Origin of the sequence: Melghirimyces profundicolus (genome assembly GCF_003054245.1) — a bacterium.
Classification (GTDB): domain Bacteria; phylum Bacillota; class Bacilli; order Thermoactinomycetales; family DSM-45169; genus Melghirimyces; species Melghirimyces profundicolus.
Genome location: NZ_QBKR01000024.1, coordinates 1 through 55380, shown reverse-complemented (window position 1 = coordinate 55380; position 55380 = coordinate 1). Strand labels below are relative to the sequence as shown.

Annotated in this window: 54 protein-coding genes and 2 pseudogenes; 13 read left to right on the top strand and 43 right to left on the bottom strand. The window is 50.1% G+C overall.

Annotated elements, in window-relative coordinates; translation table 11 throughout:
- Nucleotides 1–418 precede the first annotated feature (418 nt).
- The 25 genes from C8P63_RS15160 to iolB all read right to left on the bottom strand — a co-directional run bounded on the left by C8P63_RS15160 (nucleotide 419) and on the right by iolB (nucleotide 24405).
- Nucleotides 419–1612, bottom strand: a complete 1194-nt coding sequence (locus C8P63_RS15160; RefSeq protein ID WP_108025494.1) for a hypothetical protein — start codon at nucleotides 1610–1612, stop codon at nucleotides 419–421.
- Nucleotides 1613–1630: 18 nt separating this feature from the next.
- On the bottom strand, nucleotides 1631–2017 hold the full coding sequence (gene agaF, locus C8P63_RS15155; RefSeq protein WP_108025493.1) for a PTS galactosamine/N-acetylgalactosamine transporter subunit IIA: 387 nt from the start codon (nucleotides 2015–2017) through the stop codon (nucleotides 1631–1633).
- A 15-nt stretch (nucleotides 2018–2032) separates the two neighbouring features.
- Complete coding sequence (locus C8P63_RS15150) at nucleotides 2033–2866, bottom strand: PTS system mannose/fructose/sorbose family transporter subunit IID (protein WP_108025492.1); 834 nt, start codon at nucleotides 2864–2866, stop codon at nucleotides 2033–2035.
- Nucleotides 2856–3611 carry a PTS N-acetylgalactosamine transporter subunit IIC gene (gene agaW, locus C8P63_RS15145; RefSeq protein WP_108025491.1) on the bottom strand — a complete coding sequence of 252 codons (756 nt, stop codon included), beginning with the start codon at nucleotides 3609–3611 and terminating at the stop codon, nucleotides 2856–2858. The genes C8P63_RS15150 and agaW overlap by 11 nt, the downstream gene beginning before the upstream one ends.
- Nucleotides 3612–3709: 98 nt before the next feature.
- Complete coding sequence (locus C8P63_RS15140) at nucleotides 3710–5077, bottom strand: PTS ascorbate transporter subunit IIC (RefSeq protein ID WP_108025490.1); 1368 nt, start codon at nucleotides 5075–5077, stop codon at nucleotides 3710–3712.
- Nucleotides 5078–5080: 3 nt separating this feature from the next.
- Nucleotides 5081–5362: a PTS sugar transporter subunit IIB gene (locus C8P63_RS15135; protein WP_108025489.1), complete on the bottom strand. Its 282-nt coding sequence runs from the start codon at nucleotides 5360–5362 to the stop codon at nucleotides 5081–5083.
- Between the two features lie 30 nt (nucleotides 5363–5392).
- A complete protein-coding gene (locus tag C8P63_RS15130) occupies nucleotides 5393–6124 on the bottom strand; it encodes a sugar isomerase domain-containing protein (protein ID WP_108025488.1) in 732 nt (243 codons plus the stop codon).
- A gap of 13 nt (nucleotides 6125–6137) precedes the next feature.
- Nucleotides 6138–6608, bottom strand: a complete 471-nt coding sequence (locus C8P63_RS15125) for a PTS sugar transporter subunit IIA (RefSeq protein WP_108025487.1) — start codon at nucleotides 6606–6608, stop codon at nucleotides 6138–6140.
- A 73-nt stretch (nucleotides 6609–6681) separates the two neighbouring features.
- Entirely contained in the window at nucleotides 6682–7152 is a 471-nt protein-coding gene (agaV, locus tag C8P63_RS15120) for a PTS N-acetylgalactosamine transporter subunit IIB (RefSeq protein WP_108025486.1), read from the bottom strand.
- Nucleotides 7153–7272: 120 nt separating this feature from the next.
- Nucleotides 7273–8145, bottom strand: a complete 873-nt coding sequence (locus C8P63_RS15115) for a class II fructose-bisphosphate aldolase (RefSeq protein WP_108025485.1) — start codon at nucleotides 8143–8145, stop codon at nucleotides 7273–7275.
- 2 nt (nucleotides 8146–8147) lie between these two features.
- Entirely contained in the window at nucleotides 8148–9206 is a 1059-nt protein-coding gene (locus C8P63_RS15110) for an SIS domain-containing protein (protein WP_108025484.1), read from the bottom strand.
- A gap of 85 nt (nucleotides 9207–9291) precedes the next feature.
- A complete protein-coding gene (locus C8P63_RS15105; RefSeq protein WP_108025483.1) occupies nucleotides 9292–10023 on the bottom strand; it encodes a GntR family transcriptional regulator in 732 nt (243 codons plus the stop codon).
- A gap of 270 nt (nucleotides 10024–10293) precedes the next feature.
- Nucleotides 10294–11484, bottom strand: a complete 1191-nt coding sequence (locus C8P63_RS15100; RefSeq protein ID WP_108025470.1) for an IS701 family transposase — start codon at nucleotides 11482–11484, stop codon at nucleotides 10294–10296.
- 203 nt (nucleotides 11485–11687) lie between these two features.
- On the bottom strand, nucleotides 11688–12437 hold the full coding sequence (locus C8P63_RS15095; protein ID WP_245920949.1) for a Cof-type HAD-IIB family hydrolase: 750 nt from the start codon (nucleotides 12435–12437) through the stop codon (nucleotides 11688–11690).
- 281 nt (nucleotides 12438–12718) lie between these two features.
- Nucleotides 12719–13735, bottom strand: coding sequence for a sugar kinase (locus C8P63_RS15090; RefSeq protein WP_108025482.1), 1017 nt, complete (start codon nucleotides 13733–13735; stop codon nucleotides 12719–12721).
- Nucleotides 13728–14378 carry a bifunctional 2-keto-4-hydroxyglutarate aldolase/2-keto-3-deoxy-6-phosphogluconate aldolase gene (locus C8P63_RS15085; RefSeq protein WP_108025481.1) on the bottom strand — a complete coding sequence of 217 codons (651 nt, stop codon included), beginning with the start codon at nucleotides 14376–14378 and terminating at the stop codon, nucleotides 13728–13730. The genes C8P63_RS15090 and C8P63_RS15085 overlap by 8 nt, the downstream gene beginning before the upstream one ends.
- Nucleotides 14379–14395: 17 nt before the next feature.
- On the bottom strand, nucleotides 14396–15244 hold the full coding sequence (locus C8P63_RS15080) for an SDR family oxidoreductase (protein WP_108025480.1): 849 nt from the start codon (nucleotides 15242–15244) through the stop codon (nucleotides 14396–14398).
- Between the two features lie 15 nt (nucleotides 15245–15259).
- Nucleotides 15260–16294, bottom strand: coding sequence for a mannonate dehydratase (gene uxuA, locus C8P63_RS15075; protein WP_108025479.1), 1035 nt, complete (start codon nucleotides 16292–16294; stop codon nucleotides 15260–15262).
- The gene (gene uxaC / locus C8P63_RS15070) at nucleotides 16291–17709 is read right to left on the bottom strand and encodes a glucuronate isomerase (protein WP_108025478.1); all 1419 of its coding nucleotides are present in this window, start codon (nucleotides 17707–17709) and stop codon (nucleotides 16291–16293) included. The genes uxuA and uxaC overlap by 4 nt, the downstream gene beginning before the upstream one ends.
- A gap of 19 nt (nucleotides 17710–17728) precedes the next feature.
- The gene (locus tag C8P63_RS15065; RefSeq protein ID WP_108025477.1) at nucleotides 17729–19261 is read right to left on the bottom strand and encodes a tagaturonate reductase; all 1533 of its coding nucleotides are present in this window, start codon (nucleotides 19259–19261) and stop codon (nucleotides 17729–17731) included.
- Nucleotides 19258–20745, bottom strand: coding sequence for a UxaA family hydrolase (locus C8P63_RS15060; protein ID WP_108025476.1), 1488 nt, complete (start codon nucleotides 20743–20745; stop codon nucleotides 19258–19260). Before C8P63_RS15060 ends, C8P63_RS15065 begins: the two co-directional genes overlap by 4 nt.
- Nucleotides 20746–20776: 31 nt before the next feature.
- Nucleotides 20777–22057: a TRAP transporter large permease gene (locus tag C8P63_RS15055; RefSeq protein ID WP_108025475.1), complete on the bottom strand. Its 1281-nt coding sequence runs from the start codon at nucleotides 22055–22057 to the stop codon at nucleotides 20777–20779.
- Nucleotides 22057–22551 (bottom strand): TRAP transporter small permease, encoded by a 495-nt coding sequence (locus tag C8P63_RS15050; protein WP_108025474.1) that lies wholly within the window; start codon nucleotides 22549–22551, stop codon nucleotides 22057–22059. The genes C8P63_RS15055 and C8P63_RS15050 overlap by 1 nt, the downstream gene beginning before the upstream one ends.
- Nucleotides 22552–22597: 46 nt before the next feature.
- On the bottom strand, nucleotides 22598–23581 hold the full coding sequence (locus C8P63_RS15045) for a TRAP transporter substrate-binding protein (RefSeq protein ID WP_108025473.1): 984 nt from the start codon (nucleotides 23579–23581) through the stop codon (nucleotides 22598–22600).
- Nucleotides 23578–24405: a 5-deoxy-glucuronate isomerase gene (iolB, locus tag C8P63_RS15040; protein WP_245920947.1), complete on the bottom strand. Its 828-nt coding sequence runs from the start codon at nucleotides 24403–24405 to the stop codon at nucleotides 23578–23580. Before iolB ends, C8P63_RS15045 begins: the two co-directional genes overlap by 4 nt.
- 257 nt (nucleotides 24406–24662) lie before the next feature.
- Between iolB and C8P63_RS15035 the strand changes: the two genes are divergently transcribed.
- On the top strand, nucleotides 24663–25649 hold the full coding sequence (locus C8P63_RS15035; RefSeq protein WP_108025471.1) for a LacI family DNA-binding transcriptional regulator: 987 nt from the start codon (nucleotides 24663–24665) through the stop codon (nucleotides 25647–25649).
- A 687-nt stretch (nucleotides 25650–26336) separates the two neighbouring features.
- Here C8P63_RS15035 and C8P63_RS15030 read toward each other — a convergent pair.
- Both C8P63_RS15030 and C8P63_RS15025 read right to left on the bottom strand, forming a co-directional pair.
- A complete protein-coding gene (locus tag C8P63_RS15030; protein ID WP_108025470.1) occupies nucleotides 26337–27527 on the bottom strand; it encodes an IS701 family transposase in 1191 nt (396 codons plus the stop codon).
- A 220-nt stretch (nucleotides 27528–27747) separates the two neighbouring features.
- Nucleotides 27748–28263: pseudogene (locus tag C8P63_RS15025) on the bottom strand (transposase); the annotation flags it as partial.
- Nucleotides 28264–28521: 258 nt separating this feature from the next.
- On the opposite strand from C8P63_RS15025, the gene C8P63_RS15020 reads away from it, so the two are divergent.
- Nucleotides 28522–29085 carry a DUF6932 family protein gene (locus tag C8P63_RS15020; protein WP_108025468.1) on the top strand — a complete coding sequence of 188 codons (564 nt, stop codon included), beginning with the start codon at nucleotides 28522–28524 and terminating at the stop codon, nucleotides 29083–29085.
- A 13-nt stretch (nucleotides 29086–29098) separates the two neighbouring features.
- The gene (locus C8P63_RS15015; RefSeq protein WP_108025467.1) at nucleotides 29099–29539 is read left to right on the top strand and encodes a helix-turn-helix domain-containing protein; all 441 of its coding nucleotides are present in this window, start codon (nucleotides 29099–29101) and stop codon (nucleotides 29537–29539) included.
- A 161-nt stretch (nucleotides 29540–29700) separates the two neighbouring features.
- Here C8P63_RS15015 and C8P63_RS15010 read toward each other — a convergent pair whose 3' ends face one another.
- Nucleotides 29701–31284: a restriction endonuclease gene (locus C8P63_RS15010; RefSeq protein ID WP_108025466.1), complete on the bottom strand. Its 1584-nt coding sequence runs from the start codon at nucleotides 31282–31284 to the stop codon at nucleotides 29701–29703.
- Nucleotides 31285–31993: 709 nt separating this feature from the next.
- Between C8P63_RS15010 and C8P63_RS15005 the strand changes: the two genes are divergently transcribed.
- On the top strand, nucleotides 31994–32734 hold the full coding sequence (locus C8P63_RS15005) for a type II toxin-antitoxin system PemK/MazF family toxin (RefSeq protein ID WP_108025465.1): 741 nt from the start codon (nucleotides 31994–31996) through the stop codon (nucleotides 32732–32734).
- A 372-nt stretch (nucleotides 32735–33106) separates the two neighbouring features.
- Here the strand turns inward: C8P63_RS15005 and C8P63_RS14995 are convergent, their stop codons facing one another.
- The 6 genes from C8P63_RS14995 to C8P63_RS14970 all read right to left on the bottom strand — a co-directional run bounded on the left by C8P63_RS14995 (nucleotide 33107) and on the right by C8P63_RS14970 (nucleotide 37461).
- Nucleotides 33107–33376, bottom strand: coding sequence for a helix-turn-helix domain-containing protein (locus tag C8P63_RS14995; protein ID WP_108025463.1), 270 nt, complete (start codon nucleotides 33374–33376; stop codon nucleotides 33107–33109).
- A 58-nt stretch (nucleotides 33377–33434) separates the two neighbouring features.
- The gene (locus C8P63_RS14990) at nucleotides 33435–34160 is read right to left on the bottom strand and encodes an ATP-binding protein (protein WP_108025462.1); all 726 of its coding nucleotides are present in this window, start codon (nucleotides 34158–34160) and stop codon (nucleotides 33435–33437) included.
- A 22-nt stretch (nucleotides 34161–34182) separates the two neighbouring features.
- Nucleotides 34183–35070, bottom strand: a complete 888-nt coding sequence (locus tag C8P63_RS14985) for a hypothetical protein (protein WP_108025461.1) — start codon at nucleotides 35068–35070, stop codon at nucleotides 34183–34185.
- Between the two features lie 1189 nt (nucleotides 35071–36259).
- On the bottom strand, nucleotides 36260–36424 hold the full coding sequence (locus C8P63_RS19215) for a hypothetical protein (protein ID WP_170109696.1): 165 nt from the start codon (nucleotides 36422–36424) through the stop codon (nucleotides 36260–36262).
- 205 nt (nucleotides 36425–36629) lie between these two features.
- Complete coding sequence (locus C8P63_RS14980; RefSeq protein WP_108025460.1) at nucleotides 36630–36884, bottom strand: hypothetical protein; 255 nt, start codon at nucleotides 36882–36884, stop codon at nucleotides 36630–36632.
- 307 nt (nucleotides 36885–37191) lie between these two features.
- Entirely contained in the window at nucleotides 37192–37461 is a 270-nt protein-coding gene (locus tag C8P63_RS14970; RefSeq protein WP_108025458.1) for a helix-turn-helix transcriptional regulator, read from the bottom strand.
- A gap of 177 nt (nucleotides 37462–37638) precedes the next feature.
- Between C8P63_RS14970 and C8P63_RS20105 the strand changes: the two genes are divergently transcribed.
- On the top strand, nucleotides 37639–38094 hold the full coding sequence (locus C8P63_RS20105; RefSeq protein WP_108025457.1) for a helix-turn-helix domain-containing protein: 456 nt from the start codon (nucleotides 37639–37641) through the stop codon (nucleotides 38092–38094).
- Between the two features lie 286 nt (nucleotides 38095–38380).
- Here C8P63_RS20105 and C8P63_RS14960 read toward each other — a convergent pair whose 3' ends face one another.
- The gene (locus C8P63_RS14960; RefSeq protein WP_108025456.1) at nucleotides 38381–38533 is read right to left on the bottom strand and encodes a cell division protein FtsZ; all 153 of its coding nucleotides are present in this window, start codon (nucleotides 38531–38533) and stop codon (nucleotides 38381–38383) included.
- A 68-nt stretch (nucleotides 38534–38601) separates the two neighbouring features.
- Here C8P63_RS14960 and C8P63_RS14955 point away from each other — a divergent pair, with 68 nt between their 5' ends.
- Nucleotides 38602–40146, top strand: coding sequence for a recombinase family protein (locus C8P63_RS14955; RefSeq protein ID WP_108025455.1), 1545 nt, complete (start codon nucleotides 38602–38604; stop codon nucleotides 40144–40146).
- A 26-nt stretch (nucleotides 40147–40172) separates the two neighbouring features.
- Here the strand turns inward: C8P63_RS14955 and C8P63_RS14950 are convergent.
- Nucleotides 40173–40607, bottom strand: a pseudogene (locus C8P63_RS14950) (sigma-70 family RNA polymerase sigma factor); the annotation flags it as partial.
- A gap of 99 nt (nucleotides 40608–40706) precedes the next feature.
- On the opposite strand from C8P63_RS14950, the gene C8P63_RS18830 reads away from it, so the two are divergent.
- Complete coding sequence (locus tag C8P63_RS18830) at nucleotides 40707–41039, top strand: hypothetical protein (RefSeq protein WP_146172186.1); 333 nt, start codon at nucleotides 40707–40709, stop codon at nucleotides 41037–41039.
- A 67-nt stretch (nucleotides 41040–41106) separates the two neighbouring features.
- Here C8P63_RS18830 and lpdA read toward each other — a convergent pair whose 3' ends face one another.
- The 4 genes from lpdA to C8P63_RS14930 all read right to left on the bottom strand — a co-directional run bounded on the left by lpdA (nucleotide 41107) and on the right by C8P63_RS14930 (nucleotide 45860).
- Nucleotides 41107–42522 carry a dihydrolipoyl dehydrogenase gene (gene lpdA, locus C8P63_RS14945; RefSeq protein ID WP_245920943.1) on the bottom strand — a complete coding sequence of 472 codons (1416 nt, stop codon included), beginning with the start codon at nucleotides 42520–42522 and terminating at the stop codon, nucleotides 41107–41109.
- Between the two features lie 5 nt (nucleotides 42523–42527).
- Nucleotides 42528–43733, bottom strand: coding sequence for a dihydrolipoamide acetyltransferase family protein (locus C8P63_RS14940; RefSeq protein WP_108025452.1), 1206 nt, complete (start codon nucleotides 43731–43733; stop codon nucleotides 42528–42530).
- Between the two features lie 82 nt (nucleotides 43734–43815).
- Entirely contained in the window at nucleotides 43816–44847 is a 1032-nt protein-coding gene (locus C8P63_RS14935; protein WP_108025451.1) for an alpha-ketoacid dehydrogenase subunit beta, read from the bottom strand.
- Nucleotides 44847–45860 carry a thiamine pyrophosphate-dependent dehydrogenase E1 component subunit alpha gene (locus C8P63_RS14930; protein WP_108025450.1) on the bottom strand — a complete coding sequence of 338 codons (1014 nt, stop codon included), beginning with the start codon at nucleotides 45858–45860 and terminating at the stop codon, nucleotides 44847–44849. The genes C8P63_RS14935 and C8P63_RS14930 overlap by 1 nt, the downstream gene beginning before the upstream one ends.
- A 169-nt stretch (nucleotides 45861–46029) precedes the next feature.
- Here C8P63_RS14930 and C8P63_RS14925 point away from each other — a divergent pair, with 169 nt between their 5' ends.
- From C8P63_RS14925 to C8P63_RS14905, 5 genes are all read left to right on the top strand, one after another.
- Complete coding sequence (locus C8P63_RS14925) at nucleotides 46030–47583, top strand: sigma-54-dependent Fis family transcriptional regulator (RefSeq protein WP_170109695.1); 1554 nt, start codon at nucleotides 46030–46032, stop codon at nucleotides 47581–47583.
- Nucleotides 47584–48144: 561 nt separating this feature from the next.
- Nucleotides 48145–48825 (top strand): GntR family transcriptional regulator, encoded by a 681-nt coding sequence (locus C8P63_RS14920; RefSeq protein ID WP_108025448.1) that lies wholly within the window; start codon nucleotides 48145–48147, stop codon nucleotides 48823–48825.
- Nucleotides 48826–49611, top strand: a complete 786-nt coding sequence (locus C8P63_RS14915) for a carbon-nitrogen family hydrolase (protein WP_108025447.1) — start codon at nucleotides 48826–48828, stop codon at nucleotides 49609–49611.
- Between the two features lie 110 nt (nucleotides 49612–49721).
- Nucleotides 49722–50411 carry a DUF2848 domain-containing protein gene (locus C8P63_RS14910; protein WP_245920941.1) on the top strand — a complete coding sequence of 230 codons (690 nt, stop codon included), beginning with the start codon at nucleotides 49722–49724 and terminating at the stop codon, nucleotides 50409–50411.
- Nucleotides 50412–50431: 20 nt separating this feature from the next.
- Entirely contained in the window at nucleotides 50432–51658 is a 1227-nt protein-coding gene (locus C8P63_RS14905; protein WP_170109694.1) for an NRAMP family divalent metal transporter, read from the top strand.
- Nucleotides 51659–52345: 687 nt separating this feature from the next.
- Here the strand turns inward: C8P63_RS14905 and C8P63_RS14900 are convergent.
- A complete protein-coding gene (locus C8P63_RS14900; protein WP_108025444.1) occupies nucleotides 52346–53098 on the bottom strand; it encodes a sodium:solute symporter family transporter in 753 nt (250 codons plus the stop codon).
- A 159-nt stretch (nucleotides 53099–53257) separates the two neighbouring features.
- The gene (locus tag C8P63_RS14895) at nucleotides 53258–54220 is read right to left on the bottom strand and encodes an MlrC C-terminal domain-containing protein (protein WP_281258732.1); all 963 of its coding nucleotides are present in this window, start codon (nucleotides 54218–54220) and stop codon (nucleotides 53258–53260) included.
- Here C8P63_RS14895 and C8P63_RS14890 point away from each other — a divergent pair.
- Nucleotides 54102–54626, top strand: a complete 525-nt coding sequence (locus tag C8P63_RS14890) for a M81 family metallopeptidase (RefSeq protein WP_108025495.1) — start codon at nucleotides 54102–54104, stop codon at nucleotides 54624–54626. The genes C8P63_RS14895 and C8P63_RS14890 overlap by 119 nt on opposite strands.
- 253 nt (nucleotides 54627–54879) lie before the next feature.
- On the opposite strand, the gene C8P63_RS14885 is transcribed toward C8P63_RS14890, so the two are convergent.
- A partial coding sequence (locus C8P63_RS14885) for an enoyl-CoA hydratase-related protein (protein ID WP_245920938.1) occupies nucleotides 54880–55380 on the bottom strand: 501 nt, incomplete at its 5' end.

Genomic DNA, 55380 nt, shown 5'->3' with positions numbered 1-55380 from the left:
TTACGCGGAAGATCACTCAGAAGACCGGTGACATAACGTTCAAGGGTTTGCCGGGGTTCCTCCCGGCTAAAAACTTCACGATAGGGCTTCAGGAAATCCATCAGTTCCGGGACGGGTTGACGAATCGCTTTTGGAATACGTTTGGAATCCATGATCTACCACCTCGGAGACATCTTTCGACAAATCCGAGGATTCATCCTTCAAGACTCAAAGCAGTACTAGGAGACGTCGCACTTCTGGAACCGTCAGGCCTGTTTCCAAGCGATGTCCCGCTTCCTCCAATCGATACTGTTGTAGTTCGACCGCCTATTCAACTTTTTTAATCACATCACTTGCATACGGATGGACCGTCATCACCATTTCATATAAACTCCCCCGCAAGCCTCTCGGGGGATGGTGTTCGTTTGTCAGACCGTCGTTAGCTTGTCTCTTTTAAATCGGCGATCAGCCTTCGAATATCCCTCGGATCGTATAAAGTCATGACTGACTCGTAAGAGGCGTCGTCCGCTGGCAGCAAATAACCCGGATAATCATTTGCGTACCCGATGATCCAGCGGCTCGTGGGCAAGCGGGTCCGCTCCCTTTGATCCTTCAGGAATGAGCACAGCGGGAGTTCGCCGGGGACCCAATGGATCGTCCACGGGCCGATTTTCCATGTCGACACTTCCAAAGAGAAGGGAGAAAGGGTCACCTTGGAACGGGCCCGAATCCCTTCCATAATATCATGCGGCAACGATAGATCAGAAGCTGGTTCTTGCGGTGGGAGTTTCGGGCGGAGAGAATAGGAGCTTACGCTCACGTCTATAGTTGAGGGGTGGAATTCCACTTCCCCACGGCCATGGTTCAAAACATCCATAGTTTGTTCGGCCAATCGATTAGCAAACCGTTCCAGTTCCCAGACGCTCGATTCCTGACGGGTATACCGGGTACTGATGTCTGCGGCTGGTCCGTTCCAGATCCCGCCGATGAGATATCCCCGTTCCATCAACTGTTGTGCCGCCGTGCCGTGAAGATCAGGGCTGATCCATGTGTGGGAACGGCTGAGCACCGTGGGATGACAAGGGAAATTCACCCAAAAAATCGGTGGTTTTTCAACACAGATGAATGTCGCCACTTGAAGGGGAAGCCAACGAAAAGCGCCCGGCTTCCGACGACTGGCCCCAATGTTTGGAACTGCGTGACTGCAGAGCCGAATCACCGCCAGATCATCCAAAGACTCCAGAGCGTCCCGAAGCGCATCCGCGATCACACGGTAACTCTCCTCGTCTGGCTCCATTGCTGCGATCACATCCGAGAACACACGGGCCATCACATCTTCTTCACAAAACGCGGCGATGGTCGAAGAATGGGAATGCGTCGAGGTGATGGCAATGTGGTCGCGATGAATCAAACCGTTGTCTTGAATCTTCCCTTTCATCCGCTCGGCCCATTGTTTCCCAACGGCGAGACCGTCGAGCAAAATGGCCGCATAAAGCTGACCCGTTCCGTTTTCCAATACGGTGACCCGAACATAGAGCGGCCTGTGTTCAGCGGTGGCATACCGAAGGGGGCGGTAACCGGATAACGCCCCTCGCTGGGACTTCCACCTTCGGGCAGCCATTCCGACTCTCATCCGATTCACCTGCCCATCTCAGGGAAAGGTTTTGATCCCATCCTTGCCCGCTTGGATCGCCTTCTCCACCGCCTGCTCAGTCGACAGATGCTCCCGTCCGAGAAGAACCTCCAGGAGCATCGGCAGATTGGTGCCGGCTATGACGCTGGCTCTCTCCATTTCCCGGGAGAGCAGCGCGCTGACTTTAAAAGGAGTTCCTCCCGCCAGATCGGTGAAAAACAGAATGCCTGTCGCCGGTTGGAGTCCGGCGACGGCACCCTTCAGTTTTTTCTCCAGATCTTCGGTGGAATCTTGGGGATCAAAAGAAACATCGGCGGTTTTCCGCTGTTTCCCTACAACCAGTTCCACCGCGCTTCTTAATGCGGATGCAAATCCTCCATGTCCGACAATCACGACTCCGATCAAAAGGGATCCCTCCTGTTACAAAACTCCGAAGTACTTTCCGGCGACGCCGATCAGGACTGTGATTCCAATCAATTTCAGCGGGGAATACCCCTTCTTCAACAGGAAAAAGATCAGCAACGTATAGGTTAAGGGAAGCAGGTTGGGCATCACCTTGTCCAACAGTTCTTTTTGGATCTCAAATGACTCCTTGCCGATCGGAATCTTCGCCGGAGTGCTCAGTTTCACATACGAAGCGATCATTCCGCCCACGACCGTGAGTCCGACGATGGAGGCGGCTCTGGAAATGGCTTGGGTCCCGGATTTCAGCTTCTGAAGCGCTTTGACACCCGTGTTGTATCCGTAAAAAATCCCTCCGAACCTCAACATCAGGTGAATCGCGTTAAAGGTCAACAGGAAGACGATCGGTCCGGCAAGGCTGCCCTCCATCGCAATCGAGGCACCGATCCCCGCCGTGATCGGCAACAGCGTCAGCCACGCGACCGCATCCCCGACACCTCCGAGCGGCCCCATCATCCCGACCTTGATTCCGCGAATCGCGTCCGGTTTTTCCCTGGACTCCTCCATGGCGGCGACAATGCCGAGAATCGGTGTCACCAGGAAGGGGTGCGTATTGAAAAAGTCGAGGTGACGTTTCATCGCGTCGGACAACTCTTCCCGCTTCCGATAGATCTTCTTCAGCGCCGGCATAAGGCTGTACAGCCAACCGCCAGCCTGCATGCGCTCATAATTGAAGGAAGACTGCAAAAAGAAGGAGCGGACGGCCATGCGCATCAAATCTGTTCGCGAAAGACGCTTTTCCGGTTGGTCGGCGTTGGCGGTCCGAGTATTCGTTTGCTCTTCAAATGCCACTTGTCTTCTCCTCCTTTGCAAACGGGGTCTCCCGTTGATAGAAATCGTACAAGGCGAAGGCTAGTGCCAAGATGGCCAACCCCAACAGACTGATGTCGGAATAGGTGACGATGGCAAAACCGGCGATCAAGAAGGCTGTATATTGCTTTTTCAGCATCACGGTAAGCAACATGGCAAACCCGATTGCCGGCATCATCCCGCCGGCCACCGACAATCCTTCCATCAACCAGGAAGGCAGGCTCTCCACTAAAGAACTGGCGGCTTCCACACCGTAATAAATCGGCAGGAAAGCAATAATGGTATTGAAAATAAACAGAACACCCATGCCGGATAAATTCAGCCAATCGATCGCCCGATCATTGGATCGTTCCGCATAGCGATCCATCTTATGCATGACGGGGGAGTAGACCGTAAAGAGCAAAGTGATCGCACCCTGAACGGCCACCGCGAACGGAACGGCGATGCTGACGGCCACTTTTGGATCCTGATCGAGCAAGATGGCGAAAGCGGTACCCATGATGCCGCCAATCACCACATTGGGAGGTTGAGCGCCCGCCAACGGCACCATCCCCATCCACACCAACTCCAACGTGGCCCCGGCGATCAAACCGGTTTGAAAGTCACCCAGAATCAACCCGACCACCATCCCCGTCACGATCGGCCGGTGAAGATGCGTCAATCCGTTGAATTGATCGATTCCTGCGATCCCCGCCCATAAAGCGATTAACAGCGCTTCTGTGAACATTGAGATGTCCCCTCCTTCTAAGGAAATAACATCGGACACTATTCCGTCTCCTGAGAAGCTTGATAAATGGCGTAAAAAGCCTAACTTAAAAATGAAAACTAGCCACTTTTAGTATTTGTCAGTATCTCGTTCTTTTTCCTCGAATGCCAAAATCCGTACACGAGCAGGGCAACAAACGGAACAAAGAAAAGTATTTCGATTCCCGCCTTTACGAACATAGCGACCAGCGACAAAACGATAATCCCGTCAGGGACAAGAAAGGCGATTCCGTTGACACCGTACTCCTCCAATCCTAAAACCGGATAAAAGAGGGCAACTGGAATCGTCAGAACGAGTCCGTATATGAACCCGGAAAAAGCAGCCCCTCTTCTTCCGCCGAGTACGTTTCCGAATATACCAGCCACGCCGCCAGTAAAAAATCCTCCAATGATCGAGGGCAGTGGAATGACCGTGTTCAAAACATTGGAGACAAACATCCCTGCGACCATCCCGACAATACAGCAGAGAAAACCAATCATTAAAGCTGTCGGCGCGTAAGGAAAAACGATCGGGCAATCAAGGGCAGGTTTGGCACCTGGCACTAACTTCAGCGCAATTCCCCGGAAAGCCGGGACGATCTCTCCCAAAAACATGCGCACGCCTTGCAGCAGGATGAGAACGCCAGCCGCAAAGCCAAAAGCTTGTATGATCGTAAACGTAAACCATCCCTGCTCGTCGCTCAACGTTTGCACGAAATCCGGTCCCGCCGCAACCGCTGTGACAAAATAGATAACTAACATGACGAGCGAAATCGAGATCGCCGTATCCCGGAAGAAATCCAACCCTTTCGGTAATTTTACATCCTCGCTCGATTTCTGCGCATCCCCGACAGCTCTTCCGATCCAGGCGGACAAGACCACACCCGTTGTCGTTAGATGCCCGTACGCCATTTCGTCGGAACCTGTCAGCTTTTTCATAATCGGCTGGGCGAGAGCAGGAATCATTGTTAACGTCATCCCTTGCAGGATCGATCCGTACATGATCGTTTCCCACTCGGAAACTCCCATATCGTAAAACGCCCAAGACAAGCCTCCCGCCATGATCCACATCATGTGACCTGTTAAGAAAATATACTTAAACGGAGTAAAACGCGCGAGTAACACGTTGATCAAAAAGCCGATGGCCAAAATAAAAGAGGTCGTACGAGCGATAACAGCGACTTTTTCCGTAAGTGCCCCGATAACCGCTTCATCAAAAGGTACGACGCCGGTCAAACCGAACCCTTTTGTAAACATCTCGCTGAACGGTGTCAAATAATTAGAAATCAAACCGGCACCGCCTGTGAGAATTAACAACCCTAAAATCGTTTTAATAGTACCCTTCACAGTGTCAGACAACGACTTCTTTTGTGCCAACAGCCCGGCGAGAGCGACGAGACCGAGCGTAATCGCCGGAGTGGTCAGCAGTTCGATCACAAGGTTCAACACTGCTCACCTCTTCGCTTTATGGTTTAAATAAGTCAATAGCTTCTCCCTGATTTCTTGTTTGTCTGTCATGTTTTTCAGGAAAATGACATCGCTTTCAATACCGGAAAACTGATTTTGCATCTCAGTGGAAGTAACAAACAAGTCAGCCACTCTCCCCGTGATCGAGCCGATGTCTGACGCTTCCACCTCTGCATTGAACCCGACTTCGTTTAAAATGTCGTCAATCGTCATTTTCACCATGAGACTCGTCCCGAACCCCATGCCGCAAACCGTTACGATCTTCATTTGATGACCTCCTGGAACAATATATCTTTTTTACAAACACGTAATGCGCTTCTTGTACGCTTTAATGTACTCACGGTTAATGGCGTCACCTTCGTCTAAATTGGAACTCACCCAAACAGGCGGTGTTAAACCAGCTTGTACCAGCTTGTTGACGGTTTCGACAATGAGCGCTTGTAGGAGTGTAAACCCGATTATCGAAGATACCGGGCCGAATTTTGCCTGCAGCCCTTCCAATTCCATCACGGCATCGCCTTTCGGCGCTTTACTGTCGAGAACGACATCCGCAATGTTCAACAGTTTCTTTCCGCTGGCATGACGCGATTTTACCCCTAGTGAAAACAAGCTGGAAGTGAGCGCAATGACGGACAATCCACGTTTTTTTGCTTCCAGTGCCATTTCAACCGGTACAGCGTTGCGACCGGACGTCGAGGCGATCAATACGACTTCTCCTGGATGTGTTTCTTGATGTTCCCATATAAGTGAAGCGTAGCCTTCCAAACGCTCGAACCAGGTACTCTTCGGGGCAGTCGGACGCAAGGATAGACTCGACTCTAAAATTGGGTTAACGGGAACCAGTCCGCCAGCGCGGTAAAAAATTTCTTCGGCATACATTTGCGAGTGCCCGCACCCGAATACGTGCAACACACCGTCCTGTTTGATCGCATCGGCAATTAATCCCGCTCCTTCGTCAATCGAGTGCACTTGCTGTTTACATTGTTCGATTAACTGTTCCACTTGTTTAATGTACTGAATGGCTAACATGTGATTTCCTCCTCTAATTAACGCATTCCCTTAAAACCGCCAGCACTTCGGCTACAGACGAAGAAGACCGCAATTTGTGAATGCACGCTTCGTCGTTCAATAACGTCATCAATTGTGACAACGCCTTTAAATGCTGGTTATCATCGACAGCTCCAAAAGCAAAAATTAAGTGTACCGGATCTTTTTCCGTATTTCCGAACGAAACGCCTTCCCGGCAAACGAGCAAACTCATACACACTTCCTGTACCCCGTCTTCTGGACGTGCGTGCACTAAGGCGATCCCCGGTGTAATCACCACGTAAGGACCGTGTTCTTTGATCACCTGGGTCATGGCGGTTATATACTGTTCCTCCACGGCTCCTTCTCTAAGTAGCATTTCTCCTGCAATTTTTACAACTTCTTCCCAATTGGAGCAGCGATGTACAACTTTGATAGATTGTTCATGTAGCAAATCTTGCAGCACAGGTCCCTCATCCTCTCCCATACGATGCTCTTCCTTATTCGATGTGGGGAATGGCAGTAGGTGGAATCGTTCATCAAGTCCCTCCTTCTCGCTTCTAAATCAGACTGATGATATTCTGCCCTTTTTCACTCGGCACGCGCCGAATCTCCAACTGGACACCCAACTCATGCAATTCCCGAAAGGTCTTCTTGTCGTCCTCGTCCACCGACACGGTACTCGTCAATTGCTCCTTTCCCTCTGAATAGTGCATATTACCTATGTTGACCCTTCGGATTGGAACTCCCCCTTTCACCAGTTTCAAAACGTCCTGCGGTGTCTTGACGATCAAGGCAATCTTTTGCTCTTCGGATGCCAAACCGATTTTGTCAATGGTCTCTTGAATCGTGAAATAGCGCGTTTCCATTCCCGACACAGCCATGTCCATCAGGCTTTGCTGTATCGAATCCCCCGCCACTTCATCATTGGCGACCACGATCAGGTTTGCTCCCACATGATTGGACCAAGTGACGGCAACTTGCCCGTGAATGAGCCGGTTATCGATTCGGGTCAGTAAAATGTTCGGCATTCCGTACCCCCCCCTTTTTTGAAAACGCATTCATTTTTGGCGTTGCCAACAACATCAGCTGAAAAACGCCTTCCATCTCCTCTTTTTTCACGCGATCCAATTCCCCCGGGGCTGGGGTTGTCAGGACCGGTCTCCACCTTTCTGTGCGGATCTCTGGTGATTTTCCGCCCGTATCCAGAAAATTTTTTCAAGGGCCACCTTTTTAACCGCCTCTCGTGCGCTTCGGAAGATTTTTCGCGGGTCCGACTCCCCGGGATGTTCGGTCAGAAAGCGGCGAAGCTCGTCAGCGAAGGCACGTTTCAATTCGGTGGAGAAGTTGACTTTACAGATGCCGCGGCGAATCGAGCGATGAAGGTCCTCCCGGGGAACGCCGGAGGCACCGTGCATGACCAAGGGAATTCCGGTGCGCTGGGAGATGGATGCCAGGCGTTCCAGGTCCAGACGAACTTCTTCCTGGTACGTACCGTGGGCCGTCCCGAAGGAAGGAGCCAGAAAGTCAACCCCGGTGGTCCGGACGAAAGTTTCCGCGGCGGCGGGGTCGGTGTACCTCCCGGTGCTCCTTGTCTCTTCCGCCTCGCCGATCGTTCCCAGTTCCGCCTCCACCGGGACATCGACAGCATGGGCCAATTCCACTGCTCTTTTCACCAAGGCCACGTTCTCTTCAAAAGGGAGGTTTGATCCATCGATCATCACTGAAGTATATCCCGCCCGCAGGCAGCGGGCGACAGTGTTGAAGGAATCGCCGTGATCCAAATGGAGGGCGACCGGTACCGCCGCCTGTTCCGCTGCGATGCGGACCATGGACGCGAGGTGGGCTAACCCCATATGATGAACCGTGGCGGGGGTGGTTTGCATGATCACGGGAGACCCCGTTTCTTCTGCCGCCTCCACCACCCCTTTGACGATCTCCAGATGGTGGGCGGGGAAGGCGGGCACGGCGTATCCGTCACGGTACGCCTGAAGTAGCATCTCTTTCGTTGTGGTCAGAGGCACGGTTATTCCCCCTTGTCGTCATCCAACACGACCACCGGGTTCAGGTTCCGGGGACGGTCCGGATCGAGTCCCATCTTCAGGGTGCGGTGATAAGCCGTTAGCTGTAGAAAGGGCATGTAGAGGAGCGCCCGGCTTCCGTCGCTCAACCCGGGGGCGAGATCTAGTTTGTGATCGGCGGAAAAGCCGTCCAGCCCTTCCCCGAGCACTACCACATCGGCTCCGTGACGGCGCAGGTCCTCCGCCAAATCCCGATCGTAGGGCCGGGTGGATCGCCGACTCAGGAGGAACACCCGGCACCCTCCCCGAATCACCGAGATGGGGCCATGCCGAAATTCTAGGGGATTGAAGGCCTCGGAAAAGACTTGGGTCATTTCTTTCATCTTCAGCATTCCTTCGCTGGCGAGGCCGAAATAAGCCCCCAGTCCAAGGTAGATCATGTGGTTGAAGCGGAGATCTCCTCCTAGGGTCCGGGCCAACTCATCCGCTTCCAAGATTCCCGCCTCGCCCAACCGGGGAAGTTGACGAAGTTCGCCCAGGAGTGTCTCGTCCCTGGAGACCCAAGCGGCGAACAGCTGTAAAGCAAACAGCATATTGGTGAAGCTTCCGGTCATCACCACGCTTTGTTCGCGGATGTGGGGAAGGATGATGAACTGCTCGGCCGCCTGGACCGACCGCCCGGAGGGGTTGCTGGTCACCGCGAGGCACCGGGCTAAACCCCGCTTGCGGACTTCGCGGAGGGCCCTCACCAATTCCGTGGTGTTTCCAGAACGGGAGAGACCGATCACCAGGGCGGGCGATTCGGTGATCACCGATCGGGGATGGAGCATCACATCGGAGGCGGGGATCGCCCTCGACAGAATTCCGGTTTGCTCTTGAAAAAAGGAGGCGGCAGCGATGGAGAGATAATAGGAGGTCCCGCACCCCGTGAAAATGACTTCCCTGGGGGCAGTGTCCCGGAAAAAGCTCAGGAGGCGTTCCCGCTCCCCACCTAAGGAGTTGATCGTGGTTTCCCAAGCCGCCGGTTGCCGCCGGATTTCGTCATAAGTGACAGGTTGATTCATGAAACTCCTCCCTCTTTTTTGAATATACCTCACAATCTATCCTATATTAGATGGGTTGATGGGTCAAGTTGAAGGAAGCTAGAAGTTACAGGAGTTCCGTGTAAAACCGGCAACGGTCCCCCCGGACGACGGAACGGCAGAATTCAACGGGGTAACGTTTTCCGTCATAGGCGATCCGGTCCAGCAATAAAGCCGGGTACCCCTCGGGAACGTCAAGGTATCTGCTTTCGTAATCCCGGATCAGAACAGGCTCAAATATTTCTTTGGCTCGTGTGATGAGGATGCCGTGCTGCCGGTCCAGATAATCATACAGGGAACTGTGTTCCAATGTTTTTCGGTCCATGTCCGGGACCCGCGCCCTGGGAAGATAGGACGTCTCCAGGATGATCGGCTCCTCTCCTGCACAGCGAAGGCGCCGCAGCATCCAGATCTCGGCAGGTTCCTCCAGCTGCAAGTATTGGGCCACGCTCGGTTTGGCACGGGTTTTCTCCAGAGCCAGGACAACGTCTTTCGGCTCAAGGCCATGGGCTTTTAGAACCTTGCTGAAACTGTAGAAACCGGTGAGGGAGTGCTCGATTTTCGGTAAGGAGACAAAAGTGCCCCGCCCTTGCTCACGATGGAGCAACCCTTCCCGAACCAGATCGTCCAATGCCTTGATCACGGTGTTCCGGCTCACCAGATACCGTTTCCGCAGCTCGTTTTCTGAAGGGATCCGGTCTCCGGGTTTCCACTCCCCAGACTCGATCTGCTCTTTGAGAAATTCCTTCAGCTGATGGTAGAGAGGAATGACGCTTTCCGAGTTCAGCTGTTTCACCATGATCTTTTCTCCCCCATTCGTAAAACGTTGTCATATCATAAGCTTTACATCGAAGACTCTCCGAAATACCATTCTACGAGGGCATTGCTAGTGATGTCCTCTAAGGACGGGGAAGGGGACACTTTGCGCTACCGCTCAGGGCACTATCGTGACAATGGCATCTGAAAAAGCCAGAGGCTGATCGCTAGGCGAATTCGCCACCCTTGTAGGATTTACTTTAAACTCTAGATGAGCAAATCAGCTAACAAAAATAACCAGAATCAGACTCACTTAAGCAATGTTCAGCTGCTCTTTGACCTGTTTCAGAGGAACCGCTTGTTGGAATTGATGGTAAATCCAATCCAACAACCCGTGCTCCCGTCGGTGACGGATGCGTTTGAGACCGAGCGATTCGTCCCCGCTTCCGGTTTCGGCGCAATAGAAAAACGTCAACAAAAGCAGGATCCAGAAGCGCTCGATCGCACGAACGGATCGGATTCGGTAACGATCAAAGGCATACTTTCCCTTCATCTGTTGAAAGAAGGTCTCTATTGCCCAGCGGTTTGCATAGCGCATCAGGATCTCTTCCTCATCCAGAGAGACGTCTGTGGACAAATAATACCGAAGAGTGGAAGGATGACCGAAGGAATCTTCCGGCCACGTCAAGAGCACCACCGCATTGGCGATCCCATTAAGAGCCCCTTCGTAGCGGAACACCCGGTAGGAAGCGTTCCCCACCGTCACGAGGCGGGTATCGGCTTTTCGGATGTGACCGGCGAAAGCGGAGCCCGGGATCCGGATGCCCTGAGGAAACAAGATCCGGTTGGTTTTGAGCCCACCGATGACTTGTAACCCCTTGGTCGAGGCGAGATCGACGATCTTCACCGATGTGTACCAGGAATCCATCAATAAATAAGTCGGGTGTTCGAATACGGGGAGGGTCTCGAGAAGTTCGCATGCCAGAGCGATTTTGCCCACTCCACTTTTGTCATATCGCCGGAACGCAAAGGGAAGACACCGATCCCCGCAACGAAGCAACAGAACCACGACCTGGTGCCCCCAAACCGGACCGCCTTTTCCGTGTGAGAAGTGAAAGTCCGCTTGCTGAATCGCCGACATCGCCCGTGACGAAGGCTTGGTTTTCTCGCAAACGGAATCATCCAGAATCGCGTAAATGGGGAGACCGGTTCGCTTGGCGTGCTGCTGAATCTTGCGCAAAGATCGCTGGTTCAGGTGACGCTGCATCCACTGTTCGTCCCATACCCCTCGATGGAGGAAATGGCTTAACGTCGTCCGGTGTCGACGTTCACGACTCAAGGTGTGCACATCGGTCAGTGTCCCGGAAAATCCTTTCTGTGTAACGGCATCCATAAAGTGAATGAGGTGTTCGAACACAGGCTTAGACAGGTACAGAGGAAAACGTTGCTCCGTCAAATAGTGGCGGATCTCTTCATGGTATGGTAGATTGAGAGTACGAGACATGATCTTGGCTCCTTTGGTGGATGTGTTGTGGTGACTCTATCCATACCATAAAGAGCCGAGCCGTTCATGTCTCTACTTTTTTGTCAATGGAAATTTCTTGATCCGCTTTTGCTCATCTAGAGTTTAAATGAAATGAAAACGAAGCGATCAACTTTCTATCCGGGCTACTGGTTGACTCAAAAGTCCCTGAACTAACCTTATACCTACAACACCCAATACCGAATTGCTTGCGCGACGCCATTTTCCACGTTAGATCCCGTTATCCAGTCAGCAGCCTCTTTTACTATGTCTTGAGCATTTCCCATTGCTACACCGCAGCCTGCTTCCTTAATCATGGCGATATCATTAAGGCTATCACCCATCGCTATAACCTCATCCATCGATATACCGAGTCGACGGCAAACGTTGATAAGCCCTTTCGCCTTATTAACACCTGCTGCATTTACTTCAATGTTAGTCGGACTGGAATTGCTGATTTCAAGCTGATGATTTTGAGAGAGTTCCTCTAAAACCCTTTCTCTCACCACATCATCATCTATATCAAATCCGTACTTCAGCCACTGGTGTAAGGAGATATCCGTCGGAAATTCTTCACGCCACACCTTATCAATGGTTACAGCCCAGAACCGGGTCTTATATTTTTTCGTTAACTCCCACATCGTTTGAATACAAGCAACGTCAAGTATGTTTCTTTCCAACAAGTTTCCTGCACAATCCCATATCTCACTGCCATTTACCGTGACAAGATATGAGTCAAGTTTAAGGGACTCAGCAAATTGTGAACAAGTGGAAATGGATCGGCCGGTACTTAAAACGACATGAATTCCCTTTTCGCGGGCTTCTGCAATCGCTTTACGATTCGCCTCAGAGATTTGTCCTTTCTCATTTAAAAGTGTCCCATCGATATCCAATGCGATGAGTTTGAATTGCTTTTTTATATTGTTACTGGACACTAATGAACACACCTTTCAACAGAAATACGAGGGAAATACAAGCAGTTCGCCGCCGAACAGAACAGTTAAACTGCACAATTCATCTCAATTTATCATTCATACGAATCACTATACCGTCTATTATAAAAGAAAAAGAAAGAATAGACGAATGGGATCCCGTTGTTCTTGACGTAACAGAAGGTGATTCCACAATCTTATTCGATTCCGCGAAAAAACTGTGTGGCCGCATATATTTTCTTAATGATGCCCGCACCGGGAGTCTAGCCTTTTGAGCAGGTGCCTTATCGCCGGATGGAGAACCCTCCCTCACCGCTGATCATGGATTGAACCTCTTCTTCGGAACAGATGTTGGCATCTCCCGCGATCGTATGCTTATATACGGATGCAGCCAGTGCGAATGCCAACGATTGATCAGGCTCCCATCCCTTTAACCATCCATGAAGGAATCCCGCGGCAAAAGCGTCCCCACCGCCGATCCGGTCCACGATGTCGAAGGTGTGACCTTTGTTCATGTGCAATTGACCACGATGATCCAAGGTGTACCCGGAAAGATGATGACGGGTGGCTGATTCTTCCTTCCGCAATGTGGATGATACTTGTTCAATGTTGTATTGTACCAGCAGTGGGGTCATCGTCTCCTGAATCTGCCCCTGTGGATCTGCCGATGTCGGGGAAGGGAATCCCATGATCTCCACCGCATCCCTGACTCCGGCAAACAATACGTTCACGTAAGGAAGGAAAACCTCCATCGCCTCTCTCGCCTCGGACACGGTCCATAACTCTTTCCGGTAGTTGAAATCGAAGCTGACCGGGATGCCCCGTCGTCGAGCTTCCCCTGCCGCCCGTACGGCCACCTCTTTGGCGGACGGGCTGATGGCCAAAGTGATGCCGCATGTGTGAAAAAGGCCGGCTCCTTTAAAAATGGCATCCCAGTTGAAATCTTCGGGTGTGGCTTCCGCCATGGCGGAATTCCTGCGGTCGTAAATCACCTGAGCGGGACGAAGGGAATGTCCCGGTTCCATAAAATAGATCCCCAATCGCCGGCCGCCCCGAACCGTGTGTTGAGTGTCTACTTCGTATCGACGGAGAAACTGAATGACCGCATCCCCCAAGGCATTTTCCGGCAACCGGGTGACATAACGGACGGAGTGGCCGAAACAAGACAGGGAAACGGCGACATTGGCTTCCGCTCCACCGTAAACGACGTCAAAGTTCTCTGCCTGGACGATTCTCTTTGCTCCCGAAGGAGACAACCGAAGCATGATCTCGCCCAGTGTCACCACGGCCCACTCAGACATCTCCTACTTCCTTCCGATACGTGTTCACTCTCCCCATCAGCTCCCGCGCCCTTCGTTCCACTTCCTCGAATTTCCCTTCCTCAGCCGGACGGAACAGCTCTCCCCCGATTCCGACCGCCACCGCTCCACTCTGCAACCAATCAGTGACGTTTTCGACGTTCACGCCTCCGGTCGGCATAAATTCCGCTTGCGGCAACGGTCCCTTTAAGGATTTCAGAAATGCCGGACCAAAGGCGTTTCCGGGAAACAACTTCAGGATGGAGCAGCCCCATTCCAACGCACCCACCATTTCCTTCACAGTCATGCATCCGGGGAGATAAGGCACTTGGTATCGATGACACATCCGGGCGATGGTCTCCTCCGGATGGGGACTGACCACGAAAGAAGCATCTGCGGAGATGGCCATCCGCGCCGTTTCGGCATCCATCACCGTACCAGCGCCGATCAGGGCTTCAGGAAACTGCCGACGAAGGTTGCCGATGACCCGTTCCGCTTCCGGCACGGTAAAAGTCACTTCCAACGTCCGGATCCCCCCGCGATAAGAGGCAGTTGCCGCAGCTTCCGCCTGTTCCGGGCTCTCTCCCCGAATGACAGCCACCACCCGCTCCTTGACCAGTTGACTGAGTACCTTCCATTGCTTCATCGGTATCCCTCCTAATCCTAGACCCCGGAGTATGCGGAGAATCCCCCGTCGACCGGGACAACGATCCCGGTGACAAATCCGGAGGCTTTTTCATCCACCAGCCACAACAACGTACCGATCAGTTCATCAGGTCGGCCAAACCGGTTCATAGGGGTTTGACCCAGGATTTTGTTGGCCCGTTCATTATAGGTGCCGTCATCCCGCAGTAACAGCGGACGATTTTGTTCCGTCAAGAAAAAGCCGGGAGCGATGGCATTAACCCGAATCCCCGACCGGGAAAAATGGACGGCCAGCCACTGGGTGAAATTGCTAACCGCCGCCTTAGCCCCGCTGTATGCAGGGATTTTGGTCAATGGGGTATACGCGTTCATGGAAGAAATGTTGATAATCACTCCTTGCCCCTTTCGTACCATGGACTCCCCAAAAATTTGAGTGGGAAGCAACGTGCCCAAGAAATTCAGGTTAAAAACCGAAGCGACGGACTCGGGATCCAGATTGAAGAACGTCACCAGTTCCCGTACTTCAGCTTCGCCGGGGTGATGGAACTCGAGGGTGGTCGTGGCGTTGGGACGGTTTCCGCCGGCACCGTTGATGAGAATGCGGCACGGACCCCATTCCCTCTCAATAGTATCCCGGGCCGCCCGCAACTCTTCCGGTTTCAGGACATTCGCCGCCACGCCCATGGCGGTCCCGCCCAATTCCTTGATCGACTGGACCACCTGATCCAACTTTTCCCGGTTACGTCCAATGACGGCCACGGAAGCCCCGCATTCGGCCAGCGCCTGACAGAAAGCTTGACCCAGCACACCGCTCCCGCCCGTCACGATCGCAGTTTGACCGCTGAGGTCCACCGAAAAAGGAAGCATCTTGGTTTCCCTCCTTCACGCTTTGTTCAGTGCTTCCCAGATACCGTTCAGATACGCGGCTCCCAATGCCCGGTCATACAACCCGTACCCGGGCCTTCCGGTTTCTCCCCAGATCATCCGCCCGTGATCGGGTCGCATCGGGCCGTTAAATCCGATATCGTGATAGGCTTTCAACACCTCCACCATGTCGATGGAGCCGGAGGAAGACAGGTGGGCGGACTCTTCAAAGCTTTTCTCCCCGGTTCGTTTGACGTTCCGACAATGGGCAAAGTGGATACGATTCCCGAAACGACGGATCATTCGGGGCAGATCATTCTGCGGATCGACACCCAGCGAGCCCGTGCAGAACGTCAAACCATTGTTGGGACTGTCCACCAGTTGGATCAACCGTTCCAAACTTTCTTCATTGCGGATGATGCGCGGCAGACCGAAAATCGGCCACGGAGGGTCATCGGGATGGATGGCCATTTTGATACCGACCTCGTCAGCCGTCTTCACGACTTTCTGCAGGAAATAACGGAGGTTCTCCCACAAGGTCTCTTCGTTAATTTTTTGATAGGCCTCCATCAATTCCACCAACTCATTTTTTTGATAACTGGTGTCCCATCCGGGCAAATCCAGATCCCCCGACAAAGGGTTCATTTGAAGGACCTTTGACTCCTCATAGGCCAGTGTTGTCGATCCATCCGGCAGTCGACGGTCCAACTGGGAGCGTGTCCAGTCAAAGACAGGCATGAAATTATAGCAGACCACCGGAATCTTCGCTTGGGCCAGGTTCTTCAAGGCCATTTGATAATTTTTAATGTACCGGTCCCGCGTGGATCTCCCCAGTTTAATGTCTTCATGCACCGGTAAACTTTCGATCACCTCCAACGAGAGCCCGGCACGCTCCACCTCTTCCTTCAATGCCAGGATCCGATTTAACGGCCATACTTCTCCCACCGGAATGTCGTAGATGGCCGTGACAATCCCGGTCATACCGGGGATTTGACGGATAAATTCCAGGCGGACCGGGTCATCCGGTCCGAACCATCGAAAAGTCAACTTCATGACTGTGTCACCTGCTCAAAAGCAAAGTAGTTCTTGGCGTTGAAATAGGCGATTTCCCTGACCATGGCCCCAAGCAACTCCAGATCATCAGGGGCTTCGCCGCTTTCCACCCAACCTCCGATCAGATCACACAGAATGCGACGGAAGTATTCATGGCGGGGATACGAAAGAAAACTGCGGGAATCTGTCAGCATTCCCACAAACCTGCGCAACAGTCCCATCGTTGCCAAATCGGTCAACTGCCGTTTTATCCCGTTGGTATGGTCGTTAAACCACCAAGCCGAGCCAAACTGAATTTTTCCCGGGATTTCATCGCTTTGATAGTTTCCGGCCATGGAAGCCAGTACGGGATAATCTTTCGGGTTTAAGGAATAAAGAACGGTTTTGGGCAGGGATCCGCTTTTCTCCAATTGGTCGAGGAACATCGCAAGCGGACGGGCCAACCGGAGGTCATCCATGGAGTCATAACCCGTGTCCGGACCCAACCGTTGGAATCCCCGGGTGTTGGCGTTTCGCAAGGCTCCAATATGCAACTGCATGGTCCAACCGAGAGAAGCGTACAGTTGCCCCAAAAAGAGCAACGTACGCGTTTGAAACTGTTTCTCTTCCTCTACACTGACAGTCCCACCCGACAGGGCTTTTTGGTAAATCGCGGCCACGTCCTCCAGTCCGGCCTCGAACCAAGGGATATGATCCAAGCCGTGGTCGGACAATCGGCATCCTTCCCAATGGAAATAACGGGCACGCTCTTCCAGGAGTTGAAGGAATTGTTCGTAGGTATGAGCCGGTTTTCCCGTCACATCCTCCAGTTTCAGAACCCAGTCCCGAAACCCGGACTTTCTGATGTTCAACCCTTGGTCCGGCCGGTAGGTGGGAAGCACCTGGGTGTCCAATTCCCCGCTCTCCCGCAATTTGCGATGGTACTCCAACGAATCCGTGGGATCATCCGTCGTGCCCACCATCTCCACCTTGAAGTGCCGCAGAAAGGAACGGGCGGTAAACTCAGGGGTTGCCAACAGACGGTTGGCCTCGTCCCAAATTTCGTCGGCCGTATCCTCATTCAGCAGTCGGTCGATTCCGAAAAACCTCTTTAGCTCCAGATGCGTCCAAACATACAATGGGTTGCCGATCAGGTAAGGGACAGTACGTGCCCATGCCCGGAATTTTTCTTTATCACTGGCGTCCCCGGTAATGAGACGCTCCGGGATGCCGTTGGCCCTCATGGCCCGCCATTTGTAATGGTCGCCCCTCAGCCAGATGTCGGTCAGGTTGGTGAATGAGCGATCTTCCCAGATTTCTTTGGGATCCAAGTGGCAGTGATAGTCGATGATCGGCATGTCTTTGGCGTATCGATGATACAGTTCCCGGGCCGTTTCATTACTCAAAAGGTAATCGTCATGAAGAAAATTTCCCATGATCAACCCTCCGCTTCCGTTAAATCTCCAATTGGCTCGACGCCTGTTGAATCCCTTGTTCCACGATTCGTTGCAGATGTACGGAGACTCGTTCGTGTAACCAGGGGATCGACGAACACAGATCTTCTCCCCAAATCTCTGTATTTTTCAGCGTTTCGGCGGCGAGTTGTTCCAATCCCCCGGGAGTACCGTCCCACTTTGCCCATACATCGGCGAAGAAAGAAACCGTCTTCGGTTTTTCCCGCATGAGATCCTCACTGCCGTTCAAGAAAATCCGTATCACACCCTCATCGACCACCTCCCCTTGGTAAAACCGGATCAATGCCGCCAGAGAGAAAGCCAAGGTATCTGGAATCCGGTTGTTTCGCTCTTTCCACCGTTTCAGGAGTTCCAACAACCGGCTGTGGTATTTGGTCACTCCGTTTTGACCGATGTCCACCCACCGGTGATGAATCCGGGGATTGGCGAACCGTTCCAAAACATCCTCTGCAAATCGCTTCTTCTCCGATCTCCTCCCTTCCAACACCGGCAGGATGTCGGAATCAAGGGCTTGGGTTGCCAAGCGGTGCAACCACTTGGTTTTCATCGCCTCGGATACCGTTTCACACCCTCCCAACAGGGCCGGGGCAAACAACAGGGTATGGGTTCCGTTCAGGATGCGGAGCTTCAGCTCCCGATAATGGGCAACGGAATCCCAATGGACATGCAGGCCGGCTTTGTGCAAAGGGAGGTGTTCTTTCAGTTCGGGGTCCCCTTCGACGGCAAACAGATGATACCGTTCCGCCACCGTAAGCAGCCGGTCTTCGTAACCCAATTCTTCAAACAGTTCGTCTGCCCGCTCCCCGGCATCTCCGGTCACGATCCGGTCGACCAACGTATTGCAAAAGACGTTGGAATTCTCCACCCATCGTTTGAATGACCCGGGGAGTTCCCAGTCCCCCGCAACCTTAAGGACCAAATCCCTTAAAACGTCCCCGTTATCCTCGACCAGTTCACAAGGGAGGATCCACATCCCGGCTTCCGGCGCACCCGAGAAAAATTCATAGCGCCGATGCAGAAAGGCGGTCAACTTCCCCGGAAACGACAGAGGGGCCGTTCCCGGGGAGTATGCTTCGGTTTGATATGTCAGACCCGCTTCCGTGGTATTGGAAACCACCCATTCGATTTCCCGTCGTTCAGCGAGCTTCAGAACCTCCTCCCATTCCTCGTAAGGATTGATCCCCCGACTGATGGAGGTCACCAATTCTACTTCCCGCAGGGGTTTTCCATTTTGCAGACCTTCCAGGACCACCGTGTACAGACCGTCCTGTGCATTGAGGACGGGAACAACCTTCCCCCGCGGGGTCGGTTGAACGGCGACAATCCGGCCGCACCAGTGCCCCGACCGGTTCAACCGGTGAATCATCCAATCGAAGAATCCCCTCAAAAAACGTCCTTCCCCAAACTGGACGATTCTTTCCGGCACTTGTTCGATCCCGGATTCATCCGGCCGGTGGTCACGCAGCCAACCTTTGTTCAGCGGATCCAAGCCTCGTGCGGTTTTATGTTTCAAAGCGTCACACCGTCCTTGAAAATGGCGATTTCCTTGAACCCGTAAATTTCATTTCTTGTTCGCTTCTCCCCCGAAGCGATCCGGATAACCTCTTCGAAAAGGGCTTCCTCCACTTCTTCTTTCCGTTCCAGTACCGGTTCGGCATCAAAGTCGATCCAGTTCTTCTTTTTCCGGGCGAGTTGCGTGTTGGTGGAGATTTTCATGGTCGGAACGGGGCCTCCGTAGGGAGTCCCCCTGCCCGTCGTAAAAAGAACCAACTGCGCGCCCGCCGTGGCCAATGTGGTGACGGAGACCAGATCGTTGCCGGGGCCCTGCACCAATTGAAGACCCGGACGGCGATACCGTTCCCCGTAGGCCAACACATCGGCTACCGGTGAGAACCCCCCTTTTTGGACACACCCCAGCGACTTCTCCTCCAGGGTGGTGATTCCGCCTTCTTTGTTACCGGGGGAAGGATTTTCGGAGACAGGTTGCCCATGGTTCAGGAAATACTCCTTGAAGTTGTTCACCAGGCGAACGGTCTTATTGAACACTTCTTCATCGGATGCACGTTCCAACAAGATTTCTTCGGCTCCGAACATCTCTGGCACTTCCGTCAAGAGGACGGTCCCTCCCTCGGAAACTATGCGGTCCGCCAAGGTCCCGACCAAGGGGTTTGCCGTGATGCCCGACAGCCCGTCGGAGCCGCCGCATTTCAGGCCCACCGCCAACTTCGACAAAGGGACGGACTGCCTTTGAAAAGTCTTGGCGTATTGCGCCAACTCTTCAATCATAACCATCCCGTCTTCCAGTTCATCGCTCACGTCTTGAACGGCCATGAATTTCACCCGCCGCCCGTCGACAGGTCCCAGCACTTCCTGGAAAGAAGCGATGTGGTTGTTTTCACATCCCAGCCCAATCACCAATACCCCGGCGGCGTTCGGGTGTTTCACGAGGTTGGCCAACACCTTTTGCGTATTCTTCAGGTCATCCCCCAGTTGGGAACATCCGTATGGGTGGGGAAAATGATACACTCCATCTAAGCCGTCGCCGGCAAATGATTCATTGGCGGTCCTTGCCAGAAGTTCTGCGGTTTTATTAATACAACCTACCGTATTGATGATCCAGATTTCATTACGGATGCCGACGTTTCCGTCTTCCCGGACGTATCCCCGGAAGGTCCGGGAAGATTTTTGGACGGGCCGGGAAGTCGTCTTCCGTCGGTACCGGTAAGTCTGCGTTCCCTCCAATCTCGTCTCCAGGTTATGGGTGTGAACCCATTCGCCGGGACGAATCTCTCGCTTGGCCCTTCCTATGACATGGCCGTATTTCAGTACGTCCTCTTCCGATCGGATGGGCTTCAGAGCCACTTTATGTCCCGCGGGAATCTCCTCTGTCAAAGTGATCGTCACTTCTCCGAAGGTCAGGGTCTCTCCTCGACGGCAAGATCTGAGTACCACACCCACGGAATCGTCTTTGTGGATTCGGATGGTGTCCGGGCTCATTTTCCACCTCTCCCTTCCTTCACGCCCCGCGTTAAGGAGCCAGCAGTTTGGGCAACCACAACACAATCTCCGGAACGAAGGTAATCAACAACAACACGGCCCCCATCGTGACATAAAAAGGCATCAATGACCGTGTCGCTTTTTCAATGGGCACTTTGCCCACGGCACATCCCACAAACAGCGCCGATCCGACCGGCGGGGTAATGAGTCCGATCGACAGGTTCAGGATCATCACGACCCCGAAATGGACCGGATCCATCCCCAGCTGCGTGGCGACCGGAAGCAGAATGGGCGTCATGATGAGAATGAGCGGAGCCATGTCCATGAACGTTCCCAGAACCAGCAAAATCAGGTTAATGAGAAGCAACAGGAGAATTTCATTGGAGGAAATGCTGAGCAAAGCTTCCGTCACCATCGCGGGAACCTGCAGAAAAGCCAACAACCAACCGAACCCGGATGAAGCGGCGATGAGAAACATGACCATGGCCAAGGTTTTAAAGGTATTGTTCAGGATGCTTCCCATGCGGGAGAGCGGGATATCCCGATAAACGAAGAAGGTGATCACAAATGCATACAAAACTCCGATCGCCGCCGATTCGGTTGCCGTAAAAATTCCGCTCACAATTCCACCGATGATGATGACAGCCGTAAACAAGCCCAGGAGGCCTTCCCGAACAATGCGCGGAACCTCCTTGCGGGGAATGGGCTCTCCTTTGGGGTAACCCCGCTTCACCGCGAGCAGATAGGTAGTGACCATGAGAGCCGCTCCCAGTAAGAGACCCGGAAGCAACCCGCCCAGGAACAGAGAGCCGATGGAAACCCCGCCGGCCGCCGCAGAGTAAATGATCATGTTGTGACTCGGGGGGATCATGACACCCTGGGCAGCGCTGGAAACGGTGACGGCAACGGCATAATCCGATTCGTACTTTTTCTTCTTCATCATGGGAATCAAGACGGAACCCACGGAAGAGACATCGGCCACGGCAGAACCCGAAATACCTCCGAAGAAGGTACTGGCCATCACGTTCACCATCGCCAGTCCCCCGCGGATCTTCCCGATGATGATGTTCGAAAGCTGGATGAGACGGGTGGAAATCCCCCCCTGGTTCATGATCTCACCCGCCAGAATGAAAAAGGGTATGGCGATCAGCGAAAACGAGTTCAGACCACTCACCATCCGCTGAAACAAAGACGCGAGAGGAAGTCCCAAAGAAAGAGCGGTTATGATCGAAGCGGTGACCAAGGCCAAAGCAATCGGTACCCGCAACATGACGAACAGAACGAAACTACCGAGGAGCAGGAACACTTCCATCACTCGTCACCTTCCTCTTCCGCGCCGTCGGATTTGGGTAAGATTGCGTTGAAAAACGTATACAAAATCATCAGCAGACCGCAGGTCGGAATACAAAAGTACATAACGGCCAGGGGCAACTGGGTACCCGGCATTGCGGTGTTGCTCATCATAATGGTGAACTGACCCCCGAAGTAAATAAAGAGACATCCCAGCACCAACACCAACAACCGGGTCAACCATTCCAGACCGTTTCGCACCCCTTCCGGGAAGCGGTTCACCACGAATTCCACGGCGATGTGAAGATTCTCCCGAAAACCCACCGCGATGCCGATGAAACTGATCCAGATAAGCAAGACCAGTGTCAGTTCTTCCGACCATGAAGGCGTATAACTGAAAAAGTATCGCAATCCCACTTGAACCAATACGATGAGAACCGTCAGTACGAGGAGTACTTGGATGAACCGGTGAACCAAGTGATGAATCCACTTCTCCATCTTCATCAAGATTTTCATGGAGGACGGCCTCCTTTAAAATAAGCGGGGAGGATCCCCGCAATGGTTATTTCACTTGTTCAAATTTATTGATCCACTTTTGAAACTGTTTTCCGTATTTGTCGTAGACCGGCTGAACCGCTTCACGCCAAGGCTTAAAATCCTTGATTTCGACCACCTTGTTTCCGCTCTTCTCCACCTTTTCCTTGGATTTTTGGACCAATTCAGCCCACGCTTCACGTTGGACATCTGTGGAATTTCGGGCCGCTTCCCGTAGGATCTTCTGATCTTCGGGACTCAGCTTTTCCCAGGCGGATTTGGAGATCAAAAGCACTTCAGGCGTCGTGGAATGACCATTGGTCGTGTAATATTTGGCGACTTCATAGTGACCGGTGGAGAAATAGCTAGGGTAATTGTTTTCCGCACCGTCGATCACACCGTTTTGAATGGCCGAATACACTTCTTCGTATGCCATGGGCGTGGCGGATGCACCGAGGCTGTTGACCGTATCGATCGCGATTTTGGACTGTTGCGTCCGAATCTTTAATCCTTTCAAGTCCTTCGGTTCCCGGATCGGTCGCTTGGAATTGTAAAAACCGCGCTGACCCGAATCGTAATAGGTTAGGCCGATCAACTTGTCCTTCTCCAGCGTTTTTAACAGCTCGCGCCCCACCGAGCCGTTGAGCGCTTTCCACATCGTCTCTTTATCCGGGAACAGGTATGGCATATTCAGCACACCGATTTCCTTGGAATATTCCGACAGTGGCATCGCATTAACCCGTGCCATCTCAATGGAACCCAGTTGCACCTGCTCGATCACGCTTTTCTCGTCTCCCAATTCCCCTCCGGCATGGACTTCCACTTTGATTCGACCGTTGGTTTTTTCCTCCACTTCCTTGGCAAATGCCTTATCCCCGATGGTCGTGGGATAATCTTCGGCCTGGTTCTCCGCCAGCTTCAGGACAACCTGGCCATCGGCCCCGGTTCCTTGACAGGCAGACAAGACGACCAGTAAACCCGCCATAATGAAAACGGTTACGAACTTTTTCATAAGAAAGCACCCATTTCTTTTTTAGATTCATTTTTCAACCATCGATGATCGGGATCATCGAAAGGATTTAACAATCTGCCTGACTTCCCCGCCAGGAACCAAAGGTAATAGAGCTGATATCCACCTCCGGCGCTGACGGGATGGTAACCCCGATCGATGGCGAAGCTGTCACCGTGACGAACGATGTATGCGTCATCAATACACAAGTCTTTTGTGTAATGAAGCTGCACCCCAAAACCTTGGCGGGGCGACAGTTGATAGTGATAAACTTCTTCCAGATCAGGCTCTTCAGGCGCGTGCTCCCCGTCATGTTTATGAGGGGGAAAACTGGACCAATGACCTGGATGATTAAAGGTTTCTCCGACAACAATGCGATGGACGCGGTTGCGGCCGTTTTCGACAATAATATCATGGACTTCCCGCTGCCACGTATCCCGTCCACGGCGATTGACCACAACCTCCTCTGGTAAAATGATAAAAGGTTCGAACTTCTTATCAGCCTTCGCTTTACAAACAGCGACTTCGGCTGCCGATTCGGCAGTCAAATCGTATTCCGAACTGCAGGGGATGTAGATCGTGGTCGCCTTTCCCTCAAACACGGAATTCCGGCTCCCAACCCTTCTCCATTCTTTTCCTTGTGAAGATATTGAAATCTTGCCCGAAAGAATGACGAGCGCCACTTCATAGCCGTGCGTTTTTTCCCGGTACTTCTCCCCCTTTTCCAGTTGCAATTTACCAAATGAAAGGTAATCCAGCACTGGATCTTCCGTTCCAATGATCTCCTGATAGCCCTTCCGTTCCCTCGCCCTGTATAATCGCTTCACCATGCCACCCTTTCTTCGAATGACTATTTACAACGTTGTTATTTCTGATAATAAACAATTTCCCCAGTTTAATCAATACTTTTTAACAAAGGAATTGGTTATAAAATTTTCCTTGTGTGTAAATCCGAATATCCATGCCACGTATAATGAAAAACATCTGATTTTTTAGGTGGTTATGTTACCGGGGATTGATTATAATTGAATAACAACGTTTGATATACGAAAAGTCGAACACAGGATGAAAAGGTGATCGATCCATGGGAGTCACGATCAAAGATATCGCGAAAGCCGCCGGAGTCAGCTATTCGACAGTTTCCAAGGCTTTGAGGGACAGCCCTCTTGTCAAGCCGCAAACCAAGCAAAAAATTTTAACGGTGGCGAAAGAAATGGGTTACCAACCCAACATCGCCGCCAAGAGTCTGGTCTCAAAAAAAAGCAATACGATCGGTGTCGTGTGGCCAACGGTGGAAAGAGACGCCTTGTCGGCCTTGGCAACCAAAATCAACGACGAACTGGAAAAACACCATTATCACATGTTGCTTTCCATCAATCCCATTCATTCCGCTGTCAACGTTTTCAACCGGTTTCAAGTTGATGCAATTCTGGTATTCAGCGAGAAGGCTCCCCCGAATGTCCTCCAATCGGCGGTACCCATTCTCTTCTACGGGGAACCCGGACCCTCTTCCTACCCCACCTTCAACGTGAATCGGCGCCAAGCCGTAAAAAAGGCGGTTGAATACCTTTATCAGTTGGGTCATCGAAAAATCGCCTATATCGGTGATTTAACGAAACAAAACAAAAACCAACAAGAGAAATTAATAGGATTTCAAGAAGGGTGTAAAGATCTTCATTTATCTCCATCCGACACTATCACCGTCAACACGAATGGATTAAACTGGCAGGATGGCTACCAGGCCGCTGAGCAAATGTTGGACATCTGCACCCCCACCGCCATCATCGGCGGCAGTTATGATATCTCGGTCGGCATTCTGCGTGCTGTCAAAAAAGCACAGTTGAAAGTCCCTGCGGATATTTCACTGATCAGTTACGACAATATCCCACAATCGGCGAACCAAGATCCCCCGTTAACCGTCACGGGAGCCCCTATCGAAAAGATCGCGGAACAGATGATCAAATCCCTTTTAACTCTCATCAGGAATGAAAGTTTAGAGGATATCCCTACATTGGATTCCGAGTTGGTAATCCGAAATTCCTGTACGTCATTGAGGATGATTGAGGGTTGATTATATTTCCATGGCTGAAGCCATGGATTTTTGATTTTAAGACTGTGGAAATCCTCCCCTTGCTTCAATCGGTCATTTTAATGCAAGAATTTTTATCGTAGGGCACACTTCTCATGCCGTAACATCGTAAACGATGGATATAACGTCGGCTACCCCTGGGGATTTACCGGATTTCCAAGGTGATAGGATACTCCTCACCGAACCAAGGAAGCGACATTTGCATCGTTCATCACCGCACCATTTCAATTTTTATAAGATGCGAGCGGAACAGCAGAGCAAGGGTCGTGAACAAACCGGGAATCCCGCCGTCACCCCCGCTTTATGCTGCCGGAAAACAGGTGTTATCAGCACATGAATTGGACGGTAGGCGTGTACCTGTACGGGAGAAGGAATCCATTTTTCGGTTTTACTAAGGGGATTTTGACAAAAGCAATTAAGTAAGTACAAAAAACAACTCATTCCCTTTCGGAAATGGGGGCTGACCCTACCCTTTCATATCCGGGCTCACTTTACCTTGACAGACGGGTGCTAACTGGTTTTAACAAGAACTTTTATTTGTTCTTTGTTACTTGCTAACTCCTCAAAACCATGATTAACAATGTCCTGGATTAAAAGTACCTTCAGCGATTAACTTAATTACTCTAGATGAGCAAATCAGCTAACAAAAATAACCAGCATCAGACTCACTTAAGCAATGTTCAGCTGCTCTTTGACCTGTTTCAGAGGAACCGCTTGTTGGAATTGATGGTAAATCCAATCCAACAACCCGTGCTCCCGTCGGTGACGGATGCGTTTGAGACCGAGCGATTCGTCCCCGCTTCCGGTTTCGGCGCAATAGAAAAACGTCAACAAAAGCAGGATCCAGAAGCGCTCGATCGCACGAACGGATCGGATTCGGTAACGATCAAAGGCATACTTTCCCTTCATCTGTTGAAAGAAGGTCTCTATTGCCCAGCGGTTTGCATAGCGCATCAGGATCTCTTCCTCATCCAGAGAGACGTCTGTGGACAAATAATACCGAAGAGTGGAAGGATGACCGAAGGAATCTTCCGGCCACGTCAAGAGCACCACCGCATTGGCGATCCCATTAAGAGCCCCTTCGTAGCGGAACACCCGGTAGGAAGCGTTCCCCACCGTCACGAGGCGGGTATCGGCTTTTCGGATGTGACCGGCGAAAGCGGAGCCCGGGATCCGGATGCCCTGAGGAAACAAGATCCGGTTGGTTTTGAGCCCACCGATGACTTGTAACCCCTTGGTCGAGGCGAGATCGACGATCTTCACCGATGTGTACCAGGAATCCATCAATAAATAAGTCGGGTGTTCGAATACGGGGAGGGTCTCGAGAAGTTCGCATGCCAGAGCGATTTTGCCCACTCCACTTTTGTCATATCGCCGGAACGCAAAGGGAAGACACCGATCCCCGCAACGAAGCAACAGAACCACGACCTGGTGCCCCCAAACCGGACCGCCTTTTCCGTGTGAGAAGTGAAAGTCCGCTTGCTGAATCGCCGACATCGCCCGTGACGAAGGCTTGGTTTTCTCGCAAACGGAATCATCCAGAATCGCGTAAATGGGGAGACCGGTTCGCTTGGCGTGCTGCTGAATCTTGCGCAAAGATCGCTGGTTCAGGTGACGCTGCATCCACTGTTCGTCCCATACCCCTCGATGGAGGAAATGGCTTAACGTCGTCCGGTGTCGACGTTCACGACTCAAGGTGTGCACATCGGTCAGTGTCCCGGAAAATCCTTTCTGTGTAACGGCATCCATAAAGTGAATGAGGTGTTCGAACACAGGCTTAGACAGGTACAGAGGAAAACGTTGCTCCGTCAAATAGTGGCGGATCTCTTCATGGTATGGTAGATTGAGAGTACGAGACATGATCTTGGCTCCTTTGGTGGATGTGTTGTGGTGACTCTATCCATACCATAAAGAGCCGAGCCGTTCATGTCTCTACTTTTTTGTCAATGGAAATTTCTTGATCCGCTTTTGCTCATCTAGAGTTAATTAGTTCCCCCTGAAAAAGTCGAAAGTTGAGGATTACTCGATGGCGAGATGGAAAAGAAGGAGAAACGGAATTCCAGTCTACCTCTTTTCTCCTTTATGAGGCCAGAATGGTAGCCGCTCTTTTCAAGTTATGGGCCATGATGCCCATTCCGGCCCATGCTTAGGAGCCCGCGTGTCCCCGGAACCGGGTGCGGGCGAGTCCGTATTTTCGTTTCAGAAGGCTGATTCGCGCCTCCCCGCCTGCTCGGAATCGCTGTAAGTTTTGAAACCAAGGTTCTTGTTCGTATTCGGTTCGCTTTTTCCCTTTCTTTCCCCGTCGGGGCATACTGACATGGCGGATTCCCCTCTCCGCCAGTCGATCCTCGTTTTTCTTGCTGGCAAAACCGCGATCCGTCGCCACCGCGTGGGAAAGGGAGCCGAAAGTCGATTCGTGATGTTCGACCGCGGAAACCAGCAACTCCTCGTCGGAAGGGTTGCCTTTATAGACCTCGTATCCGGTGACAAAACCGCTTTCCGTCTCGTCAATCCGGACTTTGTATCCGAATTCCGTGGTTTTGGAGAGCTTCCCCTTTTTGATGGGGCGGGCATCCGGATCAAAACCGCTCGTTATCTCTTATTTAAAAGGAATACGGGCGGTTTTAAGTGTGAAGATATAACCTCACAAGAGCAATTATGTTACGTTATGTGTCCTTCACATGCGAAACGGCCTGTATAGCGTATACAGGCCGTTTCTTTAGTGGGACCAGGATCCAAACCTGATTCTGCCCGATTTTTTCTTAACCATTGAATTTAGTTAACCAATATGTTAAGATAACTATAAAGGAAAGGGATCGTATGTATTATCTTACCCTTGGGGGGAATACTGGTCTTGAACAACTTCAATGAGTATGGGTTGTTGAACCCAGGGACGTATGCGCTTACATTGGGTCAGTTACGGGAATCCATTCTCGTCACGGGTGGTTGGCAGCCACCCGAAGGTTGGGATGCAGAGTGGAGATACGATCTGGTCGACGGTCTGGAAGAGATGGTCAAACAACTTTGGAAGGTCGGATACGACCAAATCTTCATTGACGGCTCCTTCGTGGAAGACAAAGGCACACCCGGCGATATCGACGGTTACTTCGAAGCCCCTTGGATGGATTTCCTAGAACGGGGACGTCCCACCTTGAACGAAATCGAACCCATCTGGACTTGGAACCCCCAGTTCCGTCGACCCCATCTTGACTCCCCGACGAAACGACAACTCCCCATGTGGCACCGGTACCGCGTAGAATTGTATCCTCACTATACCCAGGTTCCAGATGAATACAAAGACGAGGCCAATCTAAGCGGAATTACTGACCTTGGAGGAAAGAATCTCCCCTTCCCCCAAGCCTTCCGTCAACAACGGGAAACCTACTTGCAAAAAGGCATCATTAAAATCATCCGTTAAGGAGGAATTCCCATTGATTAAAACGGATGCTGAGTATCAAAAGTCTCTCCGTCAGTTGGAAGTTCAGCGGAAAGACATCGAACAAAAGGAGAAATTCTTTCGGGAAAAAGGATTAACCGAGGAACAAACCAAAATTGCGCTGGAACCTCTGTGGGCGTTTTATTACAACATCGAAGACGAGGTTCGATACTATGAAAACGTCAAGAAAGGAAAGTTTTCGTGTTCGACCAACCTGAAACAAGTCGGTCACTTGCTCATCTGCTACCGCATCTATAAAGGCATCACGCAAAAAGAACTGGCGGATCGACTGGGCGTCTCGCCAGCTCAAGTCTCCCGTGATGAACGGAATGAATACAAAGGAGCCAGCTCCGATAAACTCCAACGGGTCGCCGAAAAACTCGGCATCCCCCTCTCCGTTCAACCTCAAAACGAAAAAGATATGCTCACCAACTGATTTAATGAAAAGAGCGAGACCCCTTTGGTCTCGCTCTTTTCATCCCCTTTGTCCAAAATCATTTTGTCTTCTTTATGAGTAAATCTTCTGTTGCTGGTTTTGTTTTTCGAGCAAGATACGTTGCTTAACTGTTTGATTGAAATGCTGGAGGTACCCCATACTTAGACACCACGTGAGGATTGCGTCCGAATGGTTACGGCGTAACCATATTGCTGGAACAATCCGACCAACTCGTTCCCATTGATGAGTTTCAACGGTTTATCCTTCGCGTATGCAATGGAATCAGATCCAAAATGACTGGTTGAGACAAGGATACCTTTGATAGCTCCTTCATCCGTTACCACTTGATTCAGCTCACGTACCGCGGCAATAGGGACAACGTTGTTATATCGCTTAGCTTGGATCACGATCTTGCCACCACGGATGGGGTCAGGGTCAAAGGCTATGGCATCCACCCCGCCATCCCTGCTCGATTGGGTCACTTTCACTTCCTCTCCTTCACCAGCAAAGACGAGTCCAAAGAGTTCCCGTACCAAGTGTTCAAACTCGGCCCAGTCCATGGTAGCCAGGTTCGTTTTTGAATTAATTTTCGCTAAAACCTCCTGTGACTCAATGAATCGGGTATCATCCCGATTCAAGTCCATGAGGGGTTGTACGGGCGCCAGTTCAGCTAAGGTAGCTCCAGCGGAGATGCCTTTAAGCTTACGGAAACACTCCTTGGGGTCAACCCGATCCAGCTTTAAGGATTCAAACTCTTCCCGTTTAGCCATGCAGCTGAGAATGCAAGAGTGGAAGTCGTTACCCGTCCGTCGGTCTATACCGTGTACCCAACCATTAAAGACGATAACTTTACAAGCTGGGATATAGACGGACTCGAACAGTTCATGGATAGTCCGCAAGCAAATTTGGTGGATGACCGTGTCATAGAAGGCTTCATATTCCTTTTTCTTCATCTGGATTTCATCTACTTCTTTACGAGAAGCGACAAACTTATATTGAACGGTACAAGGGAGATCATCCGTGCCAGGAAGCTCACAATTTACGACCAACGCGTTGGTTTCGGGAAAAAACTGTACTTCATATTCTAATTCCAGTCCCTCTGGGTATTGGGAGTGTTCCAACACCATATAGACATACTTCTCGACAGCTTCAGGGATAGCCGACTCAAAATCCAAACGAAATTGGTTGACACCTTGGTTATTCTCTAGCAATTCCCTTTCGTATTCCTTTTTCTTCTCCTCATGTTTTTCTTCGGCAGACTGGTAAGCCGTCTTGTATTCTTCCAAGCGGGAGGTGAACATCTCATCGGCCTCTCCTTGCTTTTTCAGCCTGGAGGACTTGATAAATGGGAGAAGGAACTCCAACCATTTGATTTCTTTTGGAACACCCAGCTCCTGATGAACCTTCTGTTTTTCCGGTTTTTCTTGAGTAAAAGAAAATGCAGGGTAGGCATCATGTTTCTCTAAGGAAGACCAATCCAACCGGTCATCCACGTCCAACGTAGCGTTCAAGATGTTTTGGTACTCACTCAGCCGTTTTTGAGCTCGCTCAGTATCGAAAGCTGCTTGTTCTTTAAGATCTTGGATCCGCTCCCGTTCGCGTTCCCGCATCTCCTGTTCATGCCACTTTCTGAGTTGTTCCGTTGCCTTCAGATCGACTTCATAGGGACTAGCTCCTTTAATCTCCTTAACTTTGCCCAAATAGTCGTTGGAAAGGGTAAGGTAATAAAAATATTTTCGGGACACATTAATCACTCCGAGGTTCAAAGTTGGTACTTGCTACTTTTTTATTCGCGTAGCTCTGTTGATTTAAGGTCAAAAAGCAACTCATACACTTCCATGGATTCCCGGGCGGAGAGCACTCTCATCCATCGTTAAAAGAAACCGGGAATTATGGGCTTCCAAGTAGAGATGGTTCTCCAGGAATGGAGGAAGGGAAATCTAGCCTTTTAGCTCGTTGGTTTTGTATACGTTATGCATCGCAGGGCGGGGAATAAAGTTACATAAACCGTTACGGCCTCCATGAAAAAACGCCGTTATCCCTTACATGACAAGGGATGCGGCGTTTTTGTATTCCAAGAGAGATTCTTACGTTATCGACCCGTCTTTGTGCAGGATCATCGGTAACACCCGTGCCAGCGGTGGGGCGAAGCCGATCTGATGGGGGATCGGCTGCATAAGAATCGGGGGTTATATGCAAGGCGGAGACGTGCCCTTCTTACTCTCCATTAAAGTAGACCTTAATTTGAAATTACTCTACGAATAATTAAATGTACCCATTGTGACCAAGGAGGCCGTTAAATGTGTTAAACACCTTTTTGACTTTTCTAGAAAAGGTACGTGATAAACCCGATTTTTTCAATCCGTTGGATAAGATCAGAAATTACTCTGAGAGCTTTTAAAATCAGTTTTTAAACTTCGTTGAGAAAATGTCAGATGAGCCTACGTTTACGAAATTGTTCGAGATATATCTTTAATAACTGACGATACCACAACCAACGCTGAAGGTAGGAATCGGGAAGATACGCTCAAGCGGATCAAGAATTACGTTTTATCTGCAAAGAAGGATGACCGCGGAGAAAAAAACTTCTGGCCGGAAATTGACCGAGGAAATATTATCTTAGTGCGGTTTGCGGGGTTGGGTTCTGAAATTAACGACTTTCATTATGCGATTGTATGGAATGTGCACCGGAGAAGGGATCATATTGTTGTCATCCCTTGCACGAGCTTTAAAGACGAATCCACTGTGGAGACCGAAACAACCTTCAATATCGGTCAGGTCGGTTTTTTGGAGTCTCAAACTGTCATTATGATGGATCAAATCACGACAATTAGTCGCAAATGGATCAGCAAAACCAAACACAAAGCAGGCCCCAAAGGGCCATCTCAATATGTGAGCCTGGTTCAACCACAAATGGAACGAATCAATGAAGGGTTTCGTGTATTGGGACTGGGTGAGAAAATACTTTACCACGAAATAAGAGATGATGTGAAGCGATTGCCACTATTCGCCAATCACGCTGAGCAATATTCCCACCTCCACCGCCCGATAAGGCCATCACCCCCCCCAACATATGCTCCAAGTAGTGCTGATAAAGATCCTATAAACGGCTGCAAGAAGCTCAGACATACTTCACTCTCCACATATTTTTTCTTATTATACCTAATTGATTTGGTAAGGCCCAAAACTCAGTGACCTTCCTCACAGTTCCATCATTTTGTCAGGCTCCTGCCTAAAAAACTGGAGGAGTTCCCTCCAGGAATGGGCCGTCTTTATTTATCCTGTTTGTTCTTCAGTTACTTCTTCAATAATTTTCAGAGCTTGTCGTACAATGTGGTCAGTACAATTAGCTAACTCCATCAGCTCTCTTTTACTTGGAAGCTCTTTATTTTTATCTTGCTCCTTATGTGCTAAAGCCTGTTCAATTGCTTTTCCAATTTCGTTAGCCTTTCTGGATCTCTCTAGTTTTTGAGAAATCTTTTGATCCAGATAAACTACTTTTCCCCGGGCGATTCCTTCCTGGGCGGTTCGCTTGTCGCCCGCCTGGGCGATTCCTTTCTGAGCGGTTCAATTGTCGCCCGCCTGGACGATTCCTTCCTGGGTAGTTTGCTTAAAATACTTATCGGAACAGTGAACCATTACCTCCTTAAAAACCAGCAAGAGCAAAGGTGTAGCAACTCCAATAATTCGACCAGTACCGTTATCTGCCATCCCCAATCTCCACTTACGCCCCACTTTTCGTCCTGGTACCATTCCCTCTTGAGCCAGCTTATACATTGTCTGTCTCGGGATTTTGAGATACTTCGCTGCCTCCGCTTTTTGCGCTTCGGGTTTGATGCTCTATCCAAGGGCACCTTGCTCTGCTTATTTACTCCTGATCCCGCCTTCTGTCCCATTAGCTTCCAACCAGCCTACAGTCCGGCCCCTCCACTCGATAAACCCTGCCCCTGGCCATACCGAACAGGCGGGAGGTGGCCGCATGCCCGATTCGATCTTCCAGGGTCTCGGGATCTTCGTTGGAGCTGAAAAGAATCGGTCGCTGGGCTTTGTACCGCTCATCAATGATCTGGAAATACATAGACCGCCGTGGGTCGGAAGGATTAGACTTTCCAATGTCATCCCATACCAGAACGGGCGTCTGGATCACCGCACCAAGAATCCGGTTGAGTTCCACTCCATCAACTCGCTTGGCTTGCATCAATTCTTCCATCAGCATCACATCGGAGACCACCAGAACCGCCTTTCCCCGCTTGATCAGTTCCTTGGCCGCCGCAATCTGGAGATGGGTTTTCCCCATTCCGAAATTGTTATGCTTGGTCTTCATCTGCCTCCGTTCCTCAAAGCTTCTTAGCGCCTTGAGGCGTTGTTCCCCATATCTTGCTATAAAGCCTATACTGTTGTGCGGGGTGTTTTGGATTTGATTAAAATCTTGAAGGTAGGCAACCATCGCATCGTACATCGCCCGCTGGACTGCGTTCTCCCGTTTATAGCGGTTAAAAGAGGCCCCCTTAAACTCTTCGGGGATCATCGCCGCTTTCAATCGTTCCCGGGTATGCTGTCTTACCAGGCATTCACACTTTCCTCTAACTTTCCAGCCCGTCACATCCGTGATATACCCCATCCCCTGGCACTTGGGACAGCGTTCAGTTTCCAAAAAGTCCCGGGAACTGGTCGTAGTAGCCGTTTCCGATCTCAGCCGCTGGATGCGCTTTGTGATTTCGTCCAATAAATTCCTCGCTGACTGCACAGCTATTCACCTCACTCTGTTTTTTTGCGTTTAAAGCCCGGATGACCGTTTCGCAGTAGGCAAAGTGCTTGATTCCATCTTTTTTATACTTTGGCTTGTAGTGTTCAAAGGCATGATCAATCCCCTGGCGGATTTCCTCAAAAGTGAAACCGTCATCCAATAAATTTTGCATGGACTGGATATCGGAAGCACTCGGTATTGTTCCCAATCCCCGTCGTTGGATGAAATGCTGCTCAATCCGTTGAAGCACATCCCCTGTCTTGGAGGCAGAATCCACCGACCAACCATCCGTTATTTTTGGTTCAGTATTCCCTTCCGTTCGTCGTTGGTTCTGTTCTGTATCCTTTCCGTTCCGTTCATTTCGGTTCTGTTCATGGGGGATTTTTTCGGAACCTCCCAGACTTTCCCGGACCTTCCCGGAATCGGACTGACAGATGACCGGACTCCCTTCTTCAGGAGCGGGAAAGTGGGATTTCGTCCGCTTGTGCAATCCTGTTTGATGCTTGTCAAAGTTTTCGAATTGAATATATTGCTTTCCATCCACCTCATACCATTGGATAATTTGCCGCCCGACCATCTCCCGGATCGCTTGCTCTACATCTTCCTTGCCCTCGTCTGCCATAGGCACCACCAGAGCACGCACTTTCATGGGAGAACCCGGTAAGCGGCCAAAATCATCCGTATGGGGGATCATCCAGGTAAAAAGCAATCGGGCAAACAGGGACATTGAATTGACCTTCTCCGATACGCTGATACTTTTGCTGATCATCCGGCGTTCTGCCATGGATGTCACCTACCCGTTTCATTGGTAAATATGGTTCCGGACAATTCCGGGAATATCCCGGAACCATCCGGATAGATGTTTTTACAGGTTTAAGACACTCTGTTCCATAGCCAGCTCTTTGTCTGAAACCGGTGCATAAACGGCACAAGTCTTTCCAGAAATTTTGTAGATTCTATTGTCCACCGCTTAACTAATCCGGCCTGTACCAGATTAAAGCGAGGGTGCACATTGTTCCGGTCGGGAGTAGGGAAATATCCCCTCTACAAATTATTAATGCAGTTCGTTTGCCGTAACATTGGGGTACCTAGCTAATTCCTTCAAGATATCCGCCTGCTGGATCACAGCTCTTTCCTCCCCATACGCTGGCCCCAGGGTCAGGCTAATATAGTCGTGTCAGCAGGTCATCTGGTACGGTATCAAGAGCCAAGCAGGGATTTCCTGCCTTCTAGCACCCGGATCATCTTATCCCGGGTCATTTCTCAGTACCTGTAAGTTCCAAAAGATCTTCCGGTTCCATCAGCTGGATCGTACTGATCAAATCGCTGGCTTCCAAGTCATTCACGCTGTCTTTTCGGCCGTATATTTACACCAACGTTTTTACCTGGTTGTCATCCAGTCCCTTACCCTTGGCAAGGTGAAGATAGTTTTCTTCTGATTCTCAGAAACCGGTGCATTATGGTCCTTTGGTGCGGCCTGCCGTCCGTTTCCGTTCTGTTTTCGGGTAGTTGGAAACGGCTGCAACTGTTCAAGGTCCATATCCTTCACGTCCTGGGTGAGTCGGCCACACGTCTCCGTCCAATGTCGCCCCCACCAGCGCCCGTTTTTGTGCCATTTTCTGAAGGGTGTTGACGACAGTGAACACGTCCTGGCTGTGGTAGCGTTTTTCCTTGCTATTGGTCGATCCCTCGCATTCAGCCACAATGATCTCGTGGGTGGAATAGGTTTTCACAACCGTTACCTTGTACTTGTAGTAGCAAAATCCGGTGTCCCAGTCTTCTCTCTCCGCTGCACAACCACCCGGTGACCCAGCCCGAACACCCGTAGCAACCTTTCTGCTCCTGGTTTCGTGGGTTTCGGTGTGCCAGGAATGGTGTCATAATCCACCCCATGGCGCATCACATTGGTTTCCCTAGCACTACGTTTGTGTTATGCTAGGGGTGGTCAAAAGTCTTTTATCTGCCCACTAAATTTAGGTCGGGCTTTTTTTCTGCATCGGATCGTGAATGCCTATTCTTAAGAGCGCCGCCATTGTCGGCAACATTGGCCCGATGATCACAGCGCCGTTGTCAAAAACCACGCGGATCATTGCCTGTTCATCAAAGTAACCTGTGATCAGCTTTACACCCTGGATCATGTTGAATCACCCCTTTCAATGGGTTGTTATCTGATCAGCTTCCGGTTTCAGAGTGCTTTTTATCTTTGATATAACCTAGCTCAGCCTTTTTTCGATGCTCCTCCCAAACCCCGGTCCAAGAGAACCGATACTACCTACAGAGGACGGCAACCAGATGACTAAGGCAGACGATGACATCCATGCTCTCGATTATGACCTTACGGATTTATTCCAACTTCTTCGGGTCGGCCTGCTCTGGCCGATTGGCCAGACTGGTGTTCCGTATCTGTGAATCGCCTCCTTCAGCTTCAAGCGCCTTCTCCTTAACTGTCGACTGATGGAAATCCATCCCGTCCAGCCATCTCATCCAAGCACATCCTGTATACTCGCTGGCAATCTCAAAAGCGAAACGCGGATCATCCAGAATCTTGACCAGCCTTCTTGCCACATCCTTCGGGATGGCTGCCCTCCCTGGTTTCATAGCTACTGACCGCCTCCTGGGAAGCCGGTATCTGCAATGACAGCTCCTGCTGTGAAAACTTGTCCCCACCGGGATTCTCTCAAAACGTTGCCAATCCCCATCTTTCTCTGCCCCCGCGTTAACCGTGAAGCACCCTGTTTATGTGTTAGTCTGTAGGTGAAGTTGGTAGTTACTCTGCATCGCGTCCCACAGAATCCAGTTGATTCTCTGGATATGGTCCAGCCGTTTCTGCCGCTCTTCCCACGAGATCCGAGGTGCCACAACATAGATCGTTGCATTCCCGATAAAATAAGTAGCATCATATTGGTTAACCGGCTTGGTTGCGGACATTGGAATCATCTCCTTGGGATCGTTTATTGATACATTTTGTATCAATAATTACGTCAAAAAGATCCGGAAAAAGTTCTCTGCTACTCACCCCGTATAATTTCTCGAATTTGATCATCGTTTTTCGTCCCGGATTGCAATGGGCTTTTTCTATCTTACGGACATAAACCTCAGATAAGCCAAGCATCTTCGCAACACTCTTTTGAGTTAGCTTCCTTCTTTTTCTTTGCTGAACAAGATGTTGCCGCATCACGGTTGTCACCTCGTTTAGGTACAAAATTTATCACATACCAATCATATCATGATACAAAATTTATCGTCAACTACTTGTTGATACATTTCTTATCATACAAAGAATTGATAAAAAATGTATCGTATAATTAATATTAGGTTAAGCTGAAGAGAAAATGAAACGGGAGGAAGGGATATGCTGGGAAAGCGATTAAAGGCCCTTCGCGGAAAACGGACCCAGGAAGATATAGCAAAAGCCCTGGATATTTCAAGAGCAAGATATTCTCACTACGAAAATGGCAGAAGTGAACCGGATACAGAGATGCTTCAAAAGATGGCTGATTTGTTTGGAGTCTCTACCGATTATCTGTTGGGACGCACTAATGACCCCGCCCAGTCCTTTGATGAGGAGCTCAGAGAAATTATCCAGGGTATCGATCTCAAGGATCCCAAATGGCGGCAGGCCGTTAAGTTGTATAAAGAGGTTCAGGAAGGCCAAAATCCCGTAATTAACGGAATTGATGTATTAACATTGTTAAGTCTGCCGGAAGAGAGACAGATGCAGATCATTCACGATCTGAAAGAATTGCTTAACAAGATTGAATCCCTTAGAAGTGGTTCGGGAGATTCATCTAATTCTTCCGCACATTAACTTTTAGGATGTGGTTTAAGAGCATGCAAATGCGTCTCAAATTTACACATTTTTTCCGGTTGGTTCCTTGCCCGCTATATACATATTTGTATGGTAAGTGCTGCTCTGAGAACGTTTGACAGTGCCGCCCGTTTAAAACCGGGTGGCTCACGAGCTTGGTTATATTTCCTATTTTAGAGAATCGTTTTATAGGAATATTTGTTATCGTTATACCGAACACCATCCTAATTGTCACGATCTCTTTTTCGGGCTATTATGAAGTTATTAGAGAGAAAACATAAAAAAGTCACTCTGATTGCTTTTCAATCCAGAGTGACCAGATAATCCGCTGTATTTCCTCCAAGCGTTTTTTCCGTTCCTCCTCCGAGATATTGGGTGCTACCACATAAATGGTGGTGCCGCCAAACCGGTACGTCGCTGTATGATCCTCTTCCTTCATACTCCCTCACCTCTGTTCCACCATATGCAGGGTGGACACATGGACTAACATTGCATTGGGGTGATGCTATGGAACGTGTTTGTATGTATTTGAGAAAAAGCCGCGCCGATATAGAGGCAGAAGCTCGAGGGGAAGGGGAAACGCTGGCGAAGCATAAAAAGGCGCTACTTACGGTGGCAAGGCAACAGGACTTAAATATCGTGAAGATCCGGCAGGAAATCGCCTCCGGTGAAAGCCTCATCCATCGCCCGGAAATGATGGCCCTGCTTAAAGATGTGGAGACCGGGTTATATGATGCCGTCCTAGTTATGGATATGGATCGCTTGGGCAGAGGAAACATGCAGGAGCAGGGATTAATCCTGGAGACATTCCAAAAAAGCGGAACCAAAATTGTGACCCCGCGGAAAACATACAACTTACAAGACGAGTGGGACGAAGAGTATTCGGAGTTTGAAGCCTTCATGGCCAGGAAGGAATTAAAGATTATTACCCGGCGCCTGCAAGGTGGCCGGATCCGTTCCGTGGAAGAAGGGAATTACATCGGAACACGCCCTCCTTACGGATACCAAATCCAGGAAGATGAGCGTGGCCGGTATCTGGTCCCTGATTCCGACCAGGCTCCCGTCGTCAAAATGATTTTTGAGTGGTACACCCACGAGGATCCCCAAAAGCGAAAAGGGTCCAACAAAATTGCCAATGAGCTCAACCGTATAGGTTATCGCTCATATACCGGGAAGAAATGGACCAGTGCTTCTGTCCTCGCTATTATCAAAAATGCCGTCTATGCTGGCCGGATCCAATGGAAGAAAAAAGAGTACCGAAAACCTTCCAATCCGCTTAAACGCCGGGAAGCCAAAACCCGCCCACAGGCAGAATGGATCGATGTAGCCGGCAAACATGAACCACTGATCGCTATGGAGATATATCAGAAGGCACAAGATATACTCAAGCGCAAATACCATGTCCCTTATCAGCTGGTAAGTGGCATTACTAACCCATTGGCAGGACTTATCAAATGCGATATGTGCGAAACATCAATGGTTTACCGTCCGTACACGAAGCAGCAGGCTCATCTGATGTGCTATAACCGTCACTGCCGTAATAAGAGCACACGTTTTGCTTATGTAGAAGAACGGCTGATTCAAGTTTTGCGCAAATGGCTTAACGACTATGAACTTCAGTGGGACCTGGAAAAAAGGCCAAATGATAACTCCGAACACATCATTGAACTCAAAAAGGTTGCCATTCAAAACCTAAGGCAGGAAATTGAGAATCTGAAGACCCAAAAAGGCCGCCTTCACGACTTACTGGAACGGGGTATATACGACGAGGAAACCTATCTGGATCGCTCCAAACATGTGGCAGAGAAAATGGAAAGCTGCCGGCAGGCATTGGAAGAAAACATCGAGGAACTGGCGATGGAAGAAGAGAGGAAACAGGCCAAAGTAAATATTATCCCCCGGGTAAAACATGTTCTCGCAATCTATCCTGAGCTGGATGATCCTAAACAAAAAAATACGCTACTGAAAAGCGTATTGGAGAAGGCATTATACCGGAAAGAATCGTGGCAGAAGAATGATCAGTTCATCCTGGTGGTTTATCCGAAGATCTAATTTTATATCCTGAACAGATAAAGAGTAAGGGTGATTTCATTTCCCTCTTTGTCCGTACCGATGGGATCCTGGAGGGAAACATCTTTCCGGGCTTTTTTGAGGGAACGGAGATGCATGAGGATCTCGTTCTCAATGCAACGGGCGGCGTATGTGGCCAGCTTGGTCCCTTTGTTGGGCTGGTAAGATTCAATGGCCTTGATCAGGCCGATGGTGCCGATGGAAATCAAATCTTCCGTGTCCTCGCTGGTGTTTTCGAACTTTTTGCAAATGTGCGCGACCAATCGGAGGTTGTGTTCGATCAGGGCGTTTCGGGCCTTCCTGTCGCCCCCCGCCATCCGTTTGAGACATTCCGCCTCCTCTTTCTCATTCAGGGGCTGAGGAAAGGCATTATTTTTGATGTACGCGACAAAGATCGCCACTTCGCGGAACAGCAGAGCAAGGGTCGTGAACAAACCGGGCATCCCGCCGTCACCTCCGCTTTAAGCTGCCGGAAAACAGGTGTTATCAGCATATGAAGTGGACGGTGGGCGTGTGCCTGTACTGGAGAAGGAATCCATTTTTTGGTTTTACTGATGGGATTTTCACAAAAGCAGTTAAATAAGAATAAAAAACAACCCCTTCCCTTTTCGGGAATGGGGGCTGACCCTGCCCTTTCATATCCGGGCTCACTTTACCTTGAAGACGGTTCTAACTGGGTTTATCATGAACCTTTATTTGTTCTTTGTAGCTTGCTAACTCCTCAAAGCCATGATTATGGATTGAAATTTTATATCAGGACTTCAACCTTAAAAGTACCTTCTGCCAGACTACCCAGTACTTCACATTCTTTTAGCACAAGACTGTTAGGTGGAGTTGAGGCTGTTTTGTCCCAAATACTCACAATAACAACGTGACCATCAATTTCGTACAATCGATGGCCCGAACACCACACCAAACCACTGCCTTCAAAGGTAATTCTCCCTAACGACTTAAAGCTGGATTTTTATTAACCATGTGGATGGCTTGACCCATAACTCCTTCGGCAGCTTCTTGAAGCACTTCTGGCAATGTCGGATGGGCGTGAATCATTAACCCGAGATCCTCAGCGGTCATCCCCATTTCAATGGCCATAACCGCTTCTGAAATGAGAGTTGAAGCTTCCGGACCTACAATTTGAACACCCAGGATTTGTTGAGTTGGTTTGTCTGATACAATTTGAACAAAACCTGAGTCCTCACCTAACGTAAGAGCCCGACCGTTGGCTTGAAAAGCCATTCGGCTGACCACCGGATCGTACCCTTGTTCTTCAGCTTCCTCAGGCTGCAGACCCGTATATGCGATCTCAGGATCGCTGAAGATGACATAAGGCATAGCATGGTAATCCACCTCTGCATCTTCCCCGTTGATTACTTCCGCTACAATTTTCCCCTCGAAACTGGCTTTGTGGGCGAGTAAGGGTCCACCGGTAACATCGCCAATAGCAAAAATATTGTTTTCCGTCGTACGCAGTTGAGAGTTAACGCGAATAAACCCTTTTTTATCGGTTTCAATACGGGTGTTCTCAAGGCCTAAATTATCGGTATTGGGAACTCGCCCAACTGCAACTAATGCTTTGTCAGCACGAAAACGTTGCTCAGAACCGTTAATAGCAGCTTGGATTTCTACTTCATCTCCATCGGTATTGCCGCCTGTTACCCTTGCATTGGTTTTAACGTTTATTTCTAACTGTTTCAGACGTTTTGTCACCACCCGAACCAGAGTGGGGTCGACTCCCGGCAGCACCTGGCTCAACCCTTCGAGGATGGTAACCTCACTCCCTAGCTTCTGATAAGCGATTCCAAGTTCTAAGCCGATATATCCTCCACCGACGATCAGAAGTTTTTGCGGTACGGATTGTAACTGTAAGGCCGCTGTCGAAGAGATCACTTTATCGCCATCAAAAGGGAGTATTTGCAATTCAGCGGGTTTTGCCCCCGTTGCAATGATGCAATGATCAAATTCAAACTGATGGTTTTGACCCTCTGCATCTACTTGAATGGTTTGATTATCGATGAATGTTGCGGTCCCGGAGCAAACTTCAACCTGGTTGGCTTTAAGCAAAGACGCAACTCCACTGGTCAGCTTTTTTATTAGACCGTTTTTCCATTCCACCACCCGTCTTAAATCCACGGTGATGTCTCCATTGACGTCAATACCAAGTTGGGAAGAATGGCGGATCATTTCCAACCGATCCGCCGCAGTAATCAGGGCTTTAGAGGGAATGCATCCACGGGTAAGACAAGTTCCCCCTAACCCTTCTCTGTCGACGATCATGACTTTTTTACCGAATTGAGCCGCTCGTATGGCAGCGACATAACCTCCTGGCCCCCCACCGATCACGACAATGTCTTTTTTCACTTGTCTCAACCCCTGTTATCCTCAAAGGAAATTAACCGGTAAGGATTTTCAATATACGACGATAATTCCTGAAGGAATTCGGCTGCAGGTGCACCGTCTAAAACCCGGTGGTCAAAAGTCAAGCTTAGCTTCATCAATGCCCGGATCGTAATTTCACCATCATAGATGGCGGGCTTTTCGTTGATTCTCCCTACACCCAAAATTCCAACTTCGGGGGGGTTTAAAATCGGTGTAAATTCGTCCACACCGTAAGATCCCAAGTTGGTTATGGTAAAGGTGCTGCCCTTCGACTCGTCCATTGACAACGATCCGTCTTTCCCAGCCGAGGTGAGAGATTTAATCCCTTGCGACAACTGAATCAATGATTTCTCTTGGGCGTTTCGTACCACGGGAACCATTAAACCGCGGTTAGTCGAAAACGCAATTCCTAAGTGGATATGTCCATACTGAATGATTTGATTTTCATCCCACTTTGCATTCAGTTGGGGATGGTTTTGAAGCGCCAAAACGGTAGCCCGCGCAATAAAATCGTTGTAGGTTAAATTCACGCCAAATCGTTGGGCAATATCTTCCTTCATTTGTTGCCGTACACGTACCAGCTCGGTGACGTCGACTTCCGTATGCAGGGTTAACTGGGCAGATTGTTGCAGACTTTGAAACATGCGATCGGCAATCACTTTCCGGATCCCCGAAACCGGAACTTCCCGGATTTCTTCCGAGGCGGTTTTAACGTTTTGGCGATGGTATGTTTCAAGAGTGGCTGCTGCCTCTTTTTTGTTCGCGATGGCCTTTAAAACGTCTTCTTTTGTAATCCGATTTCCAGGGCCGGTTCCTTGGATACCGGAGAGATCGATTTTTTCTTTTTTGGCCAATTTACGTGCAGCCGGGGAGATGGGAGTTTTTTGGGTAGTGGATTTTTCCGAGTGTTGATTTTTTTCATTGATGGTTTCTCCGTTTCTTGGTTGAACGACTGCTCCCTCAGCACTCACCCGTCCGATCACCTCAGAAACAGGAACCACACCATCTTGAGGAACAACAATGGTTAAGATCCCGGAATCGGGTGCCTCCACCTCAATTTCCGTTTTTTCAGAGCTGATCGTGACAACGGGTTCCCCTTGTTCCACCCGTTCCCCCTCGTTTTTAAGCCACTCAACCACCGTACCTTCTTCCATCGACATTCCTAGTTTCGGCATGACAATATCCGTTGCCATAGGTTCGGCCTCCCTTACCTGAAGTGATTTCGAAAGGACAGAAAGGTTTTTCGCCCCCTTCCGTCCTTTCGAGGCTTTTCTGTTAAGCTGTCGTCAATGTCTCCCCGACCATCTCTTCAACCGCAGCAATAATTTTTTCCGACGAGGGAAGATAAAGGTCTTCCAGGGTCGGCGAAAAAGGAACTGGGGTATGGGGGGCGGTAACGCGCTTGATCGGAGCATCCAAAAAGTCGAAGCCCTGATCTGCCACCATGGCGGCAATATCCGTTGCGACGTTGCACCTCGGGTTCGACTCGTCAACGACAACAAGACGGGAGGTTTTTTCCACGGATTCCAAAATGGTCGTACTGTCCAACGGAGACAGGCTCCGCGGATCTACCACTTCTGCTTCAATTCCGCGTTTGGCCAATTCATCCGCTGCTTTTAATGCCGTATGAACCTGTTTTCCGATTCCCACGATGGTAAGATCGCTTCCGCTCCGTTTGATATCCGCTTTTCCGAGCGGGATCTTATACTCCCCTTCAGGGACTTCACCCTTGATGTTATAAAGCGTCTTATCCTCAGAGAAAATAACCGGGTCATCGTCTTCGATGGCTGCAATAAGTAACCCCTTGGCATCCGCGGGCGTTGAGGGAACGACCACCTTCAAGCCGGGAACAAAGGTGAACATCGAATACAGGCTTTGCGAGTGCTGTGCTGCCGCCCGAAAACCAGCCCCGTGAGTCGTCCGAATCGTGACGGGGGTTTTTACTTTACCCCCAAACATATACCGAAACTTAGCCCCTTGGTTCAGCAGTTGATCAAAGCAAACACCCATAAAATCGTTAAACATGAGCTCAGCGACGGGACGCAAACCGGTTGAAGCAGCGCTTACAGCCGAGCCGATTAAGGCGGACTCACTAATGGGGGTATCAAGGACGCGATTGCGCCCATATTTCTTCACAAGACCTTTGGTAACCCCGAGAACTCCTCCCCACGCTTCGTCATCCTGAAGGTGATCCACTTCTGCCCCACCGGCTACATCTTCCCCCATCAGGATCACATCGGAATCTTGGCTCATTTTAAGATCCAAGGCTTCACGAATCGCATCCGCAAATGAGAGTTTTTGAGTCATTAAGCGACACCTCCATCCGTCGGATAAGAAACATATACATCTGTCAGCAATTGATCTTCCGCGGGAAAAGGACTTTCTTCAGCAAACTGGATGGCATCTTGGACCTCTTGTTCCACCTCTTGTTCAATCGTCTCCAAATCCTCATTGGTTGCGATTCCTTCTTCGGTCAAATATTGCTTAATACGTTGAATTGCATCCTTCTCAGCCAAGTGCTCTTTTGTTTCGGCTTCGGTTTTATATGTTTGAGCATCACCTTCAAAGTGACCGTAATTCCGGTAGGTCTTGCACTCAATGAGCGTCGGTCCTTCCCCTCTCCTTGCACGTTCAACCGCTTCCCTAGCCACTTGGTAGACAGCGACGACGTCCTTTCCGTCCACGATGACTCCGGGGATGTTATAAGACTGGGCGCGATCCGCGATGTTGGTACAACTGGATGCATAGTGGAAGGGAGTTGCTTCTGCATAACCGTTGTTTTCAGCGACAAACACTACGGGTAATTTCCAAATGGCTGCAAGGTTCAGCCCTTCATGAAAGGTTCCTTGGTTATTTCCCCCATCACCAAAGAAACATGCGGTCACTTGATCCGTTCCCTTTACCTTCGCAGTAAGGGCGGATCCACAAGCCAGCGGAGGCCCGCCGCCAACGATTCCGTTGGCACCTAACATGCCTTTTTCAAAATCGGCAATGTGCATGGACCCACCTTTTCCTTTGCAAAGCCCCGTGGCTTTGCCGTAAATTTCGGCCATCATACCTTTTAAGTCACATTCTTTTGCGATACAATGCCCATGACCACGGTGGGTTGAGGTAATAAAATCCTGATCCGTTAAGTGGGCACATATTCCAACGGCTACTGCCTCTTCCCCGGCGTACAAATGGACAAACCCAGGGATATCCCCTCTTGCAAAAATATCGTGTACAGAGTCCTCAAACTTTCGGATTTGGACCATCTTACGGAACATCCAAAGCCCGTGACCTTTATTGATCGAGCTTTTTTTCACCTCAGTATTTTCCATGCATGCTCCCTCCTTTAATCTGTCTGAATAAACACTGTAGCAAGTCCAATGCCAACGATAAGAGTTTTATTTTTTGCCATTTTATAATTAACTGAATAGTACACATATGTTCATGTGTTCAAGATTGTTTCACTGTTGTTCAGTAATGAAAATCGAAAGGAGGTTTATGATGCGTCTGACAAAATCTACGTGGAAACGGTTCATTCAAGAAGGCACCTTGGATCCGTCCCGAATTGAAAAAGTCATTCATGAATCCTGGTCACGATGCAAGGAGTTAAAAGTGGATCCCTTTCGCGATTCTACGGATATTGTCTTAACACCCAAGGAATTGGAAAAACGTCGGAATCAACTGGATGTTCTGATCACGGAAGCCAAATCGCTCATGGCTGAATTGAAAGCGTTTTTAATCGATCATGAGATGATTATTCTCTTGATCGATCCGGACGGTTTTATTCTCACCCAGGAAGGACACCGAAGAACCATGGATAAAGCCAAAAGAATGCGTTTTATCCCCGGGGCGAAATGGACGGAGAAAACGATTGGAACGAATGCCATCGGAACCTGCTTAAAGACCAAAAAACCCATCTATGTAGAGGGATATCAGCACTTTACCGTCTCCTCCCACGATTGGTGCTGCGCCGCAGCCCCCGTTAAAACGGAGACTGGAGAGCTCGTGGGTGTATTGGATGTTTCCGGTCCGGTTGGGAAATCACATCCCTACCTGTTGGGAATCGTATCCACGATGGCAGCTTCCCTAGAAGAAAAAATCAAACAACGTTTTCATGTAATACCGGATTTACGGAAGAGTTTGGAGGATCCTTTCTTTGAAGGAGTGATAGGAACTAGTCAAGCCTTTCAGGAAACCTTGAAACTCAGCAGAAAAGCCGCTTCCGTATCCTATCCGGTCAGCTTGCAAGGAGAGAGCGGGACAGGTAAGGAATTGGTAGCAAAATATATTCACCGTGTCAGTTCCAGAGCAAATGGTCCCTTTGTCGCTCTGAACTGTGGGGCTATACCGTCACATCTGGTGGAAAGTGAGCTATTCGGGTACGAGGAAGGGGCTTTTACCGGAGCCAGACGGGGAGGGTATACAGGGAAACTGCGCTCTGCCCATAAAGGAACCATTTTCCTGGATGAAGTGGCGGAGTTAAGTCTGGATACGCAGGTCGCTCTTCTTAGGTATCTTCAGGAACAAACGGTTCGACCCGTTGGCGGCAACAAGGAATACCAAGTCGATACACGGGTGATTACTGCGACCCATAAGGATTTGAAGGAGCTTGTACGGAAAGGGGAATTTCGGGAGGACTTGTTTTTTCGGCTCTTTGTTCTCCCCATCCAATTACCCCCGCTTCGAGAAAGAACAGAGGATATCCCCTATCTGGCTGAATACTTTTTTAATCTCTTTGGCATCCAGAAAAAATTAACCCGCGAATCCCTTGATATTCTTTACCAGTACGATTGGCCCGGGAATATCCGTGAGCTAAAAAACGTCTTAATTGCCGCCAGCGTATTTGTAGACGAAGAGATCATCAGTCCCTTAATCCTTACGAAAATAATTAAAGAACGGTCCATAGAACCGGATACCCCCACTCTCCCACTTGAATCTCGAAATAAGGCCTTAAGAAATGCCCTTGAAGAAACGCACGGGAATATCTCAAAAGCAGCAAAAATATTGGGTGTCTCGAGAACCACTCTTTACCGATGGTTAAAAGAGCAAAAATAACCCTCCATGACATAGATTTTGCTTTATTTACCCCTAAAAAGACTTGGAGTGTTTTTATGTCGAAAGTTGCTTTGAAAGATGGCTTTCCAGGTTCTCCCGTCGGCCCCGTCCGCTTCCGGCTTCTTCCCTTTGCTCTGGCGGGCCTCAGGGAATCTGGAAAGATCGACGACTGCCACTCCTCTCGCTCCTCCGTGATGCATTCCATCGCTCGCCGCCGTTCCCTTTCCCCAAGAGTGACATAGCGACGGCTCTCTAAGCTCTCATGTCCGGCCAACTGACCACCACCTGCAACGGTGATTCCCTATCGATGAGATTCCGGCAAAACGTATGTCCGTGAGAATAAAGCCGACTTCCAAAGAGTGATAACCACAAAATCCCTTGTGCAGGCTCCCATTGGCGCTCACGGGGTTTTTGGGGGCAGAAAAACCCTTTTCGGTACGGTGACCCCAAAAGCCCCCTATGGAAATAATTCCTAAGACCAAAATATCCAACTATTAATTCACTTTTGATTACGAATCATGTATTATGTATACATAATACATTTTAAAAAGGTGTGTAAACATGTCAGGAATCAATATTGGGTCGGCCATCAAGAGGGAGACGATGCATGAGGCCGCTTACAGACAATTGAAAACGGCGATTCTCTCGAATCAGCTTTCCACGGGTGTGTACTATACGGAGAATGAGTTTGCGGATGCTTTAAACATCTCCCGCACGCCGATCCGGGGAGCAATCAAAGACTTGATCCATGACGACCTGCTCGTTTCCGTTCCGAGAAAGGGGCTGAAAGTCAGGGAATTTACCCAATCGGAAGTGGAACAAATATTTTTGCTCCGGAAAGCGATCGAAGGTGAAGTGATCGGAAAACTTTTGGAGATGGTGACCGATGAGCATGTCTTCGCCTTGGAAACATTGGTCACGAAACAGAAGCACATGATCGAAGCCGGAGACGACATCTCTTTTATCGATCTGGATCTGGAATTCCACCAAGCCATCATCCGATTTGCCAACTATGGGTTGATTGAGAACATGATTGCCAAACTATACAATCTTACGAGGCTGATCGGCCACAAGGCCATCATGAAAGAAGGACGCATGGAAGAAGTGATCGACGAACATCGTGAAATCATCGAAGCGGTCAGAAACAAGGACGGTGCCAGGAGCAAACAGCTGATGGTCCAGCATCTGGAAAACACCCAGCGATCCTTTCGTTGGATCCATGATCAATCGGAGGTGATCTGAATGAAGTACGCGGTCTACCAAATGGATATCGTTGCCGGCGAACCGGAACAAAACCGCCAAAAAGTGAAAGCGTGGCTGGATGATACGGTGAAAAACGGCAAGCCGGACATTGTCGTGCTGCCGGAAATGTGGACAACCGCCTATACATTACCCCGCCTGGATGAAGTGGCTGACCGCCAGGGTGAGCCGACCGTCTCCTTTTTACAGGAGGTCGCAAAGGAATACGATGTCCACATCATCGGCGGCTCGGTGGCCAACAGAAAAGAAAAAGGTTACTACAACACTGCGCTGGTGATGGACCGAAACGGAAACCTCGTCCATCAATACGACAAAATCCACCTTGTGCCGATGCTGGACGAGCCCAAATATTTGTCAGGCGGCAAGAACAAGGCGGAAGTATTCGAGCTGGAAGGCGTCAAGATGGGGGTGATCATCTGCTACGATTTGCGTTTCCCGGAACTGGTGCGGAAGCTGGCGCTGGAGGGGATCCAGGTCCTCCATATCGTCGCTGAATGGCCAGCCGCCCGAAAAGATCACTGGACCGCCCTCCAACTGGCCCGGGCGATCGAAAACCAGATGTTTGTCGTCTCCTGCAATCGCGTCGGTTCATATGACGGCGTGGATTTTGCGGGGACCTCGATGATTATCGATCCTTGGGGCAAAATCGTGGAGCAGGGAAGTGAAGACCGGGAAGAAACACTCCGGGCGGAGATCTCCCTCGATCTTGTTTCGAAAATCCGAAAAGACGTCCCCGTCTTCTCCAGCCGGGTACCCGAACTTTATTAGGTTTCGTAATTTACTGTTTGGCAAGGGGTGTTTTTGATCGGGCCTGTTGAGCTCATTGCCACGAATGGAGTCCTGACGTTTCCAATAATTTTTTAAAGGGGGGAATCCTTTTGAAAAACCGACTCAAGCTAAATGTGCAAGGAACCGAAAAAACCATCGAAGTGACGGTAAACCGTGTATTCAACGCCGGGTACGCCGGAAGCGACCAAACGAAGGTACAGGAGCACATTGATGAATTGGCCAAGCTGGGCGTACCGGTGCCGTCAACCACGCCGACTCTCTACCCAATCTCCAACTATCTGCCCACTGTGGCCGACCGAGTCCAAGTGCAGCATGGGGAGACAAGCGGCGAAATCGAATATGTCCTCATTTGGGCCGAAGGAGAACTGTTCGTAACGGTCGGCAGCGACCATACCGACCGTAAATTGGAAACCTACAGCGTCCCCATGTCCAAACAAGCCTACCCCAATGTGATCGCCGATCAAGTTTGGCGTTTTAAAGACGTGAAAGACCACTGGGACCGTCTTGAACTGGAATGCTGGGTCACCGCAAACGGGGAGCGGGTCTTATACCAAAAAGGGACCTGCGCTGATTTAATGCCCCCGAGTCAATGGAAAGAAATTTTCCGACAAAAGAATGTGGCGAAAGAGGGCAATCTGTTTTTCTCCGCAACGATCAACACGGTGGCCAACACCCTCGCCTTCGCGGATCGATATGAATTTGAAATGCGGGATCCCGTACTCGACCGCGTGATTCGCCATCAATACGAAGTGGACGTTTTAGCCAAACCGATTGAATAAAAGCCAATAGACAGGAGGGAATGGATATGCAGTCACCGAACCAATCAAATCTCCGGCCGGGAATACGCCGACGGTTGTTGTGGGGGGCCATTTTCCTTATGGCGACCTCCTCCATCGGGCCCGCATTCCTGACCCAAACCACCGTTTTCACTGAACAATTTGCGGCCAACTTTGCTTTTGCGATCCTGGCCTCTCTGATTATTGACGTCGGGGCGCAGCTCAATATCTGGCGCATCCTGTCGGTATCGGGGAAGCGAGGCCAAGATGTGGCCAACATGGTCCTTCCAGGTCTCGGGTCGCTCATCGCCATCCTGATCGTGATCGGCGGCCTCGCCTTCAATATTGGGAATGTAGCCGGTGCGGGCCTGGGGCTGAACGTCTTGTTCGGCATTTCCCCCGTCACGGGAGCGGTCATCGCAGGCATTCTCGCGATCATTGTCTTTAGTTTGAAAGACGCGGGGAAAGCCATGGACATCGTCACCCAGTTCCTGGGGATCGTCATGCTGGTGATGGTAGGTTACGTGATGGTTACGACAAGTCCGCCGGCAGGCGACGCACTCGTCAAAGCAATAGCCCCTGATCATTACGGCACCCTGCTCCTGCCCATGATCACTCTCGTAGGGGGAACGGTCGGGGGATATATCACATTCGCGGGCGGCCACCGCCTGATCGACGCTGGGGTCACGGGGAAAGAAAACGTCTCCTTCGTCAGCCGGGCCGCCAACCTGGGGATTTTGACCACGGGCGTGATGCGCGTCATCCTGTTCTTGGCCGTACTGGGTGTCGTGACCGCCGGTCATCAACTCGACCAAAAGAACCCTGCCGCCTCCGTATTCCAAATCGCCCTTGGGGACATCGGGTACAAAGTGTTCGGGATCGTCCTCTTTTCGGCGGCCTTGACTTCCGTCATTGGCAGCGCTTACACGAGCGTATCCTTCTTGCGGTCGTTCCATCGGTCGATCGTGACCTACCACAATTGGATTATCATCGCCTTCATCCTGTTTTCCACTATTATTTTCGCCCTCGTCGGCAAACCGGTCACCATCTTGATCATCGTCGGGGCGCTGAACGCTCTGATTTTGCCACTCACGCTGGGGGCCATCCTGTTGGCTTCGCGTAACCGAAAAATCATCGGCGACTACCATCATCCCACCTGGATGATCGCCTTCGGTGCTGTCGCGGTGCTCGTCACCCTGATTGCCAGTTGGTTTTCCCTGCAGGAGATTGCCAAACTTTGGACCGGTTGAAACCGTGAATTCCGATTCCTTGAAAGGAGCCGGCCACAGGGCAAACCGCTCCTGCATTTGTAGATACTTTATCTTTGTATCTGGCGTAATGATTTGTGACAGGCTGGTCATAATGCTGCAGGCCGATCGCTCAAACACATCGTTCTGCATCCCACGGACATCTTAGGTTTCGTTGGAGTAATGGAACAACCCTTGCTTCTTCCGAAGTTGATTCTCCAGATCGAACAGACCGACTCACAGTGGCAATCGGTTTGTTCGACACCAGGATATCTTTTTCCACCAGATTTTTGGCTTTTCCTTCATCATATAAATAAACGTGGACCATCGGCTGCAGTAATACACTGACGTTCCAAATTTCAATTGTGACATTGAACCTGTTCACAGTGACCGGATGCATTCCTTTCAGCCTTTTTTCAGGTACTGTTTCAGTTCTCCAGTGTAGTGGGTGGCGGGCAGCCCTGTCACCGCGTGGATCCGATCCCATTCTGAACCAACCGCGAAAGGGCGACCAAGGATTCCGTCCGCAGAAATTGTGTACCTAGGTCAGCAATTGCCGCCTTACAGTAAGAAAGCACGCCGACCCATAGGTCGACTTGCTTTCTTTCCTTCAACTATCCTTCCTGCAACGAATTTTATTTCTATATTTACTGGTGCTCTTCTTGAATTCGATCTGTTTATTCTACAGGATTACTTGTTTATCACTTTTTCCTGTTCCTTCACCATTGTTTTACCCCAAAATTTTTCCAAGATATCCTGTGATGGTTTTCGTGTCATCAAACTGACCACGACCATCGTCACAATGGATAAGACCAGCGTGGTTACGATGGTTAACATACCAAATGGATTGGGAGCCGCATTTTCAATCAGGATATACGAGATTAACCCCACCAACATCGAAGCCGTGGCTCCCCAATGATTGGCCCGTTTCCAATAAAGCCCAAAAACAATGGGAGCGAAAAAGGTCGCTTCCAGCCCTCCAACAGCATACAAAACAATCATTTGAACGTAATCGGGAGGGGTTAAAGACAAGAGCACCACCAGAACACCGATCAGTAAGGTGGTCATATAAGAAAGCTTCATTATGGTTCGGTCGCTGGCTTTTGGGTTGATGTAATTCAGATAGATATCCTTCACAATTGCGGAGCTGGTCAGCAACAACATGGAATCAACCGTCGACATAATCGCCGCAAGAGGAGCGGCTAATACCAGGCCGGCAAGCCATCCGGGCATCAGATCGAGTATCAATATGGGGACCGCCATATCCGCCTCCACTTTGGGATAGAGAACTCGGGTGATCGGTCCCACAATGGTAAGTCCAAAAGTAAACAGGCCCATAATCGTACAGCTGTAGATGATCGCTCGATGCATGGTTTTACTATCCTTATAGGTCATGCCACGAATCGAGGCATGTGGAAGACCCAACGCAGCCACACCGAACATGACGAAGTGGGGAATCTTTATAGCCGATCATGGCTACCAACCCACATAAACATAAGGTCGTGACAAAAAAGTAGATGACGGTTACCCCCATCTCACGCTCACATTGGCGAAAACGAGGATCCTCTTGGAAAGACGGTTTAACGGCTCTCATTTTCACTTTTAACCCCCCCAAAAAGAATAATGGGCATCCGGATCCAGAGGAAAAATAGGTCTTCGAATATTTTGATAATTAAAGTTGTCCAATCGATAGGTACTCAAGCCTGGTGAGTCGACCGTGATGATTTTCTGAACCAATGGCTTAAATGCAGCCCGAAAATGGTGACTGGATTTCAGCCCAATCAGCTTCTTCTGTTGGATATCCAGGCCGTGCAACAGAAAAATCTGCTCATCCATCACCTGGGCTCGAATGGAGCAGACAATGACATCGAGGTTGTTCACTTGTAAACGGACGGTTTTTCCTAAGTTGACAGAGGATCCTTTTCCCATCGGAGAAGAGCGTATAAATCGTCCATCGGTCAGGCTTTTTACATAGGCATGGAGTTTCAGGGGGTTCCCGTGGCGTGAATCGGTTTTTCCACCCAACTCCACCTGGATCATAGATCCAACGCCCACTTTATGTGCCTGATTCACAACCTCCGGGTCGTAAATAAAAGCAAAACAGGTGTTTTCCACGTTCGCCTCTACCATCGCTTTTAATAAATAGGTTCCATCCCCCGGAGTCCCGGCTCCCGGATTGTCGGACGTTTCGTTGATTAAAACGGGACTTTCCCCGACTGAAAGCGCTAGGATGCCCTCCTCTGGCGTGGGTAAGGAAGGATAGAATTGCTCTTTCCGATTCCATATCTGTTGAGAAACATCTTTGGCAACTTGAACCGCCAGAGAACGATCGTCATTTGTCATCACGAGTACGGAGGTACCCACATCTCTGGTGTCGGTATAAGGAAAACCGTGAAAAAAGGTGCATTTCCGTAATGCAGGGGAAAGATCCGTGGTCGTCGTTGGGATGATCATCGGTAGCCGTTCCAGGTACATCACAGGTCGTAAGCAGTCGGATAATATCTCTTTGGCTATTTCAATCGCTTCCACTCCTCGATCAAAGGAATCGGTATGCGGATACGAGATCAATGGGGCTTGTCTTGAGTGGGAAGATGTGCGTGACTACTTGGGAGGGATGATTCACCAAGGAGAGGCATCCGGTGTTGAACTGGTTCCCTTGTTTTCGGCTTTTGCCTGTCCTTCAGGGATGATTGAACGGTTTACGTATGAAGAGATGAAGAGGGAACTGCTGACCGGGTTGTTGCAAACGGGAGAGGTGGATGCGATTTGTCTTGCGTTACACGGTGCCGGAGTGGTGGAAGGGATCGAAGATCTGGAAGGAGATTTATTGCAGTCCATTCGTCAATCGGTAGGAAACGTACCGATTATTGCGACACTGGACCTACACGGAAATATCACGGAGACATGGACCCACCCCTTTACTCACCTTATATACCTGCCAATCATCCCCAATCCCTTCTACAAGACATGATAACCTTCCTGTCATGGATGAAAGTTGATCCATTCGTTTATCTACTTTGTGGTAAGTGAAGGCGATACTTCCTTTTGGGGCTATCATAGTAACAATGAAAACATTCCGTCAGTACCATAGGAGCCGCTCACGGAATGTCTTTGCTCGCTTTATTCAGGGATACGTCACAAATAATAACGGGTGGCTGATTATTCTAATGAGACATAAATGAAAATGGCCTCTGCTGTACAAGCAAAAGCCTTGAAAGAAGGGCTCACACAGATATCCCTTGTGAATTCATTTTATATAAATCAACTCTGCGGCGATCATCCTGAGCTTTCCTCCTTTTTTTTTTGCGTTTTTGGAACCGGGCTAATCCTCCCTCTGTCTCCGCGCTTTTAACGTGAGGCATTCCTAAGTGGCATTCCACCCGCAGCCCCTCTTCCAAGGTGGACCCCCAACCCCTCATCATCGCTTGCTTGTCTGTTCGAAGGGATCCCTGGGGATAGGCGGCCATCTGCGCGGCCAGGGCCTGGGCCCGGGGCAGCAGCGCTTCCGGTTCCGTCAGCTCGGTGACCAGCCCCCATTCCAGAGCCGTCCGGGCATCGATCTGCCGCCCGGTGAGGACCAGGTCCATCGCCCGTCCCCAACCGAGGATCCGTGGCAGGCGCTGGGTGCCGCCGTCCACCAGGGGGACATTCCACCTCCTTTCCAGGCAGCCGAATTCGGCACGGGTGGACGCGATCCGGATATCGCACCAGGCGGCCATCTCCAA

Excerpts from the sequence above, each read along its gene's own strand:
- C8P63_RS14925 (WP_170109695.1), top strand. The coding sequence starts at position 46,030 with ATGCGTCTGACAAAATCTACGTGGAAACGGTTCATTCAAGAAGGCACC.
- C8P63_RS14960 (WP_108025456.1), bottom strand. The coding sequence starts at position 38,533 with ATGAAGGAAGAGGATCATACAGCGACGTACCGGTTTGGCGGCACCACC.
- C8P63_RS14890 (WP_108025495.1), top strand. The coding sequence starts at position 54,102 with ATGATCATCGGTAGCCGTTCCAGGTACATCACAGGTCGTAAGCAGTCG.
- C8P63_RS14915 (WP_108025447.1), top strand. The coding sequence starts at position 48,826 with ATGAAGTACGCGGTCTACCAAATGGATATCGTTGCCGGCGAACCGGAA.
- C8P63_RS15035 (WP_108025471.1), top strand. The coding sequence starts at position 24,663 with ATGGGAGTCACGATCAAAGATATCGCGAAAGCCGCCGGAGTCAGCTAT.
- C8P63_RS14900 (WP_108025444.1), bottom strand. The coding sequence starts at position 53,098 with ATGTTCGGTGTGGCTGCGTTGGGTCTTCCACATGCCTCGATTCGTGGC.
- C8P63_RS15125 (WP_108025487.1), bottom strand. The coding sequence starts at position 6,608 with ATGGGAGAGGATGAGGGACCTGTGCTGCAAGATTTGCTACATGAACAA.
- C8P63_RS14980 (WP_108025460.1), bottom strand. The coding sequence starts at position 36,884 with ATGAAACCAGGGAGGGCAGCCATCCCGAAGGATGTGGCAAGAAGGCTG.
- C8P63_RS15090 (WP_108025482.1), bottom strand. The coding sequence starts at position 13,735 with ATGTCTGAGTGGGCCGTGGTGACACTGGGCGAGATCATGCTTCGGTTG.
- C8P63_RS14935 (WP_108025451.1), bottom strand. The coding sequence starts at position 44,847 with ATGACTCAAAAACTCTCATTTGCGGATGCGATTCGTGAAGCCTTGGAT.
- C8P63_RS15110 (WP_108025484.1), bottom strand. The coding sequence starts at position 9,206 with ATGAATCAACCTGTCACTTATGACGAAATCCGGCGGCAACCGGCGGCT.
- C8P63_RS14930 (WP_108025450.1), bottom strand. The coding sequence starts at position 45,860 with ATGGAAAATACTGAGGTGAAAAAAAGCTCGATCAATAAAGGTCACGGG.
- C8P63_RS15045 (WP_108025473.1), bottom strand. The coding sequence starts at position 23,581 with ATGAAAAAGTTCGTAACCGTTTTCATTATGGCGGGTTTACTGGTCGTC.
- C8P63_RS15060 (WP_108025476.1), bottom strand. The coding sequence starts at position 20,745 with ATGAGCCCGGACACCATCCGAATCCACAAAGACGATTCCGTGGGTGTG.
- C8P63_RS15085 (WP_108025481.1), bottom strand. The coding sequence starts at position 14,378 with ATGAAGCAATGGAAGGTACTCAGTCAACTGGTCAAGGAGCGGGTGGTG.
- C8P63_RS15030 (WP_108025470.1), bottom strand. The coding sequence starts at position 27,527 with ATGTCTCGTACTCTCAATCTACCATACCATGAAGAGATCCGCCACTAT.
- C8P63_RS14955 (WP_108025455.1), top strand. The coding sequence starts at position 38,602 with ATGGAACGTGTTTGTATGTATTTGAGAAAAAGCCGCGCCGATATAGAG.
- C8P63_RS15130 (WP_108025488.1), bottom strand. The coding sequence starts at position 6,124 with ATGTTAGCCATTCAGTACATTAAACAAGTGGAACAGTTAATCGAACAA.
- agaW (WP_108025491.1), bottom strand. The coding sequence starts at position 3,611 with ATGTTCACAGAAGCGCTGTTAATCGCTTTATGGGCGGGGATCGCAGGA.
- C8P63_RS20105 (WP_108025457.1), top strand. The coding sequence starts at position 37,639 with ATGCTGGGAAAGCGATTAAAGGCCCTTCGCGGAAAACGGACCCAGGAA.
- C8P63_RS14990 (WP_108025462.1), bottom strand. The coding sequence starts at position 34,160 with ATGGGGTATATCACGGATGTGACGGGCTGGAAAGTTAGAGGAAAGTGT.
- C8P63_RS14905 (WP_170109694.1), top strand. The coding sequence starts at position 50,432 with ATGGATATGCAGTCACCGAACCAATCAAATCTCCGGCCGGGAATACGC.
- C8P63_RS14985 (WP_108025461.1), bottom strand. The coding sequence starts at position 35,070 with ATGGCAGAACGCCGGATGATCAGCAAAAGTATCAGCGTATCGGAGAAG.
- agaV (WP_108025486.1), bottom strand. The coding sequence starts at position 7,152 with ATGCCGAACATTTTACTGACCCGAATCGATAACCGGCTCATTCACGGG.
- C8P63_RS15050 (WP_108025474.1), bottom strand. The coding sequence starts at position 22,551 with ATGAAAATCTTGATGAAGATGGAGAAGTGGATTCATCACTTGGTTCAC.
- uxaC (WP_108025478.1), bottom strand. The coding sequence starts at position 17,709 with ATGGGAAATTTTCTTCATGACGATTACCTTTTGAGTAATGAAACGGCC.
- C8P63_RS14940 (WP_108025452.1), bottom strand. The coding sequence starts at position 43,733 with ATGGCAACGGATATTGTCATGCCGAAACTAGGAATGTCGATGGAAGAA.
- C8P63_RS15160 (WP_108025494.1), bottom strand. The coding sequence starts at position 1,612 with ATGAGAGTCGGAATGGCTGCCCGAAGGTGGAAGTCCCAGCGAGGGGCG.
- uxuA (WP_108025479.1), bottom strand. The coding sequence starts at position 16,294 with ATGAAGTTGACTTTTCGATGGTTCGGACCGGATGACCCGGTCCGCCTG.
- C8P63_RS15135 (WP_108025489.1), bottom strand. The coding sequence starts at position 5,362 with ATGAAGATCGTAACGGTTTGCGGCATGGGGTTCGGGACGAGTCTCATG.
- C8P63_RS19215 (WP_170109696.1), bottom strand. The coding sequence starts at position 36,424 with ATGATCCAGGGTGTAAAGCTGATCACAGGTTACTTTGATGAACAGGCA.
- C8P63_RS14920 (WP_108025448.1), top strand. The coding sequence starts at position 48,145 with ATGTCAGGAATCAATATTGGGTCGGCCATCAAGAGGGAGACGATGCAT.
- C8P63_RS15055 (WP_108025475.1), bottom strand. The coding sequence starts at position 22,057 with ATGGAAGTGTTCCTGCTCCTCGGTAGTTTCGTTCTGTTCGTCATGTTG.
- C8P63_RS15105 (WP_108025483.1), bottom strand. The coding sequence starts at position 10,023 with ATGGTGAAACAGCTGAACTCGGAAAGCGTCATTCCTCTCTACCATCAG.
- C8P63_RS14970 (WP_108025458.1), bottom strand. The coding sequence starts at position 37,461 with ATGCGGCAACATCTTGTTCAGCAAAGAAAAAGAAGGAAGCTAACTCAA.
- C8P63_RS15080 (WP_108025480.1), bottom strand. The coding sequence starts at position 15,244 with ATGCTTCCTTTTTCGGTGGACCTCAGCGGTCAAACTGCGATCGTGACG.
- C8P63_RS15100 (WP_108025470.1), bottom strand. The coding sequence starts at position 11,484 with ATGTCTCGTACTCTCAATCTACCATACCATGAAGAGATCCGCCACTAT.